The sequence below is a fragment of the Rubinisphaera margarita genome, from assembly GCF_022267515.1.
In the GTDB taxonomy this organism is placed as follows: Bacteria; Planctomycetota; Planctomycetia; order Planctomycetales; family Planctomycetaceae; genus Rubinisphaera; species Rubinisphaera margarita.
On the sequence record NZ_JAKFGB010000020.1, the window covers coordinates 115,344 to 173,014 of the forward strand.

The 57,671-nt window shown below is 58.1% G+C and carries 47 protein-coding genes (1 of these 47 only partly in view); 31 read left to right on the forward strand and 16 right to left on the reverse strand.

Annotation, left to right across the window (positions count from 1 at the left end; translation table 11 throughout):
- Positions 1 to 565: 565 nt before the first annotated feature.
- The 13 genes from L1A08_RS19125 to L1A08_RS19185 all read left to right on the forward strand — a co-directional run bounded on the left by L1A08_RS19125 (position 566) and on the right by L1A08_RS19185 (position 16,102).
- Positions 566 to 955, forward strand: coding sequence for a hypothetical protein (locus L1A08_RS19125; protein ID WP_238758133.1), 390 nt, complete (start codon positions 566 to 568; stop codon positions 953 to 955).
- Positions 956 to 1,056: 101 nt separating this feature from the next.
- Positions 1,057 to 2,520, forward strand: coding sequence for a sulfatase (locus tag L1A08_RS19130; protein ID WP_238758134.1), 1,464 nt, complete (start codon positions 1,057 to 1,059; stop codon positions 2,518 to 2,520).
- Positions 2,521 to 2,530: 10 nt separating this feature from the next.
- Positions 2,531 to 3,763 (forward strand): ArnT family glycosyltransferase, encoded by a 1,233-nt coding sequence (locus L1A08_RS19135; protein ID WP_238758135.1) that lies wholly within the window; start codon positions 2,531 to 2,533, stop codon positions 3,761 to 3,763.
- A gap of 226 nt (positions 3,764 to 3,989) precedes the next feature.
- Positions 3,990 to 7,424 carry a hypothetical protein gene (locus L1A08_RS19140; protein ID WP_238758136.1) on the forward strand — a complete coding sequence of 1,145 codons (3,435 nt, stop codon included), beginning with the start codon at positions 3,990 to 3,992 and terminating at the stop codon, positions 7,422 to 7,424.
- Positions 7,425 to 7,830: 406 nt separating this feature from the next.
- Complete coding sequence (gene groL / locus L1A08_RS19145) at positions 7,831 to 9,543, forward strand: chaperonin GroEL (protein WP_238758137.1); 1,713 nt, start codon at positions 7,831 to 7,833, stop codon at positions 9,541 to 9,543.
- A gap of 173 nt (positions 9,544 to 9,716) precedes the next feature.
- Positions 9,717 to 10,004, forward strand: a complete 288-nt coding sequence (groES, locus tag L1A08_RS19150; RefSeq protein ID WP_238758138.1) for a co-chaperone GroES — start codon at positions 9,717 to 9,719, stop codon at positions 10,002 to 10,004.
- Between the two features lie 151 nt (positions 10,005 to 10,155).
- Entirely contained in the window at positions 10,156 to 11,766 is a 1,611-nt protein-coding gene (gene groL, locus L1A08_RS19155) for a chaperonin GroEL (protein ID WP_238758139.1), read from the forward strand.
- A gap of 232 nt (positions 11,767 to 11,998) precedes the next feature.
- The gene (dnaJ, locus tag L1A08_RS19160; protein ID WP_390896930.1) at positions 11,999 to 13,132 is read left to right on the forward strand and encodes a molecular chaperone DnaJ; all 1,134 of its coding nucleotides are present in this window, start codon (positions 11,999 to 12,001) and stop codon (positions 13,130 to 13,132) included.
- Positions 13,133 to 13,165: 33 nt separating this feature from the next.
- Complete coding sequence (grpE, locus tag L1A08_RS19165) at positions 13,166 to 13,768, forward strand: nucleotide exchange factor GrpE (RefSeq protein WP_238758141.1); 603 nt, start codon at positions 13,166 to 13,168, stop codon at positions 13,766 to 13,768.
- Positions 13,769 to 13,867: 99 nt separating this feature from the next.
- Positions 13,868 to 14,179 (forward strand): FmdB family zinc ribbon protein, encoded by a 312-nt coding sequence (locus L1A08_RS19170; protein ID WP_238758142.1) that lies wholly within the window; start codon positions 13,868 to 13,870, stop codon positions 14,177 to 14,179.
- A 3-nt stretch (positions 14,180 to 14,182) separates the two neighbouring features.
- The gene (locus L1A08_RS19175; RefSeq protein ID WP_238758143.1) at positions 14,183 to 14,425 is read left to right on the forward strand and encodes a DNA gyrase inhibitor YacG; all 243 of its coding nucleotides are present in this window, start codon (positions 14,183 to 14,185) and stop codon (positions 14,423 to 14,425) included.
- The gene (locus L1A08_RS19180; RefSeq protein WP_238758144.1) at positions 14,422 to 15,165 is read left to right on the forward strand and encodes a phosphorylase family protein; all 744 of its coding nucleotides are present in this window, start codon (positions 14,422 to 14,424) and stop codon (positions 15,163 to 15,165) included. The genes L1A08_RS19175 and L1A08_RS19180 overlap by 4 nt, the downstream gene beginning before the upstream one ends.
- A gap of 64 nt (positions 15,166 to 15,229) precedes the next feature.
- Positions 15,230 to 16,102: an EboA domain-containing protein gene (locus tag L1A08_RS19185; RefSeq protein WP_238758145.1), complete on the forward strand. Its 873-nt coding sequence runs from the start codon at positions 15,230 to 15,232 to the stop codon at positions 16,100 to 16,102.
- Between the two features lie 65 nt (positions 16,103 to 16,167).
- Here L1A08_RS19185 and L1A08_RS19190 read toward each other — a convergent pair whose 3' ends face one another.
- The gene (locus tag L1A08_RS19190) at positions 16,168 to 17,637 is read right to left on the reverse strand and encodes an efflux RND transporter periplasmic adaptor subunit (RefSeq protein WP_238758146.1); all 1,470 of its coding nucleotides are present in this window, start codon (positions 17,635 to 17,637) and stop codon (positions 16,168 to 16,170) included.
- Positions 17,638 to 17,734: 97 nt separating this feature from the next.
- On the opposite strand from L1A08_RS19190, the gene L1A08_RS19195 reads away from it, so the two are divergent.
- Positions 17,735 to 18,535, forward strand: a complete 801-nt coding sequence (locus tag L1A08_RS19195; RefSeq protein WP_238758147.1) for a TrmH family RNA methyltransferase — start codon at positions 17,735 to 17,737, stop codon at positions 18,533 to 18,535.
- A 54-nt stretch (positions 18,536 to 18,589) separates the two neighbouring features.
- Here L1A08_RS19195 and L1A08_RS19200 read toward each other — a convergent pair whose 3' ends face one another.
- The 4 genes from L1A08_RS19200 to aroC all read right to left on the reverse strand — a co-directional run bounded on the left by L1A08_RS19200 (position 18,590) and on the right by aroC (position 22,799).
- Complete coding sequence (locus tag L1A08_RS19200; protein WP_238758148.1) at positions 18,590 to 20,407, reverse strand: COG1470 family protein; 1,818 nt, start codon at positions 20,405 to 20,407, stop codon at positions 18,590 to 18,592.
- Between the two features lie 234 nt (positions 20,408 to 20,641).
- Complete coding sequence (locus L1A08_RS19205) at positions 20,642 to 21,169, reverse strand: cytochrome c oxidase assembly factor Coa1 family protein (RefSeq protein WP_238758149.1); 528 nt, start codon at positions 21,167 to 21,169, stop codon at positions 20,642 to 20,644.
- A 45-nt stretch (positions 21,170 to 21,214) separates the two neighbouring features.
- Positions 21,215 to 21,640: a secondary thiamine-phosphate synthase enzyme YjbQ gene (locus L1A08_RS19210; RefSeq protein WP_238758150.1), complete on the reverse strand. Its 426-nt coding sequence runs from the start codon at positions 21,638 to 21,640 to the stop codon at positions 21,215 to 21,217.
- Between the two features lie 7 nt (positions 21,641 to 21,647).
- Entirely contained in the window at positions 21,648 to 22,799 is a 1,152-nt protein-coding gene (aroC, locus tag L1A08_RS19215; protein ID WP_238758151.1) for a chorismate synthase, read from the reverse strand.
- A gap of 296 nt (positions 22,800 to 23,095) precedes the next feature.
- Here aroC and L1A08_RS19220 point away from each other — a divergent pair, with 296 nt between their 5' ends.
- Positions 23,096 to 24,286 carry a pyridoxal phosphate-dependent aminotransferase gene (locus tag L1A08_RS19220; RefSeq protein ID WP_238758152.1) on the forward strand — a complete coding sequence of 397 codons (1,191 nt, stop codon included), beginning with the start codon at positions 23,096 to 23,098 and terminating at the stop codon, positions 24,284 to 24,286.
- Between the two features lie 135 nt (positions 24,287 to 24,421).
- Here L1A08_RS19220 and L1A08_RS19225 read toward each other — a convergent pair whose 3' ends face one another.
- The 4 genes from L1A08_RS19225 to recQ form a co-directional block, all read right to left on the reverse strand.
- Positions 24,422 to 24,883 carry a molybdenum cofactor biosynthesis protein MoaE gene (locus tag L1A08_RS19225; RefSeq protein ID WP_238758153.1) on the reverse strand — a complete coding sequence of 154 codons (462 nt, stop codon included), beginning with the start codon at positions 24,881 to 24,883 and terminating at the stop codon, positions 24,422 to 24,424.
- 3 nt (positions 24,884 to 24,886) lie between these two features.
- On the reverse strand, positions 24,887 to 25,144 hold the full coding sequence (locus L1A08_RS19230; protein ID WP_238758154.1) for a MoaD/ThiS family protein: 258 nt from the start codon (positions 25,142 to 25,144) through the stop codon (positions 24,887 to 24,889).
- Between the two features lie 5 nt (positions 25,145 to 25,149).
- Positions 25,150 to 28,155, reverse strand: a complete 3,006-nt coding sequence (locus tag L1A08_RS19235) for an FAD-binding and (Fe-S)-binding domain-containing protein (RefSeq protein ID WP_238758155.1) — start codon at positions 28,153 to 28,155, stop codon at positions 25,150 to 25,152.
- A gap of 322 nt (positions 28,156 to 28,477) precedes the next feature.
- Positions 28,478 to 30,328 carry a DNA helicase RecQ gene (recQ, locus tag L1A08_RS19240; protein WP_238758156.1) on the reverse strand — a complete coding sequence of 617 codons (1,851 nt, stop codon included), beginning with the start codon at positions 30,326 to 30,328 and terminating at the stop codon, positions 28,478 to 28,480.
- Positions 30,329 to 30,604: 276 nt separating this feature from the next.
- Between recQ and purQ the strand changes: the two genes are divergently transcribed.
- The 11 genes from purQ to L1A08_RS19295 all read left to right on the forward strand — a co-directional run bounded on the left by purQ (position 30,605) and on the right by L1A08_RS19295 (position 42,199).
- Positions 30,605 to 31,411: a phosphoribosylformylglycinamidine synthase I gene (gene purQ, locus L1A08_RS19245; protein ID WP_238758157.1), complete on the forward strand. Its 807-nt coding sequence runs from the start codon at positions 30,605 to 30,607 to the stop codon at positions 31,409 to 31,411.
- 287 nt (positions 31,412 to 31,698) lie between these two features.
- Positions 31,699 to 32,355: a class I SAM-dependent methyltransferase gene (locus L1A08_RS19250; protein ID WP_238758158.1), complete on the forward strand. Its 657-nt coding sequence runs from the start codon at positions 31,699 to 31,701 to the stop codon at positions 32,353 to 32,355.
- A 61-nt stretch (positions 32,356 to 32,416) separates the two neighbouring features.
- Positions 32,417 to 33,205: a class I SAM-dependent methyltransferase gene (locus tag L1A08_RS19255; protein ID WP_238758159.1), complete on the forward strand. Its 789-nt coding sequence runs from the start codon at positions 32,417 to 32,419 to the stop codon at positions 33,203 to 33,205.
- Between the two features lie 275 nt (positions 33,206 to 33,480).
- On the forward strand, positions 33,481 to 34,248 hold the full coding sequence (locus L1A08_RS19260; protein WP_238758160.1) for a glycosyltransferase family 2 protein: 768 nt from the start codon (positions 33,481 to 33,483) through the stop codon (positions 34,246 to 34,248).
- 26 nt (positions 34,249 to 34,274) lie between these two features.
- The gene (locus tag L1A08_RS19265; RefSeq protein WP_238758161.1) at positions 34,275 to 35,048 is read left to right on the forward strand and encodes a TylF/MycF/NovP-related O-methyltransferase; all 774 of its coding nucleotides are present in this window, start codon (positions 34,275 to 34,277) and stop codon (positions 35,046 to 35,048) included.
- Positions 35,049 to 35,231: 183 nt separating this feature from the next.
- Complete coding sequence (locus tag L1A08_RS19270; protein WP_238758162.1) at positions 35,232 to 35,897, forward strand: class I SAM-dependent methyltransferase; 666 nt, start codon at positions 35,232 to 35,234, stop codon at positions 35,895 to 35,897.
- Positions 35,898 to 36,031: 134 nt separating this feature from the next.
- On the forward strand, positions 36,032 to 37,150 hold the full coding sequence (locus tag L1A08_RS19275; protein WP_238758163.1) for a glycosyltransferase family 4 protein: 1,119 nt from the start codon (positions 36,032 to 36,034) through the stop codon (positions 37,148 to 37,150).
- Positions 37,147 to 38,265, forward strand: a complete 1,119-nt coding sequence (locus L1A08_RS19280) for a glycosyltransferase family 4 protein (RefSeq protein ID WP_238758164.1) — start codon at positions 37,147 to 37,149, stop codon at positions 38,263 to 38,265. The genes L1A08_RS19275 and L1A08_RS19280 overlap by 4 nt, the downstream gene beginning before the upstream one ends.
- Positions 38,266 to 38,366: 101 nt before the next feature.
- Positions 38,367 to 38,843, forward strand: a complete 477-nt coding sequence (locus tag L1A08_RS19285) for a VOC family protein (protein ID WP_238758165.1) — start codon at positions 38,367 to 38,369, stop codon at positions 38,841 to 38,843.
- Positions 38,844 to 38,956: 113 nt separating this feature from the next.
- Complete coding sequence (locus L1A08_RS19290) at positions 38,957 to 40,987, forward strand: ABC transporter ATP-binding protein (protein ID WP_238758166.1); 2,031 nt, start codon at positions 38,957 to 38,959, stop codon at positions 40,985 to 40,987.
- Between the two features lie 267 nt (positions 40,988 to 41,254).
- Complete coding sequence (locus L1A08_RS19295) at positions 41,255 to 42,199, forward strand: prenyltransferase/squalene oxidase repeat-containing protein (protein ID WP_238758167.1); 945 nt, start codon at positions 41,255 to 41,257, stop codon at positions 42,197 to 42,199.
- Between the two features lie 53 nt (positions 42,200 to 42,252).
- Here the strand turns inward: L1A08_RS19295 and L1A08_RS19300 are convergent, their stop codons facing one another.
- On the reverse strand, positions 42,253 to 43,023 hold the full coding sequence (locus L1A08_RS19300) for a class I SAM-dependent methyltransferase (RefSeq protein ID WP_238758168.1): 771 nt from the start codon (positions 43,021 to 43,023) through the stop codon (positions 42,253 to 42,255).
- Positions 43,024 to 43,277: 254 nt separating this feature from the next.
- Here L1A08_RS19300 and L1A08_RS19305 point away from each other — a divergent pair, with 254 nt between their 5' ends.
- Positions 43,278 to 44,837 carry an arylsulfatase gene (locus L1A08_RS19305; protein WP_238758169.1) on the forward strand — a complete coding sequence of 520 codons (1,560 nt, stop codon included), beginning with the start codon at positions 43,278 to 43,280 and terminating at the stop codon, positions 44,835 to 44,837.
- Positions 44,838 to 45,072: 235 nt separating this feature from the next.
- Here the strand turns inward: L1A08_RS19305 and L1A08_RS19310 are convergent, their stop codons facing one another.
- The 4 genes from L1A08_RS19310 to L1A08_RS19325 form a co-directional block, all read right to left on the reverse strand.
- Positions 45,073 to 45,543 carry a hypothetical protein gene (locus L1A08_RS19310; protein WP_238758170.1) on the reverse strand — a complete coding sequence of 157 codons (471 nt, stop codon included), beginning with the start codon at positions 45,541 to 45,543 and terminating at the stop codon, positions 45,073 to 45,075.
- Between the two features lie 189 nt (positions 45,544 to 45,732).
- On the reverse strand, positions 45,733 to 46,689 hold the full coding sequence (locus tag L1A08_RS19315; protein WP_238758171.1) for a DUF1559 domain-containing protein: 957 nt from the start codon (positions 46,687 to 46,689) through the stop codon (positions 45,733 to 45,735).
- Between the two features lie 263 nt (positions 46,690 to 46,952).
- Positions 46,953 to 47,591 (reverse strand): 3-keto-disaccharide hydrolase, encoded by a 639-nt coding sequence (locus L1A08_RS19320; RefSeq protein ID WP_238758172.1) that lies wholly within the window; start codon positions 47,589 to 47,591, stop codon positions 46,953 to 46,955.
- A 197-nt stretch (positions 47,592 to 47,788) separates the two neighbouring features.
- A complete protein-coding gene (locus L1A08_RS19325; protein WP_238758173.1) occupies positions 47,789 to 49,507 on the reverse strand; it encodes a hypothetical protein in 1,719 nt (572 codons plus the stop codon).
- 432 nt (positions 49,508 to 49,939) lie between these two features.
- Between L1A08_RS19325 and L1A08_RS19330 the strand changes: the two genes are divergently transcribed.
- Both L1A08_RS19330 and L1A08_RS19335 read left to right on the forward strand, forming a co-directional pair.
- A complete protein-coding gene (locus tag L1A08_RS19330; RefSeq protein WP_238758174.1) occupies positions 49,940 to 51,754 on the forward strand; it encodes a hypothetical protein in 1,815 nt (604 codons plus the stop codon).
- 151 nt (positions 51,755 to 51,905) lie between these two features.
- Positions 51,906 to 52,880 (forward strand): diacylglycerol/lipid kinase family protein, encoded by a 975-nt coding sequence (locus tag L1A08_RS19335; RefSeq protein WP_238758175.1) that lies wholly within the window; start codon positions 51,906 to 51,908, stop codon positions 52,878 to 52,880.
- 106 nt (positions 52,881 to 52,986) lie between these two features.
- Here the strand turns inward: L1A08_RS19335 and L1A08_RS19340 are convergent, their stop codons facing one another.
- A complete protein-coding gene (locus tag L1A08_RS19340; RefSeq protein WP_238758176.1) occupies positions 52,987 to 53,592 on the reverse strand; it encodes a peroxiredoxin in 606 nt (201 codons plus the stop codon).
- A gap of 135 nt (positions 53,593 to 53,727) precedes the next feature.
- Between L1A08_RS19340 and L1A08_RS19345 the strand changes: the two genes are divergently transcribed.
- The gene (locus tag L1A08_RS19345) at positions 53,728 to 55,962 is read left to right on the forward strand and encodes a hypothetical protein (RefSeq protein ID WP_238758177.1); all 2,235 of its coding nucleotides are present in this window, start codon (positions 53,728 to 53,730) and stop codon (positions 55,960 to 55,962) included.
- 111 nt (positions 55,963 to 56,073) lie between these two features.
- The gene (locus tag L1A08_RS19350) at positions 56,074 to 56,916 is read left to right on the forward strand and encodes a hypothetical protein (RefSeq protein WP_238758178.1); all 843 of its coding nucleotides are present in this window, start codon (positions 56,074 to 56,076) and stop codon (positions 56,914 to 56,916) included.
- Positions 56,917 to 57,114: 198 nt separating this feature from the next.
- Here L1A08_RS19350 and L1A08_RS19355 read toward each other — a convergent pair whose 3' ends face one another.
- Positions 57,115 to 57,671, reverse strand: the 3' end of a protein-coding gene (locus tag L1A08_RS19355; protein ID WP_238758179.1) for an ATP-binding cassette domain-containing protein. It continues 1,249 nt past the right edge of the window; only the last 557 of its 1,806 coding nucleotides appear in the window; the start codon falls outside the window, past its right edge — the gene reads right to left on this strand; it ends in the stop codon at positions 57,115 to 57,117.

The following is a 57,671-nucleotide window of genomic DNA, read 5'->3' on the forward strand; positions in this document are numbered from 1 at the left end:
GCCGCGGGTGCCATGCCCACGCTCGCGTGGGCATGCAATGTCCTCGATGAGTTCAAAGGGATGGTACAGAGATTTATCGTTGTATTGCGAAGCAACAGGAGGCTGGGAATGGGCTCGTTTTCACGATGTCAACGTGACTGAGCATTGATACGTCTTCAGGACCGCGATCGGTGAAAATCCCGTGGTATTCTTTGCACGAGTTGAAACGGCTCGCGGTTCAGTGTACACATCGTCGCACCCAGTGGACATTTAGTATTGCCAGTATTCAACAACCAGGTCCGTCATGTCAGATGCTGAAACAGAGTTCCGTCAACCCGAAGGTGAGGAGTCGCCTCGGAATGCCCGCAAGTCCCGATTGCTGTTCTTGATTGCTGCAATTGCTGTTGCCGGAATCGCGGTTGTTGGCGGATTGCATTCCTCAGGCGTGATTCAGTGGCATCGATGGGGAAGGATCGTTTCTGCCCCGATGCGTCCGCTGGAACCTGCGGATGTTGAAAACGTAAGCACGCACGATCGCGAACTGTTCAAGTTTTCGTATCCGGCAAACTGGTCGATTGATACGCAGATGAAAGAGTACGATCCGGACCATTTCATGTTTATCGACGCTCCGCGAAAAGGGCGGATGAGTCTCGTCGTAATGCCCCTTGAAATTGACGCCGAACGGATGGTGGAGGTCAATTCCGCGCGTTTTGACTTTCCCTTGGTTAAGATTCATAAACGAACTCCGTTCGATACATGGGGTTCGCTGGAAGGGCATGGGGTCACGTTGTCTGGGGAGAAGAATGGCCACCCGTTCCTGGTCAGATACTTCGGTTACACCGACGAGACTCAGGGGATGTTCGTGACCGAGTTCTGGTGGGATGGGCCTGCGAGCATCAACAAGGAAGGCTTCGAGTTGATCGCTGACAGCTTTCAGTTCAAAAGCATGCCGGAAATTAGCAAGTCGGATCGCTAGCATCCCTGGTTTTCGCGTTGTTACCAATCGGAATGTTCCGATGGCTTGGTCGCATTTCCTTCTGCTCTCTGTCAGAATGACGCCCTCATCTCGACTTCTCGATGAAAGGGTTTCTGATGCCGCTTCGCATGCTCGGTTGTCTGCTGCTTCTGTGTTCTCTCGTCATGGGACCCGTGGCCCAGGCTGCTGAGGCTCAGCCGAATGTGTTGTTCATTGCTGTTGATGATATGAACGACTGGATCAGTCGGCTCAATGGGCATCCGCAGGGGGACACGCCGAACATCGACAGGCTCACCGAGATGGGCGTGCTCTTTTCGAAGTGCTACTGTGCGGCTCCGGCGTGTAATCCGTCGCGGGCGGCTTTGATGTGCGGGCGGCGGCCGTCGACGACCGGGATCTACTTCAACGGCACGCCGTGGAAGCCGGCGCTGGAGAGCATGACGACGCTGCCCCAGCACTTCCAGAAGAGCGGCTACTACGCCCTCGGCTCCGGCAAGATCTATCACGGCGGCCATCCGCCCTCCTGGGATGAATACGCTCCGTCGAAGGAGAAGCACACGTTCGGAGCCGACTTCAAGTGGCCGCACAACGTGAATGGCCTCGACAAGTCGCATTTCGACTGGGGCCCGGTTCCGCAGCAGGCAAGCGAAATGCCCGACAGCAAAACTGCTGACTGGGTGATTGAGCAGCTGAATAAAGAATGGGATCAGCCCGTCTTCCTGGCCTGTGGATTCACGCGGCCGCATCTGCCGTGGTTCGTGCCGCAGGAGTACTTCGACAAGTATCCCCTCGATGAGATCCAGCTGCCGGAAGTCAAAGAGGGTGACTTGAACGACATTCCCGCTCCGGGGAAGAAGATGGCGCGTCCCGACGGGGATCATGCCGCCGTCGTGAAGGGGGACGAATGGAAGAAAGCAGTGCAGGGCTATCTGGCCTCGATTTCCTTCACGGATGACATGGTCGGCCGCGTGCTCGAGGCGTACGAGAAGAGCCCGAATCGTGACAACACGATCATCGTCTTCTGGACCGACCACGGCTGGCATCTGGGCGAGAAAGAGCACTGGCGGAAGTTTGCGCTCTGGGAAGATACGACGCATGTGCCGCTGGCGATTGTGGTGCCGGGCACGAAGAACGCCGGAGCCGTCTGCGATGTCCCCTGCAATCTGCTCGACATCTATCCGACGCTCATCGACCTGTGCGGGCTGAAGCCGAATAAGGATTTGGATGGTCAGTCGCTGGCGAAGTTTCTCGCGAATCCGAATGCAAAAGAGGATCGGTTCAGTATTACGACGCACGGGAAGAACAATCATGCGGTCCGTTCGACTCAGGGACGGTATATCCGCTATGAAGATGGCTCGGAAGAATACTATGATCATGCCAGCGATCCGAACGAGTGGACCAACCTCGCGGGAAAGGCGGAGTACGCCGATGTGATCGCAATGCACCGCAAGGCGCTGCCGGAAATCAATGTCGACGAAATTGGCAAAGAGGGGCAGGCGAAGAAGCGGGCTGGCAAGAATCAGAACAGCAAGAACAAGAAGAAGTCGAATTCCAAGTCGAACTGAGCACCGGACTGTGTGGCTGATTTTCGGACTGGCGGTTATCGCCCGTCTGGTTGCGGCTGCGGTTTTGAATATCGCCCTGGATCGGATTCCCGACCGTCAGTTTCTCATTGAGGGGGACGCGTCGGGATACTGGATTCTTGCGCATAAGATCGTGGACGGCGAAGACTTCTCGCTGTACAACCCGCCACGATACGTAATGCGAATGCCCGGCTTTCCCGCCGTGCTGGCCGGTTCGATCGCGGTCTTCGGAGACAATCTGCACGCCGCCCGGTATCTGCTGGCGATCCTCACAAGTCTCGCCGTCTTCCCCGCCTGCTGGCTCGGTTTCCGTCATTCGAAATGGGCCGGTTATCTGGCGGGGCTCATTGTCGCGGTGATGCCGTCGTTCGTGGCATTTTCGGTCACGATCCTCAGCGAATGTCTGTTCGCGGTCGCGATCATCTGGAATATCTGGGCGATGGTCCGCTGGATGGAAGCCGACTCAAACTGGGAAAGCCAGCTCGGCTGGGCGGCTCTCACCGGAGCGCTGGGGGCAATCGCAGTTTACATTCGCCCGAGCTGGCTGCTGTTTCCGCTAGCGATGGTCCCAATCATCGTGCTCTGGTCGAAAGCGAAGCTCTCGATGCGGCTCTTCTCGCCGCTGGCGATGGCGGCCTGTCTGTTGGTGACGCTGCTCCCATGGGGGATTCGCAATCAACAGGTGACGGGGCATTTCGTGCTGACGACGTTGTGGATGGGGCCGAGTCTGTACGACGGGCTGCATCCCCAGGCGACCGGCGACAGTGACATGACGTTCTTCGAGCAGGACAGGGTGCTCGAGCGGATGAGCGAATACGAGATGAACCAGCATTACAAAGACCTGGCTCTCGAGTTCGCGAAGGCAAATCCGAGCCGGGCGTTCGAGCTGGGGCTGATCAAACTGGAGCGATACTGGAACCTGCTCCCCAACGCGGCTCAGTTTCAGCACCCCGGAATTCGCTGGATTCTGGCCCTCTCGGCTATCTTTCTGTTTGCCGGGGCAATTTATGGCGTCTGGGTGATGCGGATGTCGCTGGGGTTCGTCTTCCTCTGTACCCTGCCTATCGTGTATTTTTCCGCTCTGCACACGCTGTTCGTCAGTTCGCTGCGATATCGGCTGCCGGCGGAGTACTCGCTGGCTGTGATTACGGCGATCGGATGGATCGCGCTGGCGGAACGATTCCGCCGCACGAAATCGGAACAGCCACAGACCACCACCGACTGAGTTTCCGTCGCTCGACGGACCAGTTTCGACAGTTGAACAGGGACGTTCCATGTCGCGACAGACCTCTCTCCTGCCTCCGCAGAGCTTCGGGTTCGCCGCTGGAATTCCCTTCCGAACCGCGATTGGCAGCGTTGCGCGAGCCGATTGCGTCGATACTTTCCCAAGAGCCTGTTGTGTCGCAAGTTGCGGCAGCACGATGTTTTGACCCTCGGGATATTCCGGCCAGATGCGTTTCCGCCGATTCAGATCGAAGCCTCCACGCGAGGCCCAGCCGCAAAAGCTGCCGCGGCGGCGCTCGTGGTTTGGCTTCTTCGGCGAGTCGCTAATTGGCTTCATCTTTTGTGCCGCCATTATCGCGGCGGTCGGTCTGGGCGTCGTGATGTGGGGCTGGTCTCAACGGGACCATTATCTCACGCAGGAGATCCGCAAGGCTCTCAAGACGAAGTTCCCCGAAGCGGAAATTGAATTCGCTTCGGCCGAGTTCGATCAGCGGGGACGGATTGTCGTTTCCGACTTTCGTCTAGCTCCGGAACCGGGGGCTCAACCCATCTTTGCCGCTCCAGGAATTCGCATCACGGTCGATCGAGATCTGTTGCTCAAGCAGCAGAAGGTCGATGTGCAGACAGTGGAGCTTGATCGACCCGAGTTGACCATCATTCGTCGCCCGGATGGTTCGTGGAACTGGGAGCAGTTTGCGACCGCTGGCGGGGAAGACGTCGCTTTGCCGTTGATTCGCATCCGCGATGCGGGCATCGTCCTGCAGTGGGAGCACGAGCAGTTCAGTCGGGCGATGCGGCTGAAGATCGACGCCGTCGATACGGACCTGATCCCGATCGCCCGGCATCAGTACCGGTTCTCCGGAATTGGTCGCGAAGAGATGCTGGGAGCTTCGCAGTTCTACGGCGAGATCGATGTGCTGCACAAAACATGGGATCTGTCCGGCGAACTGTCGCAGTTGAGAATCGACCAGCCGCTCCTCGAAGCGGCGGCGATGATCTCGCCGGAAGCCAGTCGGGTCGTGACTCAGCTGCAGTCAGGCAATCGGTCGTCGGAAGCTTCCCCCGGGAAGTTCGCCAGGGGCGAGGCTCTCGAGGATCGCACGGTTCTGGTGGATGCTGTCCCGAAAACAGCCGAGACGTCGCTCGAACTGACTGCGAGCCTGCAATTTCATTCCTCGCGCGAAGCGGGGAAGCCGCCCGAGTATTCCGCTTTCGCGAAGCTCGTTAATGGACGCTTCCGTCATCCCGATCTGCCCGTTCCGCTGGATCAGATTCGGGGCAGCGTAGCCGTCGATGGTCTCGGAATGCGGATTGATGACATGCTGGTCGCCTCCGGGAAGACATCGGTGCGGCTATCGGGAGCCTGGGGCTGGCAGCAGGGGCTTCTGCCGGTTCACGTGAACGAGGGAATTGACGTCTCGCTCATCAACTACGCGGTGACCCCGGAAGTTCGCGATTTTCTGCCGAAGAGCCTGCAGAATGTTTACGACGAACTCCAGCCTCGTGGCAGCATGAGTGCCAATCTGAGACTAATTCGCAAACCCGACGCCACGGTCGGAGCCAGTCTCGTCAATGCGACCGTTCACGAAGGGAACGTGCAGCATGAGATGTTCGCCTATCCGGTGCACGACATCAAAGGCACGATCACACGTACCGACGACGATGAAGGTCCCGAAACGTGGGCACTGGACTTCACCGGTCTGGCTGGCGACCGTCCGGTCAAGGTGACGGGCACAGTCATCGATCCTGGTCCGGAGTGTGAAACGGTGATCGACATCACCACGGAAAAGATCGCCGTCGACGAACAGTTCTATCGCGCCCTCAACGACAAGCAGCGGGAAGTCGTACGGTATCTGGAACTGGCGGGAACAGCCGACGTTCATTGTGTGATTCTGCGAAAACTGAGCAGCGGCCGGAAGCCAATTGTCCGGCTCGCGATTGATCTGTACGACGGCAGCATGCGAGTCAAAGCCTTCCCGCTCGCGATTCGCAACATCTCCGGCCATCTGTTGTTCGATGAAACCGGCTGGCAGTTCACTCGCGTGATGGGAACGCACGGCGAAACTCCGCTTCGCGGATACGGCACCGTCGTTCCGGTTGGAAAAGAGTGGAAGCTCGAAATGAATGTGAGTGCCAAGGATGCTCAGTTCGATCGCGAACTCTATCTGGCGACAAAACAAGCGGGCGACGAGTTCGTTCGTGTCTGGGATCTCTTACGGCCCCGCGGTTCGTTCGATCTCGATTTGCGGCTCAACTGGACGACGGGGCAGAAGGTGGTCACTGAGATTCCGTTGATGAAGTTGAAGAACTGCGAGATCAACCCGACTGCATTCCCGTATCGGCTGACCGAACTCGAGTCGACGGTCACCATGGGGCGAGACTATTCGGTGGCGTTCCAGAATCTGACCGCGCGGCATGATCAGTGTCGTGTGGAAACATCGGGTTCGTTCACGCCACACCCGGGGTACTGGCAACTGCGGTTTGAGCACATCGACGTTGACGATCTGTTCCCGAACCACGAGTTCCTGGCGGCGCTGCCTGGACGGATGCGGGAGATTCTGGAAACCGCTCGCTTGCGTGATCCCGTTTCGCTGGCCGGGCAGGTGGAGTTCAAAGGGGACTACACAGGAGCTTCGGTCACCGCGGCCTGGGATGGGCAGGTCGTGCTCAATCAGGCGGATCTTTATCTCGGACTGGACGCGAACGATGTCAGCGGAACGGTGACCATGGCGGGTCGGATGGATCGGAACGGCATTGTGGTCGCTCCGGTCGGCAAGCTGGCGATCGACTCCTGCTGGGTGATGGGGTATCACGTCACCGATGTGCACGGGCCCTTCGTTATCACCGAAAACAAAATGACCATCGGCTCCCCCAAAATGTTTGAAGGGGAAGAAGCGACCGAGGAATGGGCGACCGTTTCCCGGGAAGAACGCGTGACCGGCCGAATCTTTGGAGGAGAACTCTTCCTCGATCTGCTGGTCCATCGCACGCCGACGATGCCCTATCTCCTGCGGTGTACTTTGAGCAGAGCCAATCTCGAGCAGTGGGCGATCGAGAGCAATTACGGACAGGCCAACATCCGTGGCGAGATGAACGGTTACATCGATCTGGCCGGCGACGCCGTTTCCACACGCCAAATGATGGGCAACGGGCGACTGCTCATCAGTCCGGCGGCTCTCTATGAAGTGCCGGTCCTGTTCCAGATGTTCCAGTCCCTGCGGTTTGCTCCGGCAGACGACACCGCATTCCGCCATGCCTACGCCGAGTTTCGTGTGCTGGATGAGAAGTTCGTCTTCGACGAAATTGGTCTGCTCGGCGACACGATGAGTCTGTTCGGCCAGGGGCACATCCGCTTTGACCGGACGATCGACTTCGACTTCGTCTATCGTCCTCCACGTCGCGGCGGCATCAATCTGGCGAGCCAGGTCATGAGCCGCCTCGAAGGCGTGCTGCCTGTTCTGTTTACGGTCGATGTCGATGGTACGGTCGATGTGCCCCGAATTACGGTCAACGACGGCATGCGGGAAACCCTCCGTGGCTTCCGCCGGCTGCTGGAACAGGCCCCGGGCAACATCCGGCCGCCGAAGATCCTGCCACCACCACGGGTCCAGATCCCCCAATCGAACCCGGCGAATCCCGCCGGGGTGCCGATGGCTCCGTAGAGCGATCCATTTCAGGAACGCTCAGTGCTTCTCGAAGACCGTGGTCGCCGGGCCCGAATCGACCGGGCGACCCCTCTTCTGCTCGCTGCCAAGATGGCAGCTGTCCCGGTCCACGAGGTGTCCTCCAGGCGGCCCCCGCACGGAAACCGCTGTAAAACATGGATTTCTGCCCTCTTTTTCGCTCTGGCACGTGAGTTGCGTTCTTGTCGGGCGCTAGAGAAGTAATGTGCCAATCCTGCAGCCCGACTGTGGGGTCGTGCCATTTCTGTGTAGACCTTTGATGGGCTGGTCGTCCGGACGCTCAGTGCGAAACGAACCGGGAGTCAACGGACACAGCGGCGGTCGATTACGGCAAGCGATCGAATATAAAACTGGGTTTTGGAATCTGAAGTAGTGAGGAAAAGCCGTGGCTAAATTGTTGAGCTTTGATGAAGATGCGCGAAAGCAGCTCCTGGAAGGAGTGACCAAACTCGCAAACGCCGTCAGCAGCACGCTGGGGCCTCGCGGACGGAACGCTGTGCTGGACAAAGGCTGGGGCGCTCCCAAGGTCACCAAAGACGGCGTAACCGTGGCCGAAGACATCGAACTGGAAGACAAGTTCCAGAACTGTGGCGTTCAGCTCGTTAAGGAAGTCGCTTCCAAGACGGGTGACGTTGCTGGCGACGGCACCACGACTGCTACGGTCCTGGCCGAAGCATTGTTTCGCTCTGGTCTGAAGTACATCGCCGCGGGAGCCGATGCCATGTCGCTCAGCCGCGGTATGCAGAAAGCTGTCACGGCTGTCACCGAGCATCTCAGCTCGATGTCCAAGCCCGTGAAGGCCAACGATCGCGACGCCATCAAGACGGTTGCTTCGATTGCCGGGAATAACAATCCGGAAGTCGGCGAGATTCTCGCAGACGCACTGCTGAAGGTTGGTAAAGACGGCGTGATCACGATCGAAGAAGGCCGTCATATGACGACCGAAGTCGATCTGGTCGAAGGGATGCAGTTCGACCGCGGGTTCCTGTCGCCGCACTTCGTGACCGACCAGGACAAGCAGACTGTCGAACTCGAAAACTGTCGCATTCTCATTCACGAAGAGAAGATCAGCAGCGCGAAGCTGCTCGTTCCTCTGCTCGAAAAAGTCTCTCAGGCCAATGTGCCGCTGCTGATCATCGCTGAAGATATCGACGGCGAAGCACTGGCTACGCTGGTCGTGAACAAGCTTCGCGGCATCCTGCGGGTTGTCGCCGTCAAGGCTCCGGGCTATGGCGACCGCCGCAAGGCAATGCTGGAAGACCTCGCAATTCTGACCAAGGGAACCGCCCTGTTCAAAGATCTGGGTGTGAACCTCGAAACGGTCGAAGTGAAGGATCTCGGCGTCGCCAAGAAGATCCTGATCAGCTCCGACAAAACGACCGTCATCGAAGGGGCCGGTTCGAAGGCTTCGATCGAAGGTCGTGCCGAACAGATTCGCCGCGAGATCGAAGCGACCGATTCGGAGTACGATCGTGAGAAGCTGCAGGAGCGTCTGGCCAAACTGGCTGGCGGCGTCGCTCAGATTCGCGTCGGAGCAGCGACTGAAACCGAAATGAAGGAAAAGAAGGACCTCGTCGACGACGCACTGGCTGCGACCCGTGCCGCCATCGAAGAAGGCGTGGTTCCCGGCGGCGGAACAGCTCTGCTGCGTTGTCGCGATGCCGTTCAGGGGCTGAAGCTCAAGGGTGACGAAGCTCTGGGAGCTCAGCTGGTCGAAGGCGTGCTGGAAATGCCGCTGCGGAAGATCGCTGAAAACGCCGGCCAGGACGGTTCTGTTGTTGCCAACCGTGTCCGCAAGGGTAAGGGCAAGGCCTACGGCTACGATGCTCTGAACGATCGCTACGGCGATATGTATGAGTTCGGTGTCGTCGATCCCGCCAAGGTGGTTCGCACCGCTCTGCAGAACGCATCGAGCGTCGCTTCGCTGCTGATGACCACCGACTCGATCGTCGTCGATGCACCGGCTCCGGAAGCCGATCACCATGACGACCATCATCACGACATGGGCGGCGGAATGCCGGGCATGGGCGGTATGGGTGGCATGGGTGGAATGCCAGGTATGGGTGGCATGCCGGGCATGGGCGGCATGGGCTTCTAGGCTCGTGAAAGAGCGATGACACTGGCAGAGCCAGTGTCATCGCTCCGAAGTCAGGGGGTTCCGTCGCACTGGCGGAGCCAGTGGCGTCCCACCAGTAAGAACACAGAATCAACGGTTCTCGCGGGAACCAATTCGAATAAAAGTCAAAAGTAAATCCTAGAGGAGTTCTTTCAATGCAGTTGAATCCACTTGATGACCGTGTCGTTGTGCAGCCTGTTGAAGCTGAAGAAGTGACCGCTGGCGGTATCGTGCTGCCAGATTCGGCCAAGGAAAAGCCGCAGCGCGGCAAGGTTGTTGCTGTCGGTCCAGGTCGTCTGCTCGAAAGTGGCGAACGTTGTGCCGTGGCTGTCGCCAAGGGTGACGAAGTTCTGTATGGCAAGTACGGCGGGACCGACATCGAAGTCGAAGGCACCGAGTACAAGATTCTCCGGGAAAGCGACATCCTGGCCAAGGTTGTCTAGTCGACATCGCTCAAGGGCATCCACCGGTCAACTGCGGTGGATGCCTCTCCAGGCCTGTCGCTATTCCAGGTTGTGCGAGAACTGTTCATCGAAAAAAACAAACGCCGGTCCCGCTTAAACGCTCCGGCGGTGCACATTGAGGAGATACAACGTGGCAAAGCAAATGCTGTTTTCTGATCAGGCTCGCGTCAAGCTGCAGCGCGGCGTGCGAGTCCTGGCAGACGCCGTCGCCGTGACGATGGGCCCGACCGGACGCAATGTCATTATCGACAAAAGCTTCGGTAACCCCGTCGTGACCAAGGACGGCGTGACTGTCAGTAAGGAAGTCGATCTGTCCGATCCTTACGAGCACATGGGCGCCAAACTGGTTAACGAAGTTGCTTCCAAGACCAGCGACATCGCCGGCGATGGAACCACCACCGCGACCGTGCTCGCTCGGGCGATCTTCGAAGAAGGCCTCCGCAGCCTGACGCTGGGAGCGAACCCGACCGTTGTTCGTCGCGGCATCGAGAGAGCGGCTCAGGCTGCTGTCGAGAAGCTCGGAAAGATGGCCAAGCCAGTTTCCGAGAAGTCCGAAATCGCCAGCGTCGGGGCCATCTCGGCCAATAACGACGATGCGATCGGCGAACTGATCGCCAATGCGATGGAGAAAGTCGGCCGCGACGGCGTGATTACCGTCGAAGAAGGCAAGGGAAACGATATCACTCTCGAACTGACCGAAGGGATGCAGTTCGACAAGGGATACATTTCTCCGTACTTCGTGAATGATCCAGAAACGATGTCCTGTATCCTGGAAGATACATTCATTCTGCTCTTCGAGAAGAAGATCGCGACTCTCCGCGACATCGTGCCGATTCTGGAAAAGGTTTCCCAGACCGGCCGTCCGCTGCTCATCATCTCTGAAGACGTTGAAGGCGAGCCGCTCACGGCTCTGGTCGTGAACAAGCTTCGCGGCGTGCTCAACATCTCGGCTGTGAAGGCTCCGGGCTTCGGCGATCGTCGCAGGGCGATGCTGGGCGATATTGCTGTTCTGACCGGCGGCACCCTGATTTCTGAAGATCTGGGTCTGAAGCTGGAAAACATCGATGTCAGCCACCTGGGTCAGGCTCGTCGCATCGAGATCACCAAGGATTCCTGCACCATCATCGAAGGCGCTGGCGATCCTCAGGCGATTCAGGCTCGCGTCGATCAGATTCGTGCTCACATTGAAAACACCGACAGTGATTACGATCGTGAGAAGTTCCAGGAACGTCTCGCGAAGATCACCGGCGGCGTCGCCATCATTTCTGTCGGTGCAGCCACCGAAGCTGAAATGAAGCAGACCAAGGCCCGTCTGGAAGACGCCCTGCACGCAACCCGTGCAGCCGTCGAAGAAGGCATCCTGCCAGGTGGTGGAGTCGCTCTGCTGCGTTGCATCGACGTCGTTCGCAAGCTTGAAGCCGAAGGCGACGAGCGGATCGGCGTCGAAATCGTGGCCCGCGCTCTGCAGGCCCCGATCCGTCAGATCGCGGAGAACTGCGGCGTCGACGGAGCCGTCATCGCCGACGAAGTGCTCGGCATGTCGACCAACGAAGGCTACGACGCCAAACGTGGTGAATACGGCGACATGGTCAAGAAGGGCATCATCGATCCGGCCAAGGTCGTGAAGACCGCCTTGACGAACGCCGCTTCGATTTCCGGCCTCATGCTGACGACTTCCGTTCTGGTCACCAAGACCGACGAAGACAACAAAGGCCAGAAGGTTGAAGGTGTGATCCGATAAATCGGACAGTGTTCGCAAATCACCTCGGGGCGGAAGCCCGCCCATGTGCTGCCACGCGAACACGGTCTGTTGAGGAACTCACCGGAAGTAACGGGAAGGGTCATCGCGTTCCGATGACCCTTTTTTTCTGAATTAGAAAGGGTCCTCCCCCGCTGAGAATGATTGGGCAACTGCGCTGTGCAGGATCAACGGATTTCAGCGGGCGGCTCAGCCCCGAATGAGATAAGCGATGATGGTCGATAAGCGAGATTACTACGAAGTACTCGGAGTCGAACGGACGGCGACGATAGAGGAAATCAAGAAGGCTTACCGGAAGATCGCGGTGAAGAATCATCCGGACCGTAATCCGGGCGATGATGAAGCCGTCGAACGCTTCAAGGAAGCTTCCGAAGCCTACGATGCTCTGAGCAATCAGGAGAAGCGGGCCCGTTACGACCGGTACGGGCACGCGGGGATGGGGGCCGGCGGAGCAGGCGGCAGCCAGTTCCACGACATTCAGGACATCTTCGACGCATTCGGCGATTTCTTCGGCGGGGGCGGTCGCAGTCGTTCCCGTTCACGTGGGCCGGCACGCGGCGATCATCTCCAGGTTCGTCTCACACTCGATCTTCTCGAAGCGGCCAAGGGCTGTACGAAAACCGTCAAAGTCAAACGGAATTCGCTCTGCCACACCTGCGATGGCAGCGGCGCGAAACCGGGGACCAAGCCGGTCACCTGCGAATATTGCGGTGGAGCAGGGCAGGTCGTTCAGAGTCAGGGATTCTTTCGGGTCCAGACCACCTGTCCCAATTGCGGAGGCCAGGGAACGGTCATCGAAGAGAAGTGTCAGACCTGCTGGGGCAGCGGATTCGAGTCGGAACACGTCGAACTTGAAGTCAAGATTCCGGCTGGAGTCGATACCGGCATGCAGCTGTGTCTCCGGGGGGAAGGCAACCCGGGGCGCGGCGGTGGACCGCGGGGCGATCTGTTCGTGCAGATTCAGGTTCGTGATCATCCCCTGTTTCAACGAGAAGGAACGCATCTGATCTGCCGGGTGCCGATTACGTTCTCTCAGGCTGCTCTCGGAACCGAAATTGAGATTCCGGTTCTCGATGGCAAAACCAAGCTCAACATTCCGGCCGGTACGCAGCCGAACGACACCATTCGACTGCAGGGACGGGGAATTCCCGATCCGCAAACAGGCCGAGTGGGCGATTTACATGTGGAGTTGAACATCGAGGTCCCGAAGAAATTGAACGCTGAGCAGCAGCAACTGCTGCGGGAACTGGCCGAGCACGACCACGTTCACGTTTCGGCTCAGCGGAAAACATTTTGGGACCACGTCAAGGAATTCGTGAACTGGGACGCTGACGAAGACGCCAGCTGATCCATTGAAATAGAGATAACGGGAGTAGAAATCATGGCGCAGGATGTTGAGCGCAATGACGATCCAGGCGACGAACAGCAGTCCGCGGACGGGCAACACGCCGGTGATGAGACGGCCCAGGACGTGCACGTTGAGAATGCCGGGGCAGAGGGCGACGAAACGGTGGCATTGAGTTTACAGATCGCGGACCTGCAGGCGGAACTGGCGGAGATGGAAAACCGTCTGGCCCGCTCTCACGCGGAGCTCGCGAACTTCCGTCGCCGGGCCGCCAACGAGTCCGAGCAGTTCCGGAGATACGAGGGGATCAATCTGATCCGTGATCTGCTGCCGACGATCGACAACCTTCGTCGCGCCGCCCAGGCCGCTGAGCAGGCTTCAAGCATTGAAGACCTGAAGACCGGGGTCGACATGGTCACGCGCCAGCTGATCGAAACGCTCGGCCGCCATCAGGTGGAGCGAATTCCCGCGGAAGGCGAAGCGTTCGATCCCAACCAGCACGAAGCGGTTCAACAGTTACCGTCCGACGATGTTCCCGCCATGCACGTCATGCAGGAACTCGAAACCGGCTACCGGTTACACGACCGGATTGTCCGTCCGGCCAAGGTGATCGTCTCGACGGGACCTGCCCAGGGCTGACCGACTGCATACAATTGGTTTGATCTCCCGCGGTGGTGCTACTGGACCAGTCCACTGCGGCGAGATTTTTCTCTCACAACTGTTTCGCGAGAAGCACGAATGCCGACTTATGACTATATCTGTGGTGCCTGCAGTCACACGTGGGAACTCTTTCAGTCCATCAAGGCCTCGCCGGTTCGCAAGTGTCCGGAATGTGGCAAAATGAAAGCCAAACGCCAGATCGGGACCGGGGCGGGTGTCATTTTCAAAGGGTCCGGCTTCTACCAGACCGATTATCGCAGCGATTCCTATAAAAAAGGAGCCGAGGCTGCCAAGAAGTCTGAATCGACGACCAGCGACTCTTGGACCAAGTCGGAGTCCAAGGCGGAATCGAAGCCGAGCAGTTCAGAAAGCTCAAAGAAGAGCGACTGATTTATGATCAAACCACTCACGTGTCCGGTCTGCCGCAAATCGTTGCCTCCTCAGGTAACCGATAAGACGGAAACATTCCCGTTCTGCAGCGAACGGTGTCGCAACGTCGACCTGTTCCGCTGGTCGGAAGGAAAGTATTCGATCGTCGAAGATCTGACAGACCGGCCGGATGTGGTCGAGAAGCATCTCGAAGAACTTGAGCAGGCATTCGACGAAGACGTGCCCGATGAGGGAGAGGGCTGGTGATTGAACCGGGCGAAGGGCGAATTCTCATCGTCTGCGCCATTCGGCTGGAGTTCAATCGATTCTGCAGGCTGCTCCATGGGTGTCGCCGCGATCGGGATGGCGATCTGATCTGGGCGAGTGGTCAATGGCGAGGAAATCCGGTCGTCGTCTTCCTGACGGGCGTCGGAGCAGAGAACGTCACGTCCCGGCTCCCTCAGATGCTCCAACGATTCCCGATACGTCTGGCGATTGTCGCCGGACTTTGCGGCGGGATCTCGGACGATGTTGTCAAAAGCCGAGCTTACGTGCCGCGACTGCTGCGGAATCTCACCGATCGGGAAGCAATTGCTCAGCCGCTCGCCAATGCCGTCGAACTTCCTCGGTGCACGTCTCTGGTGACGGTCCCTCAGGCAATCACGTCGGTTGCAGACAAGCAGAAGTTGCACGAGGAGAGCGGTGCTTCCATGGTCGATATGGAAGCCTTTGCCGCGGCTCGGATTCTTCAGGCCGGAGGCGTCCCCTGGCTCGTCCTCAAGGCAGTCAGCGATGATGCTCAAACGGCGATCGAACCGCGCATCGCCCGTCTGCTGCAGCCTGATGGCAGCGTGAAAATCAACGCTCTGTTCTGGCTACTGCTGACACATCCGTCGTTGCTTCGGGATCTGATCGAGCTGGGAAAAAGCAGCACCGGAGCGATGGACGCGTTGCTGCAGGCGGTGCGTCAGCTGCTTGCCGGTCAGGTCTCCGCCTCTTCTGGCTGAATGACTTTCTGGCTGGCCGTCAATTTGAGACAATACGATCGTTCACGAGGTTCTGGAGGTTAAGATGGCAAAGCAGGTGCAGGACTGTCTACGGGAGTGGATTTGCTCACGGGTGGATGAACCGGTTGTCTCGTGGATCGATGAGACGACGCAGAGGATCTCCGATGGGGATCTGAAGCAGCTTTATCTGCGGTTCGGTCTGGCGGCTCGGAAGGTGCCGAAGCTGGACCTCAACCCGAGTGAAGATGAGCTGGCCTCGGCGGAAGCAGTCCGTCCCGGCTGGAAGCCCGGGAACTGGAGTCTGCTCGATGCGGTCCGGACTCTGTTTGTGCTTTCGATTCCCGCGACCGATGAGCAGCAGTACGTGGCGACACTTGACCGGCTGTTCGCGGCAGGGGAGGTTCATGAGCTGGTGGCACTCTATCAGGCGTTGCCCCTTTATCCCTTTCCGACTGCGCATGTGAACCGCACCGGCGAAGGAATCCGCACGAACATGCGGAGCGTGTTCTGCTCGGTCGCCCATCGCAACGTCTATCCATCGGAGCAACTTCCGGAAGGTCTCTGGAATCAGATGGTGTTGAAGTGCCTGTTCGTCGAAGCGAGTCTGTTTCCGGTCGTCGGCCTGGAGGAGCGGAACAATGTGACGCTGTCGCAGATGCTCAGCGACTATGCTCACGAACGCTGGGCCGCCCGACGAACGGTCCATCCGGAACTCTGGCGGTGTGTCGATATCGATCGCTATGAACCCGCAGCGGCGGATCTGGAACGAGTCCTGACCGAAGGCAACGACGTTGAGAAGCAAGCCGCCGCTCTGGCTCTGAAAGATCGGACGTCTCCAGCTGCTCAAAAACTTCGAGAAGCGAATCCCGAACTCATGGCGAAGGTCAACTCGAGTGAAGTGACGTGGGAAACGGTCTATCACCAGCTGTTTGACTGATCCGCTTTGGCGCAGTGCCCGCATGTCGTGGCAGGCCGGTTACCGAGACGAGAGGGCGTTGATCACTACTGCGACGGCATAATTCGCAGGTTCGGGACGCGGGCGCGTTGGAGTTCTTTCTCGAGAGTCTGGTTGTTCTGGTCCGTCGTGCGGACTTTCATGCCCGGCTCCAGAATGTCGAGATTGGTCATGATGACCTGATCGCCCGACTGCAGTCCCCCGGAAACCAGGCGAATCGACTGGATGTCGGTGACTTTTTCGATCGGTGCGTTCTGTACCTTGCCGTCGCGAACAATGAGTACGGAGTCGTCGATCACCGCATCTCGCGGGATGGGCACGACGTTGCGGTGCACGGGCCCCTCAATCTGCACGGTGACGAATGTGCCCGGCAGCAAGGGGGAATCGTATCGTTCGTTGTCGACGACAATGAAGACATCGACAGTTCGCGTTTCCACATCGGCGACAGGAGATGCGCGGGTGACCACGCCGATCCATTGCGCATCCCGTGTGCTGCGAGACGAGAGGATGGCCCGCGGATAATCTCCTTGTCGAATGCGCGGCACCAGTTTCAGGTAGTCGGTCATCGCCACGCCGATCGGAATCTCGACCTGCTGCGGGCTGGTCACTGTCACGAGGGGATCGCCGACGCGGACGTACTGACCACGTTCAACATTGATGTCCGACAGCTGCCCGTCGATAGGCGACATGACAGCGGTCCGTGCGAGATCGAGTTTGGTGAGATCGAGATCGTTTCGCTGGGTCCGCTGGCGGGCTTCGATCTGGAGAATCTTTTGAGGCATCAGCGCGAGTTCGGTCTCGATCTGAACCCTGGCATCTTCGTATCGGCGGAGATCAAGTTCGGCCGTTGTCAGGTCGCTCGAACTGGCGATGCCCTGTTGGACGAGAGACTGTATCCGTTCGAACTCTTTCTGATAGGCCTCGAAGTTCTTGCGAGCGATCGCCAGACGCGTTTGCAGATTGGTCTGCTCCTGCTGGAGCCGGGCGAGCTCGGCTTCGTTTTCGTTGAGCAGATCCTCGGCCTGTTCGACTCGTTCCTGGTAGGTCTGGGGATCGATGCGGGCGATCAGGTCGCCTCCGGACGGACGGGACACGCCGTCCGTGCCGGTTTCAAAAGTCGCTGCGGTGACCTGTTGCCCGATCTTCAGCGGCTTCATCGTTTCCACGATTTCTCCCGCCACCTGAGCCGACAGGACCACTTCCTGCATGGCACGAGCGGTGCCAAACGCCGTGACGAGTTCCTGAACCGTTGCCGTTTCAGCCGCGAATGTCTGCACGGTCTGAATGCGTTCAACAGGCTCGGCCCGCTTGGGGGCTTCCCGCATCGAAGCGATCAGATAGGTGACGAACAACCCGCCTGCCAAAAGCCCGACGACGAGAAGCACGGAAAGGAAGCCGCTCGCGATCCCGCCTCCCGAATGCGACTTTCGCGGGCGAGCCGGGGGGGACGGCTTTGCGTCCTCGTTCGTCGCGTCGTCGGCGGTGCCAGGAGATTCGGCGACCGTAGGATTATGCACGGAAAAGTCCTCTGACCGGGTGGCAATGTCTGAATGGGCAGGCAAAATAGTCGCCTGATTATAGTCGTTTCCTGAGTTTCGTCAGTATCGAATTTTTATGCGTGTATTACGGATCGACAATCTGGAAGACGATCGACTGGCGGTCTATCGCGACGTGCGAAACAAGGCTTTGCCACGGCAATCGGGCTTGTTTGTCGCCGAAGGGTGGCGTGTGGTCGACCGACTGCTGGACAGCGGAATCCCCGTGGAGTCGGTCCTGATCAGCGAGCGTCGAATTGACGCACTCGGTCCATTATTCGCTGAGCGGGCGACAGTGTTCGCGCTCGCACAGGCCGAAGCCGAGAAACTGGTCGGATACAACTTTCATTGCGGAGTGATGGCCTGTGCGAGACGGCCGGAGAATCGATCTCTCGAGTCGCTGACAGGCAACCCCGGTCTTATTCTCTGTTGCCCGCAAATGACTTCCCCCGACAACTTGGGTTCGCTGGCCAGGCTGGCTGCCGGGTTCGGCGCAGCCGGTTTGCTGCTGGGAGAGAGCTCGTCCGATCCGTGGTTGCGGCGGGTGGTGCGCGTCTCGATGGGAACGATCTTCGAGCTGCCGATTCGCGTGTCGCCAGATCTTCTGCGGGACCTGCTCGTTCTCCGCGAACAGAACTACTGTCTGCTCGGGGCGGAACTGACCGAGACCTCAAGGCCACTCGAATGCTTTGGTGATGACGGCTGGCGTTTGGACATGGTTCTGCTTCTGGGAAATGAAGCGGAGGGGATGCCGCCGGAATTTCTCGACATGCTTGACGCGACCTATCACATCGAAATGACGAACCAGGTCGACTCCATCAACGTCACGCACGCGGCGGCGGTTTTTCTTTATGAGATGACCCGCAAGGACAAAAAATAGGGCACCGCTGTCATCAGCGATGCCCTACCGGAGCTAGCCCTTAAGAACAACGAATTAATTGTTCGGCCGGGTTGACGAGCTGAAGAGATTCGTCGGCTCTTCCTCGCGGACCGGCTGCGAGGTGGCGTCACTGGTCAGTTCGAGTGAGAACTGCACCTGATCATCCGAGTTGGCTTTGGCTCGGATGTACCACGTCACCTGATCGCCGGGAGCGAGCGTCTTGATCTTTCCGAAGTTCAGCTGACCATTGTTGAAGGAGACTTTTGAAGCTCCACGACCTTCAACAAACTCCATTGACCGTGGCAGGGTTCCGGTCAGGCTGATGTTGGTATCCTTCGCGGTCCCCTGGTTTTTGACGCTGACTTCATAAACGGTTTCGTCTCCAACCGGAACCGGGTCGACCTTGTCGACGGCTTCAAGTCGGATGGCCGGGACACCCTCGACATTCGTGGTGACTTCTTTCTCGACGGCTTTAACGCAGTAGCCATCGGCCTTGGCCTGAACCGTCAGTCCTTCCATGGGATTATGCACGAGCATTTCAACCGTGTAACTGCGAGTCTCTCCTGCTTTCAGGCAGCCGATCTCGATCAGCTGACCTTCCTGCAGTTCGCCGTTGTTAATCGACATCTCGGCGACTTCACTCGGTACGTTGATGATCAACCGTGTGTCCATCACCGGAGCGTCACTCGGGTTGGAAACATCGATCTTGTACTGAGCTCGGCTGTTCGCGTAATGGGTGCCGGGCTGTTGAACAGCAACCTTCAGCTGTGGCTGGAGCACTTTCAGTTTCAGCCCGTCCGAAGTCCGAGCTTTCAGTTCGCCAGCAGTTGCTTTCACGGTGATCTGGGAGTCCTGCTTCAGGGCCTGCGGATCATGAACGTGAAGCTGCATCGTTCGTTTCACGGTCTGCCCCGATTCAATTGGCCCGACGTTGACAGTCTGGCTGCGGGACTGATTTTTCGCCGACATCGAAAGGCCCTGAGGCAGCTGGATGTCGATTTTAGCTGGCTTGGTCGGGCCCTCGCCGGGATTCCGGGTGGAAACGACCAGTTCGATCGTATCGCAGGTGTAGAAGCCGCTCACTTCCTGGCACGGCTCGTAGTGCAGGTTACGATCGACCTTCAGATCGGCAGTCAACTCCAGTTCAGGATCAACCACTTCAAAGGAGCTGCACATGGCGCTGCCGGAATTGAAATCCACCCAGAGGCATGACTGCACATTCCCGGCCTTGGGAGCGGTGGCGGCGACGGTGATTGTTTCCGACTGCCCTGGTTCCAGCACACCGATGGTAAAGTCGTACCGGGTCGGCGACTGAATATTGGCAGACGGATTCTGCGCCCGCATCGGTTGCGATCCGCTCTGCTTCTCGCGGGCCGCCTGGCCCTGTTCGGCTCCGGTCAGATTCTTCTGACTGGGGTTATTGGCGTTCTGATCCGAGTTGCCACTCTGGTTCTGAGCGGACTGGTTCTGATTACCAGATTGCTGACTGCCAGACTGCTGGCTGCTCTTGTTCTGAGACGAGGCCTGGCTGTTCGACTGGTTGCGTTTCCTGGCCGACTGGGATCCTTCCTGGCTGCCTGTCACTTGTTTGATCTGCAGCCCATTGCCCGACTTTTCGTGGACGACGATGCCGTGAACCGGAGCACTGCTGACGTTCTGCACCTTGATGCGGTACTCGAACGTGTCTTTGGCCCGAATGCGGTCATCGACGATGCGTGTTACCGACAGAACGTCTTCCCCACCGTTGTTCTGCAGTCGCATCTCGGACTGGCTGCGATCATCCGACTGCCGTTGCGCGGCCGCCTGCTGGCCGGAATCGGCGACCTGCCATCCCAATAGAAGCGCGATGGCGAAACTGAATCTTCCGTACATGTTCTCTCCTCCTGTTACGTCCGTAGCATGATGTTTACCTCCAGCATCAGAATGCTGCCCGCAAACGCCGGACTGCAGCGCGTATTCCATTCGCGGGTAAAGAATGGAATACGCAGGAATTGAACGTTTTGCGTGGGGGACGTCCGGAAAACGCTGCGGGGGAAATCCCCAGACGGGCATTAGGCAGTGGGACGAGATCGGCCAGTGCGCTCGCTGAAAAACCAGGCTGTCGCTTCAGTCCGCTGTCGTTGGTGCGGGAGCGTCCACGTTTTCGGCATCAGGAGTCGCCTCCGTTTCCGGCGGATCGGCCTGAACGGGGTTGTCTTCTTCGACCAGTGTGATGACCTGACCGGACGTGCCCATGCTGGCCGTCAGAGAATTGATCGTCCATCGGCCTTCGCTCAGAGTCGCTTTCACGAGCAGCCGAGCGGTTCCCTGGGGGCCGCCGATTGGAATCGTGCAATCAGCCGTGCCGTTCATATTGTCGTCGTCGGCTTCGAGTACCCCTTCGGTGATGAAGCCGCCTTCAATTGGCGCGCCGAGTTCTTCGGCGACCTGAGGATTCTCGCGGGCAATCTCCACAACTTTGCTGTGCAGCGGATTCTGACGAATCGTCTGCATCAGGTTGATGTAGATCAGTCCGACGCAGCCGCCGCAAAGGGAGAACAGCAGAGCGAGAACGATTGGGGTCATCAGGAGCTTGTGCTCCCAGGCCCAGTCGAGGAAGTAGGGGGAACGCGGCTTGGGGGAAGTTTCAGACAACAAACAGGTCCTCAAAGGATGGCAGCGAACAGGGACGGAAGCCGATTAGATTTCCGATGCGCCCTGCAGAGTCAGAATCAGTCGCCGCTTGCCGCCATGATTGCGGTGCTCACAGAGATAAATGCCTTGCCAGGTGCCGAGCAGGAGTTTGCCTTCCCGAACCGGGACGGTGAGCGAGGAGCCAATCAGTGCCGCTTTCACGTGAGCCGGCATGTCGTCCGAGCCTTCCACCGTGTGGACGTAGGGAAAATCTTCCCGGGCGATCTTGTTCATCGCCATTTCCAGATCGGTCTGCACATCTGGATCGGCGTTCTCGTTGATCGTCAACGAAGCCGAGGTGTGCATGATGTGCACGTGAAGCAGGCCGATCTCGACTTCCTCAAGTTGCGGCAGTGCTTCCCGGACGCGATCGGTGATCAGGTGAAAACCACGGCGGAATTCGGGCAGAGTCAGTTCGGTCTGGTACCACATTTCACAATTACTTTCCAGCAGAGTCGCTGCGAGCGGAATCCAGTTCGTCGCAGATCTCGGAGCACTGGGCTCGCCAGCGGAGCAAATGGTCGGCCAGCGTGATCGCGACCATGGCCTCGGCCATGGGAATGAACCGCGGCAGCAGACACGGATCGTGCCGGCCTTTGGTACTGATCGTGGTCGCTTCGCCCTCGCGATTAACGGTCTGCTGATCGCGAGACAGAGAACTGGTCGGTTTCACGGCTGCCCTGAGGACAATGGGTTGTCCCGTTGAGATGCCGCCCAGCATGCCGCCGTGACGGTTCGTTTTGGTGTCGATTCCCGGATTGCCGGGGATGAACTGATCGTTGTGTTCGCTGCCTCGCATGGTCGTGCAGCCGAAGCCGATGCCGTATTCCACGCCGAGGACCGCTGGCAGGCTGAACAGGGCTTTGGCCAGATCAGACTTCAGCTTGTCGAAGACCGGTTCTCCCAGTCCAGCCGGGATTCCTGTCGCGACGATCTCGGCTGCTCCCCCGATAGAATCCTGATCCATCCTCATCCGGTCGATCAGCTCAATCATCCGGTCGGCGGCTGCTTCGTCGGGACAGCGAACGATGTTGGGCGAGCCGTCACTCCGTTTCTCGACCTGTTCAAGAGTGACATCACCGGGATTGGCGATCTCGGCTCTGACGTCGCCGACCTGAGTGACATAGCCGATCACCTGGCCACCGCAGAGTTGGTCGAGGATTTTCTTGGCAACGACCCCCGCGGCTACTCGGACGGTCGTCTCGCGAGCGCTGGAGCGGCCGCCGCCACGGTAGTCGCGGAAGCCGTATTTCGCATCGAACGTGTAGTCGGCGTGGCCCGGACGATAAACATTGTGGATATTGCCGTAGTCCTTGCTCCGCTGATCCTGATTGCGGATCAGAATCGCCAGTGCGGTCCCGGTCGTGCGACCTTCGAAGACTCCGGCCAGAATCTCCGGCTCGTCGGCTTCATTCCGCTGGGTGACGATCTTGCTCTGCCCGGGACGACGGCGGTCGAGATCGACCTGCAGATCGGCCACGGCGAGTTCAATTCCCGGCGGGACGCCATCGATGATCACCACGTTTCCGGGGCCGTGACTTTCTCCGGCGGTTGTGATGCGGAACGAGTGTCCAAACGTATTTCCCGGCATGGTGTTCTGATTTCAACTGTGAACCTGAGGTCGATCTGGCCTGTCGGCTGATGGGAACTTTCGAAATCAGTTCCCCAGCGGCATTCTAACGAATCCATGGGCAGGAACCAGCCGCCCAAAGTTTTTCACGCCGCTTGACGGCCCGTCGGAATCGCGGACAATCCGCCGAAATTCGGGCCCATTTGAATGATGGAGCCGGATCAACGATAATCAGTCGCGGTTCGCCCGAGAAACCGTTCTCCGGCCCAGTTACTGGATTCCAGTCTCCTGTTTACAGAAGAAGAAACTACCTCGCCATGAAATTCTCTCCCGCCGTCTCTCAGCTTGCTCCCTCCGCGACGATTGCTGCTGCAGCCAAGGCGAAGGAACTGAAACAATCGGGAATCACGGTCTACGACTTCACACTGGGCGAGCCCGATTTCAACACTCCGGATCACATCTGTGAAGCCGCCACGAAGGCCATGTACGCTGGCAAAACGCACTACACGCCTGCGGGCGGCCTGCCGGAACTGCTTCAGGCGGTCTGCGATGCCGCGAAGCGGGATTATAACCTGGCGATCGAGCCCAAGAATGTGGTCATTTCCAACGGTGCCAAGCACTCGATCCACAACGTTCTGACCGCGATGTGCCATCCGGGCAGCGAAGTGCTGATCCCGACTCCCTACTGGGTCAGCTACAGTGCCCTGGTCGAGCTGGCTGGCGGCATCCCAATTCTGGTTGAGACCGACGAATCGGCCGGGTTCCTGCCGACGGTGGAGCAGATCGAAGCCAAGGTCACCGGTCGCACGCAGCTGATCATGCTCAACAGCCCGTCCAATCCGACCGGCGTCGTCTTTCCGAAAGAGTTGATGCAGGCCATCGGCGAACTGGCGGTGAAGCACGACTTCTACGTGATGTCCGATGAGATCTACGACAAGCTGATCTATCCCGGCTGGGAAGCAACCTGCATGATGACGCTGTCGGATGAGATCGCTCAGCGAACGATCATCGTGAACGGGGTCAGCAAAGCCTATGCGATGACCGGCTGGCGAATCGGTTGGACGATTGGCGATCCGGCTCTGATCAAGGCGATTAACAAGCTGCAGAGTCAGCAGACGTCGAACCCGTGCAGTGTCAGCCAGTATGCCGCGATTGCCGCTCTGACTGGCCCTCAGGAATGCGTCACCGAAATGCTGGCGGCCTTTACGAAGCGTCGCGACTACGTGCTCGGACGACTCCGTAAGATTCCGGGGCTCTCCTTCGCCGATCCGGGCGGAGCGTTCTATGCCTTCTTCAACGTCTCGGAGTACTTCGACAAGCCGCTTCAGAACGGTGTAACGGTCTCGAATGTTTCCGACTTCTGCACCGAACTGCTCGGCAACGCCCACGTGGCTCTCGTCACCGGAGACGCCTTCGGAGCTCCGGGTTACGCCCGCCTCTCGTTCGCCACCGACATGAACACGCTCGAAGCCGGACTGGATCGTCTCGAAAAGTTCCTCGCCGGTTAGAGCATGTCCTTGCTTCGCCTGCAGTTGCCTGGCGCCAATCGCCTGCCATGCTGAGTTAGCTCCTGGCAGGAAACGTTCAACAAATCGAGTGGCCCGGCCGTGATTGCGGCCGGGTTTCTTCATTGGCGGAGCTGGTTACGGCGTTGGAAACCCGGGGTGGACCCATTCGGTGGTGCCGTCGGACCAGTGCTCCTGTTTCCAGATCGGGACGGACTTTTTGATTTCGTCCATCAGGAACTGAGTGCCGGCGAAGGCCTCTGCGCGATGCGGGCTGCTCACGGCGATGGCGATCGCCGTTTCGCCGAGGTCGAGATGCCCCAGGCGATGAACGATGCCGACCCGTTTCAGCGGCCAGGACTTGCGAGCTTCCCCGACGAGACGCTGAAGTTCGAGAATGGCCATCTCGTGGTAGGCCTCGTAGGCCAGAGAATCGGTTTGACGCCCGGCGGTGAATTCACGCACGGTTCCGAGAAACAGAACAACCGCTCCGCAGGCCGGGTCCCGCACGGCAGCCGTCAGGGCTTCGTGATCGATCTCGGTTTCGGTCAGCTCGATCGTGAGATCGTTGTCCGGTGAATGATACAGACGGTGCTCCACGGCTTAACCTCCACTCACCGGGGGGATGAAGGCGATCTCATCACCCGGGTTGACTTCCGTCTCGCCGCCGCAGTAGCTGCCGTTGAGGGCAGTGAAGACCGATTTCAGATACGGAGCGAGCAAGGGGTATTCATCGGCGATCTGCTGTTTGACGTCAGCGATTCGCATGGCCTGTTGACAGATCAGTTGCGTTTCGCCGGTCCCGGCCACCTCCTTGAGCTGGGCAAAAAATCGCACGGTGATATTCGCAGTGGACGGCATGAGGCTTACTTCTGTGTGATGCGTGTCCGCTTGTCGGTTTCCAGGGACATCAGCCCGTAAGCAGCCGCCAGGACCTTCAGTGGGTGCAGAATCGGCTTCGTGGCGGGATGCTGCATCTGTAGCTGGCAGGCCGCACACTCGCTGCTGCCCAGGTCGAAACTGTCGTTGATCACGGCGTTGATCAGCCCTTCGCCGATCTTGACCGAGGTCTCGAAGTTCGCATGCGTCAGACCGAAATGACCCGCCATGCCACTGCATCCCTGATTGATGAAATGCAGCTTGAGTTCCGGAATCAACGACAACAGTTGAACGTACGGTTTCTGGTTCCGCAGCGACCGCTGATGACACGGTTCATGATAGGCGATCGTGTTGGGGGTGGGCGAGAACTTTGTCTTCAGAAGTCCCTGTTCATGCAACTCGACCAGGAACTGGCCCGCTTCGACGGTTTGCTTCGCCACAGCCTGAACGTCGGGATGCTTGAGCAGCATCGGATATTCCTGCCGAAGACAGACGGCACTGGCCGGCTCGATACAGAGGATGCGATGTCCTTCCCGGGCGTACGGACCGAGCACCCGGATGTTCTGCTCCGCTTTCAGGCGGGCAGGGCCCAGATCGCCGACATTGATCAGCGACATCCCTGAAACAACCTGATCTTCGGGCACAAGATAGGGGATCTCGTGGTGCCGCAGAATCGCTTCCAGAGCCAGCATCGACTGCGGATCGTGGTAATTGGCGAAGTAGTCGACGAACAGAATGACCGGCTTGGTGGAACTGTCATCGGGAGTGGTGGCGGCCTTCTTCCGATTCCGGCGGAGAACCTGCTCCAGATAAGGCTTCGAGGCCAGCTCGGGCAACTTGCGGCGGGAGTCGATGCCGATTGTCTTCTGCAGAAACCAGCGGCCAATCGGGCTGCGGAACATCTGATTGACAAGCCAGGAGAACCGCCAGCCGAATCCCGCGAGCCGATCGACTCGCGTCAGATACCAGTCGGCCCGGCTCAATCCCTGCTGCTGGACGGAGTTGGCCTTCGCCTCCAGCCACAGGTGAGGAATGTCGACTTCGCTGGGGCACTCCAGTTGACACTGCTTGCAGTTGAAGCAGGAGTTGAGCACCTCTTCCGGGCTGAGCGTTTTCAGCAGATCAATGGCTTCCGCCGGGTCGACCTGGGGGCTCTCAAACAGATAGTGGCGGATCGTGTTGGCTTTGCTCCGCGGAGCGGTGTACTCGTTACGGTCGATGTGGTGAAACGGACACATGCGGTACTGCGGCTGCTGTGTTTTGCACTGCCCGCAGCCGTTACAGGCGGAGGCTTCCACGGCCATGTCAGCCGGAGTCCAGTTGAGCTGCGTCGTGGCATTCGAAGAAAGTTGCACCAGATTGCCATCGGGCCGAAAGTGGCGAATCGACAGGTGCGGATCGCCGCTGATGATCTTGTCGGGATTCAGAATGCCGTGCGGATCGAACAGCTGCTTGATCTGTTGAAAAACGCGATAGAGCGGTCCGTACTGAGAGCGGATGAATGGCGTTCGTGAAAGACCATCGCCATGTTCGCCGGAGATCGAACCGCCCGCTTCGTTCACGATGCGATACAAATCGCGGGCGAGCGATTCGTACGTGTCCTGATTTTCCGTCGAAGGCAATTCAAGAAACGGGCGGAGATGCAGCTGCCCGCTTCCGGCGTGAGCGTACAACGATGCCGTGACCTGATAGCGCTGCAGAGTCCTCTGTGCATTGTGGAGGAACTCGCCAATGCTGGCGGGAGGAACCACGATATCTTCGATGAACGGCACCGGGCGGGCAGCTCCCTGAATGCGGGCCAGCAACGGCACCACCTGTCGGGGAAGCTTCCAGAGGTTCTCGACTTCGTCGATGGTAATGGCATGCAGGAGGATGCGAACGCCGGGCAGATCCGCTTCCAGATACTTCAGGAAGGAGTCGATCCGCTTTTCGAGTGATGCAGCCGTGGAGTCCTCGAAGGCGACAATCAGCGCGGCGGCGGCATGTTGCGGGATCAAATCGGAATAGGCGACGGAAGACTCCCGAGCCAGCGTCAGCAATCGACGGTCGAGCAGATCGCAGGCGACTGGTTCATGCTGCAGAATTCCGGCAACGCTTGCGGTCGCTTCATCAAACCGCTGGAACGCGAGCAGGAGCCCTTGTCGGTGTTGCGGAAGCGGCAACGTGTGCAGTTCTGCCTGAGTGCAGATGCCGAGTGTCCCCTCAGAGCCGACAAACAGCCGCGGGAAATCCAGAACGCCGCCTCGCAGCACGTTACGAACCATGTAGCCGGCGCAATTGCGTGGCAGAATCTGCTGATGAGACCGGATGAGCGATTCGTTCTCTTTGAGGATTCCAGCCAGCCGCCGCAGGATGACCCGGACACGGGCAAACTGATCATGATCCCCCGTCGTGAGAGCCGGAGTGGACCCGTTGAGTCCCAGGTCGATCAGCTCGCGCGATAGATTATGAAGTGAGCCATCGGAAAGCACGACGTTCAGCGACTTGACGTGATCCCGCGTCGAACCGACGCCGACCGCGTGGGCGCCGGCGGCATCGACGCCAATCATCCCTCCGATGGTCGTGATGGCCGCGTTGGACGGATCCGGAGCGTAATATCGACCGTGCTTAAACAGTTCCCGATTCAGGTCGTCAAGCACCACTCCCGGTTGAACCGTGACCGAACGCGAGTGGACCTCGAGAATTCGATTCATGGACCGGCTGAAGTCGATCACGATTCCCGTACCAAGACATCCGCCGGCCAGACCCGTCCCCGAACCGCGGGGCAGGACCGGAATCTGATGGTCAGCCGAGTAGCGAACCACAGTCGCGACGTCTTCTTCCCGCTCGGGAAAGACGATGGCCAGCGGCGTTGACTGGTGAAGGCTGGCATCGGTGGCGTAGAGCGCGAGCGTACCGGGATCGGTCCGGATCAAACCGGGAAGCAGGCCACCGAGATCCTCCTGGATCTGCTGACTGAGTCGCTGTTGTTGCTCGGGTGTGTATCTACGCACGTCGGATCAGCAGGAGCGTGGTGGAACATTGCAATGAGAGAGGGCGTTCTGACCGCGCAAAGCGACCGTTCACGGGCTCCAGAGTGTCCCTTGGACGGCTGGAATCATCTCGAGAGAGCTTGAGCGGCAGCTTCGCGCCGGGCGGAGCGCGGTGAATGGTATTATAAGGGGCGGCCCGGACAAGAATAAGATTCTCCGGGTGTTATTCCGCCGAATTTCGAGGCCGCTTTGTCGTAGTCGCGCCAGTCGAAACCCGCTTCCGCCGGATTTCCTTCGCAGTCTGCCCGCCCTGCGTGACTGGACAAGTCGTTCGTGGCGACATTCAGACTTCCCAGCCGACTTCGGCATGCGATTCACAGAATTCGGCGATCCGCTTCAGAAAGATCGCCGCGTACTGGTCCGCCTTTTTCTGTCCGACACCCTGAATTCCCAAGAACTCGGAGAGATTTGTGGGACGTCGTCGAACCATGTCGATCAGCGAGGCGTCGCCGAAAACGATGAAGGGAGCGATTCCCTTTTCGGAGGCGAGATCGCGGCGGAGAAGACGGAGTTCGTCGAAAAGTTCCCGTTCCATCGGGGAGAGCTCGGTCGCATCCGGTTTGGAAGCACGGGACTTCTTCTCCCGGGCAGCGGCCTGAAGCAATCTCGGGGCGTAGTCGCCGTTGAAGACTTCCCGGCTCCTCGGCCCCATTCCCAGCGTTTGGTATTCTCCCTGACGAACGAGGCAGTCCTGATCGATGAGTTGGTCGATCCACTCGCGGATCGTTGTCTTGCGATAACCCTGCAGCAGGTTGTACGTCGACAGTTCGTGATGACCGTTATCGAGGATTCGCTGGTCTTTGGATCCGGTCAGAACTCCGGCAACGTAATCGGCTCCGAATCGCTGATCGACGCGGTAGACGCAGGAGACGATTTTCTGAGCCACGACCAGTGAGTCGTCCATTACTTCGATTTCGCCCAGGCAGACATCGCACGCGCCACAGTTCTCGACCTCAAACTCCTGCCCGAAATGCTCGACGAGGGCTTTATGTCGGCACTGCAGTGAATTGCAGAAGCGCGACTGCAGTCGGAGCTGTTCTTCCGCCGCCTGTGCCGCCTCGCCGGTCAGGTCATCGAGCATCCGCCGCCAGGTAGCGAAGTCGTTCCCGCTGTGGAACAAAACGCATTCGGAAGGCAGACCATCGCGTCCGGCTCGGCCTGTCTCCTGTTGATAGTTCTCAATCGACTTCGTCGCCGAGGCATGCAGAACATAGCGAACGTTCGGTTTATCGATGCCCATTCCGAAAGCGACCGTCGCGACGACGATGTCGGCTTCTTCATTGAGAAAGGCTTCCTGAGCCCGTTGCCGCACCTCGTTTTCGAGACCGGCGTGGTAGGCGACCGCCCGATGACCCGATTCCTGCAGTTTGGCGGTCAGCTCATCGACCTGGCGGCGACTGATGCAGTAAATGATGCCGGCTTCGTCGGCATGGCGGTCGATGACGGTTTTGACCTGATCGTGGAGTTTCTTGCGACGCTGGACGCGATAGCTCAGATTCGGGCGATCAAAGGAGCCGACGAGAACCAGCGGGTCGTGGAGATTCAACTGGCGGCAGATGTCGTCACGAACCTGTTCGGTCGCCGTAGCGGTGTAAGCATGAAAATCGATATCCGGCAGATGTTCGCGGAGTTCTCCGAGCAGGCGATACTCCGGCCGGAAGTTGTGTCCCCATGAACTGATGCAGTGGGCCTCATCGACCGCGACGGCGGAAATCTTCTGTCGCTTCAGAAAGTCGATCATCTTCTCGGTGCAGAGCCGTTCCGGAGCCGCATAGAGCATTTTGAGCTCGCCCGACTCAACCCGGCGGACAATATCACGGCGTTCCTCGAAAGACAGTGAACTGTTCACCGCTGCTGCGGGAATGCCGATCTCGGTCAACGCATCAACCTGATCCTTCATCAGGGCGATCAACGGGGAGACCACCACCATCAGGCCCTCGCGAATCAACCCGGGAACCTGATAACAGAGCGACTTGCCGCCGCCAGTCGGTAACACGACCAGCGAATCGTGCTGCGACATCACCGCTTCCATGGCCTGTTGTTGCAGCGGCCGGAAGTTCGGATATCCCCAGTATTGCTTCAGCGCGTCCCGCAGGGCGGATTCGTGTTGTCCGGCGGTCTCTTCAGAACTCACAGGTCTCGGCTTGTGGCAGGGGGAGGGAAGGGGTTCGATCACGTTGAAACGTCGGAGACGAGGAGTCCGCGAAAAGTTTCCTGATCCGGTTGCTGGATCATTTCCGGCGGTCCAATTAGCATCTCGCCGACACGACGTTATGATAGTCTCTCGATTGAGAGATCAGGAAACAAGTGTTCCTCTGCCCCCTTGAAATCGGCGGAGTCGAATACCGAAAACTGCTGCAGCAGGCAGCGATCGAAATCAGAGCCCGCACCGGGCACAAGGCTTGAGCGAATGACGGCAAACCCTCGGATCTGTGTACTCCGGGCTCCTGGCACAAACTGTGATCCTGAAACGTGTTACGCGTTTGACCAAGCGGGGGGAGCCGCGGATAATGTCCATCTGTTTGAGCTTTTGGAAGCTCCGCAGAGGCTGCGAGATTACCAGATTCTCTGTATTCCCGGCGGCTTCAGCTATGGAGATGACATCGGAGCCGGCGTGATTTTCGCCGCTCAGATTCGTCGCCAGCTTGGCGATCTGCTCCACGAACATCTCGATCGTGACACGCTCACCCTGGGAATCTGCAACGGGTTTCAGGTGCTGCTGAAGTCGGGCATTCTGCCTGGCGGATCGAAGGACTGGACACCCGGTCCGGAATATCAACGCCAAGCGACGTTGACCTGGAACAATAATGGCAAATACACGGCTCGCTGGGTCGAACTGGTGGCCGACAGTCCACAGAACGTCTTTCTCAAGGGGATCGACCGCATCGAGATGCCGCTCGCGCATGCCGAAGGCAAACTCTGCGTCGCCGATCCTGCGCTGGTCGATGCCTGGCGGGACAATTCACAGATCGCTCTCCGCTACTGCGACACTTCCGGTAAACCGTCCGACGATATCCTCGACGAGCAGTTCAATCCGAACGGATCGGTCGCCAATATCGCCGGTCTGGGGGATGCCTCGGGACGCGTTCTGGGGCTGATGCCGCATCCGGAACGCTTTATCAAGGCCACCCACCACCCGCAGTGGACCCGCAAGAATCTGTCGGGTGAAGGTGACGGCCTCAAGCTCTTCCAGAACGCGGTCCAGTACTTCGCTTAATCGGGACGATGTCGAACGGCAGGATAACGGAGTCACAACGACCCTCGTGAAGTGCGTGCTCGAACGGAGATCATGCGGCCCCCAAAGGCTCTAGTGCGGATGGCGCAACCTCCTGTCGCTGCGCAATCCGGCCGTTTGACGGCCGGGCTTCGCTCGGAGGGATCCTCTGTTTCTCGCACACGCTGTGCCGTTCCGACAAGGTATTGACCCTGCTTTGAGCGTTCGCGTATATTCCGCGCCGCATCGCCGCCCGTACCTCACCCCTTAAGTCAGGATGACGATTCTCCATGGTGAAGTTGAAGAAGGACTACGCATCCTTCCGTACTCGTCCGGCACGTACTCAATACCTGCACGACCAGTTTGGAAGCGTTCTTAAAGGCAAAATCCTGGATGTCGGCTGCTATGAAGCGCCGCTTCGCGAGATGCTGCCCAACGAAGACTATCTTGGAATTGATATCGTCGGGAAGCCGGATCAGGTCGTCGATCTGGAGAAGGCCGAATCCCTGCCGTTCCGAGACGGATCGTTCAACTGCGTGATCTGTATCGAGGTGCTGGAGCATCTCAACAACCTTCACGATATGTATCAGGAGCTGTTCCGCGTCAGCAGCAGCGACGTGATCGTCTCGCTGCCGAACTGCTGGTGCGGTGCCCGTCAGAAAGTGGGTCGAGGCAACGGAGAGATCCTGCACTACGGCCTCCCGCATAAAAAACCGGTCGATCGTCACAAGTGGTTCTTCAATGTGACCCAGGTGGCGGAATTCTTCTCAGCGGCCTGCCCGGCGGAGTATGAGCTTGTTGACGTCCGCGTCGTCGAGAAGCCTCGAAGCAAGGCTCTTCAGCTGTTGCGGAAGTTCTGGTTCTCGACCAAAGCTTACGACAATCGCTATGCCCACACCGTTTTCGGCGTGTACCGACGACGTCAGGCCCAGAAACTGGCCGCGTAAGCATCCAGCGTTTCTGAAAACTGTTTTTGTATCAACGCAGTCCCGATCAGGATGACCCAGGATGCGGCTTCACAAGCAAGATGTTTTCCCCGGCTACATGACCCAGGCGATTGGTTTCTTTAAGGACCAGCCAGCCGGGCAGCACATCCTCGATCTGCCTGCGGGAAACGGCAAGCTTACGGCTGCCCTGCGGGATCTGGGGCACACGGTCACTCCAGCGGATATCAATCTGCAGAAGAGCGACTTCGTTTATGCCGATATGACGAAGCGGCTTCCTTTCGACGATGAAACCTTCGACGGCGCCATCTGCCTCGAAGGAATCGAGCACGTTCTGAATCCGTTTCTGCTGCTCGGGGAGCTCATTCGTGTCTCCAAAGTCGGCGGACATGTTGTAGTCTCGACGCCGAATATCATGAATATGTGGTCTCGACTGCAGTTTCTGTTTACCGGCACCTTCTATCAGTTTCATCCCGCACAGCTGCACGATTACGAGCCGGAAGAGGCGGTCGATCGCTTTCATATTTCGCCGATGTCCTATCACACGATGCGCTATCTCGGCGAGTATTTCGGCGCGGATGTCGCCGAGGTACGTGGTGACAAAGCCAAACGCGGCTTCCTGGCTCCGCTGTACATGGGGATTCAGGTTGCCGGTTCGTTCTGGTCTCGCTCGCTGTATTTCTCGAAGAAGTACGAACAGTACCGGGAACGCAATGCGCGAATTCACCAGCAGTCGAATTCCTGGCCGGCCATGACGGGACGCTCCATCGTGATGGTCTTTGAAAAGAAGCGATCCACCCGGGTCGTTCCCACGGATGTGTTCTTGAGCGAGGACGCGGTGAAGGCCGCCTGATTGCCTTGTGACTCACGCGGGCCCTGCCTGCCGTTTCAGCAGGTGACAACCGGGAAGTGGGTCGCCGTGCTGACTTGTTCCGGGCATGTGAAGCGGAAACTCTCCCACAAGCGTTGTGGGTCCATCAGATCTAATCGATTCGAAAGAGTTCGGAAACCGGGATTGATCGATTTCGCGGTTCTTTCGTATAAGCCGACCGTGTCATCGGAATCTCACTTCGCCAGGAAATACATCGCATCGATTAGACGCCCTTGCGGCTGAGCAGGAGGAACAATATGCAGTCTGCAACTCAGCCGCCGTTCTCCGCCGCGGTGATCTGCTACAACGAAGAAAAGCATATTGCCAACAGCCTCGGTTCACTCACCTGGTGCCAACAGGTCGCTCTGGTTGATTCCGGGTCGAACGACCGCACGCTTGAGATTGCCGCCGGATTTCCGAACGTCGAGATTCACACGCGGCCTTTCGATACCTTCATCAAACAGAAGAACTACGCTCTGTCGCTTTGCCGCAATGAATGGATTGTCTCGCTCGATGCCGATGAAGTCCTGACCGACGAGAACATCGCCGAGATCGCCGAGCTTCCGCTCGATGTCGCTGGTTATCGCATTGGCCGCCGCTCGTTCATCGGCGACCAGGAGATTCGCCACGGCACCTGGAGTCCGGATTACCAGCTGCGAATCTTCCGCAAGTCCTGCTCGCAGTGGGGCGGAACGAATCCTCACGAGTCGATTCAGATTCACGGCGAAGTCGGGCGGTTGAAGTCGAGAATGCTGCACTACAGCTACGACGATTTCGATCAGTTCATTGCCCGCAACACGAAGTACATCCACATGATGGTCGACCATCTTGAGCAGACAGGTCGAACGACCAATGCCGCCGAGCCGTACGTTCATTGTGTCGGTAACTTTCTGAAGGCCTACTTTTTGAGAAAAGGGTTCCTCGACGGTGCAGCAGGGCTGTTTCTGGCTCGCCATATCGCCGGAGGATCGTTCCTGAAATACCGACTGCTGGCTGAGCGAACCCGCGAACGGCGAGCCGCCTGAATTTTTTTGTCCCGAGGGAGTGGCGAATGCCGACGATTTTCAAAATTGCAGGAAGCACCGTGCAGTCTCTGAAAGAGAAGATGAAGACTGCCCGCAAGTCAGCTCGTCTCCGCAAGACCATGCGTGATGTCGATCCAGCCGACCTGGCGATCATCGAACGTGTTTCGCCTTTTACGATGCTCAGCCCGGATCGGATCTATGCGTTCATTCAGGCCACGCAGCATGTGACCCATGCCGGAATCCCCGGCGCGATCGTCGAATGCGGCGTCTGGAAGGGCGGGGCGGTCATGTCGTCGTTGCTGGCCATGCGGAATCTCAACCGCAGCGACCGCGACTACTACCTGTACGATACCTTCGAAGGCATGCCGAAACCTTCCGCAGCCGATAAGAAGTTCGATGGTGAATCGCTGGGTCAGGCCTTCGCGGACCGACAGTGCGGCGAAGATTCTTCGGACTGGTGTCGCGGAGAGTTTGGTGAGGTCCACGAGAATGTACTCGGCACCGGATACGATCCGAGTCGAATTCAGTTCATCAAGGGCAAGGTCGAAGACACGATTCCGGAAACGCTGCCGCAGCAGATTGCCGTTCTTCGGCTTGACACCGACTGGTACGAATCGACGCGGCACGAACTGGAACATCTCTATCCACTGCTCGCTCCGGGCGGTGTGTTGATCATCGACGACTACGGACATTGGCAGGGTGCTCGACAGGCGGTCGATGAATATTTCGCCGCTCACTCGATTCCTATGCTGTTGCACCGGACGGACTACACCGGCCGCATCGGGATCAAGGCGGCTTAGGGCAGGAAAATCGAGTGCCATGCAGGCAGCGTGGAAGTCATTGAGACATCGGGATACGGCCGCGGTGATCTCACACGGATTGATAAGCTGAAATTTAGCACCATGCCGCGCGAAAGCGTGGGTATGGCACCCGGCGGAACTACGACACACGGTTCGACATCGATTTTGAAAGGACTCAAGCCGATGCGACGATGCTCGGAAACACTGGAAGCGGAAATGACGCCTGGCGAACAGGAGTTTCTGCGGAACCTCGTGCGGAACGAGAACTTTACCGGCTCGCACCTGGAGATCGGCACAGCCGCCGGCGGGACGCTCTGTCGGATGATGCAGTGCTTCTCAGACGAAGCCCGCCCGCGATTCGTGGTCGTCGACCGGATGACCTACTTCCCGAATCAGCAGGGGATTGTCCACGAGAATCTTCGGAATCACGGCCTGAATCCGGAGACGGTCGATTTTCGGACCGCGACCAGCAGCGAAGCCTTCCAGACTGCAAGCCGGCAGGAAGATCGTTTCGACTTCATGCTCGTCGATGCGTCGCACAAGATCCGAGCCGTCATGTCCGACCTGAAATGGACCCGACTGCTCAACGTGGGTGGAGTCGCCTGTTTTCATGATTATTCCGACAAGTTTCCCGGCGTGAAACTGTCGATCGACCGCTTCCTCGCGCAGCATTCGAACTACGAGAAGATCGGGCATGTCGATTCTCTTCTCGCGATTCGGAAGAAGGCCGCCTCATCGACCGCGGAAGTCTCATTCAACGACAGTGCCTATAGCGTGTTGATGTTCGTTCCCCTGGAAGTCGACCGTAAGATCAAAAAATGGAAAACGCGTCAGCGCAAGGCAGCCTGAACGTCGGGCCGAACGCGGTTCCATCGGTCTCGTCCTCCTCAATCGCCGCCAGATCGCAATCTGAGACGAGTGATTCCGGTCGCCTTCTGCGCCTCGATTCCGCACGACGGTCGTCTGCGGCGCGAACGCTGCGGGTGGCCCTCATTCGGCAGCAGTTCCGACTCGATGGAGGTGGCGAACGGATCGTCGCCCAGATGGCGCGCGTGCTGCATGACCACGGTCACGATGTCACTCTCATTGCTCGCAAGTGGTCCGGGGCGGCTGGATCGGTCCTGAAATGCGATCCACCAAAGTGGACCCGCGTCCAGCGGGAACGACGTTTCGCTGAAGAAGCGATGCAGATCGCTCAACGGCAGAAGTTCGATCTGGTTCAGAGTCACGAACGTATTCCCGGCTGCCAGGTGTACCGGGCCGGCGACGGAGTGCATGCCAGCTGGCTTGAGCAGCGATCTCGGACGTTGTCCGGCTGGCGTCGCCGATTGCTACTGCGAAATAACTATCATCGTTACGTTATGCGTGCCGAGCGTCAGATGTTCGAGCATCCGAAACTCACCACAGTCATCTGCAACGCGAGAATGATTGCCGATGAGATCGTGGAGCGGTTCGAAATTGATCCGGCAAAACTGCAGGTCATCTACAACGGCGTCGATACCGATCGCTTTCATCCGGAACTGAAGTCTCATCGACAGCAGATCCGTGAGCAGTATCAGATCGAACCGGATTCCCCGCTGGCGGTCTTTGTTGGCTCAGGATGGGAACGCAAAGGGCTCGCCGTGCTGCTGAAAGCGATGCGCCAGGTTCCGGCAATGAACCTGATCGTCGTCGGGCGGGACAAGTCTCATCGGCAGTTCGAGAAGCAGGCGGAACAGTGCGGTATTGCTGCTCGCATTCGGTTTGCCGGCGTGCAGCCAGATGTGGCTCCCTATTACGGAGCAGCTGATCTGTTTGTTCTGCCAACACTCTACGATCCATTTCCTAATGCCGTGCTCGAAGCAATGGCCAGCGGGTTGCCGGTCCTTACCACGGACACCTGCGGCGGAGCCGAGTTTATCCGGGATGGAAACAGCGGCTACGTGCGGGATGCTCTCGATACGGACGGCTGGATCGACGCATTGCAGGCCTGCTGCGATTACGATCGCACTCAACAGATGGGGCGCGAATCCCGACGGATCGTCGAGCCGCACACAAGTCTAGCGATGCAACAGCAGTTGACTTCGCTCTATGAACGACTCTTGCAGGAAGCAAAATCATGACCGGTCGTCGCCTGAGAATCGTCCACACGGAAAGCTCTTGTGGCTGGGGTGGGCAGGAAGTTCGCATTCTGACCGAATCGCAGGGGATGCTCCGTCGCGGACACGATGTGCATCTTGTCTGCTGTCCGGAATCGATGATTGCCGAGAAGGCCGCCGATTATGACGTCCCGGTCACGACGCTGCCGATCCGCAAGCGAAACTTTCAGGGGCTGACGGCCGCTCGGATGTGGCTGACGCGAATCGAAGTCGACGTGATCAACACGCACAGTTCTTCCGACAGCTGGCTGTTTACTCTGGCCAGCCGGTCGCTGCTGCGACGCCCCCGCATTGTTCGCACGCGTCATATCGGAGCTCCGGTGAAGGCGAATCCGGGTTCGAACTGGATCTACGCCAATGGAGCCGATCATGTTGTCACGTGCGGGAACAATATGCGAAAGGCTTTGATCGATCGCAATGGTGTCTCGCCGGTTCGCTCAACTTCGATTCCGACCGGCATCGATCTGGAACGGTTCACGCCAGGCGACAAAACAACGGCCCGGGAAGCTCTCGGCCTGCCCGTCGATCGTAAGATCGTCGGAATCGTTGCCGCTCTCCGACGGGAGAAGGGGCATCAGTACCTGTGTGAAGCAACGCGGATGCTCGATCGCAAGGATTTCGACCTGCTGATTGTCGGGGACGGTTTGTCGAAAGATCTGCTCGACAAGTGGATCAGCGAGAACGGTCTGCAGGAACGGGTTCATCTGGCCGGAAACCAGAAGGATGTCGTGCCTTTTCTTTCGGCAATGGACATTTTTGTACTGCCATCATGGGGCATCGAAGGGGTGCCACAGAGTATCATGCAGGCCATGAGTTGCCGCCTCCCGGTCATTTCGACGACCGTAGGAAGTATCGAACAGGCGGTTCTGGATGGCAAAACCGGCCGACTCGTGCCGCCTCGCGATGCCCGAGCCCTGTCCGATGCCATGCAGTTCCTGCTCGATGACGAGCGTGTCTGTCAGCAGTATGCCGAAGCGGGGCGACAACGAGCAATTGAGGAGTTCAGCATCGATCGGATGCTCGATCGCATGGAGGCTGTGTTTCAAGACGTGATCCCGGTCCGGCGACAAGCGGCGTAGTTTTCGATCACTGAGGTGCCAGCAGGTGCGGGTGTCACCCTGGTCCCGGCAGTGACGATGCGCACTGGCTCGTGCCGGACGTATTCCGGAAAGCAAAGACCATGACCACAGCCTGGAAGCCGGATGGCTATCATTCCGTCACGCCCTATCTGGTGATTAAAAATGCTTCAGCGGCGATCGAATTCTATAAAAAGGCGTTCGCGGCGACCGATGTTCTGAAGCTCGAATCGGACGGCAAGATCGCCCATGCGGAGATCCAGATCGGCGATTCTCGCGTGATGCTCGCCGATGAGCATCCGGAGATGGGGGTTGTCGGCCCGAATCCAGAGCAGGGGACCTCGTATTCGCTGATGATTTACGTCCCGAACGTGGACGAAGTGTTTGAGACCGCTGTCGCGGCCGGAGCGGAGGCGACGCGAACCGTCACCGACATGTTCTACGGCGACCGCTCCGGCACATTGACCGATCCATTCGGCCATGTCTGGACGGTCTCGACGCATCAGGAAGACCTCTCTCAGGAAGAAGTCGATCGCCGATTTCTGGCGATGCAGAATGGTCTTTCTGGCGAGATTGTCTGAGCGAGAAGGTCTGGACGCGATTCGCGGACCTCGCCTATACTCCGCCGCCTGCCGGACCGGGACGGTCCAGGCAGATTTCATCATGAACTGTCATCGCACGGAAGCGGGATCTCATGTCGATTATTGAGGGTTTTGTAAAGGTCTGGCCATATCTCCGCCGTTATCGGGGACAGATCGGAATGTCGGTCGTCTTCGCCGTGCTCGTCGGGATCCTCTGGGGCGCCAATCTTTCCGTAATCTATCCCGTGACCACCGTCCTGATGGAAGGCAATCTGCAGGACTACGTCGAAGGGCAACTCACCGAGTTGCAGGACCAGACGGTTGTCACGGAGACTCAGATCTCCGCAATCGATGACGAACTCTCCACCGGGTCCCTCTCGGAACTGGAGAAGGTCCGTCGACTCGAAACCAGAGCCGAACATCAGGAACGAATAGCGAGGGCGACCAGAAGCATTCACTGGCTGAACTGGTCCAAGGCCCACCTGTTACCGTGGGTTCCGAAGGATCAGTTCAATACGGTCGCTCTGTTATTCGGACTGCTCGTGCTCGCCACGGCTCTCAAAGGACTCTGCATCTTTGCGCAGAATATGCTTGTCGGCAGCGTGGTCGAAAAAACGACCATCGACATGCGAAAGGCCTGCTTCCGCAAATGTCTGTCCCTTGATTACCAGACGTTGTCGCTCGAAGGCACTCCGACTTTAATGTCGCGGTTCACCTTCGACCTGCAGGAATTGTCTTACGGTCTGTCTCTTGTCGGCGGACGCATGGCTCGTGAGCCGGTGAAGGCGATTGCCTGTATGGGAGCCGCGTTCTTCGTGAACTGGCGTCTCACTCTGCTGTCGATGCTGTTCGTTCCGGTCGCCGCCTACATGTTCATGCGGTTTGGCAAGATGCTCAAGAAAGCCAGCCATCGAATGATGGACAGCATGTCTCGCATCTATCAGGTTCTCGAAGAAACCTTGAACTCAATGCGCGTCGTGATCGCCTTTGGAAACGGTCGACGCCATCGTCGGAAGTTCCATCAGGAGAATCAGGTCTACTACGAAAAGGCGATGCGAATTCGTCTGATCGATTCCTTTACGAACCCGATCGTCGAACTGCTCGGCATGGGAGCGATCTTCGTGACCGTTCTGCCGTGCATGTACCTGCTGCTGCGAAAGACGACGACGATCTGGGGAGTCCAACTCGCCGACGAGCCGCCCGATATCCCGACGTTAATGCTGCTTTACACTTTCCTGGTCGGAACAGTCGATCCGGTCCGGAAACTCTCCACGGTGTATTCGAAGCTGAAACGCTCCGTAGTCGCCGCCGATCGTGTGACCACCTTCCTGGCCAGCGATTCCCGCATTCAGGAACCGATTACGCCGCGAGTGATGCCCCGACATACCAAAGAAATCGAGTTTCAAAACATTCGATTCGCCTACGCCAGCAAGGAAGACTCGAATCGTCCGGACGCCCTGGCCGATGTTTCGCTACGGATCGAGTTCGGCGAGAAGATTGTGGTGGTCGGCAGCAACGGGTCCGGCAAGTCCACCCTGGTGAACCTGCTCCCGCGCTACTACGATCCGTATCGCGGCCGCATTCTGGTCGACGGCGTCGATATCCGCGAGGTTCCCCTGCGGGCGCTGCGAAGCCAGCTCGGCGTCGTAACTCAGGACACGTTCCTGTTCAACGATACGATCTACGAGAATATTCGTTATGGCAACGTTGAAGCGACACGGCAGGAGGTCGAAGAGGCTGCCCGACAGGCTGGCGTGACGCAGTTCATTGAACAGTTGCCCCAGGGCTTCGAAACGATGATTGGCGAAAAGGGCGCAGGTCTTTCCGGCGGTCAGCGACAGCGGATTTCGCTGGCTCGCGCATTGATCCGCAAGCCGTCGATTTTGATCCTCGATGAAGCGACCTCGGCCATCGATTCGCAGAGTGAGTATCACATTCAACAGGCGCTGAAGAATCTTTCCTTTGAATGCACGACGTTTATTGTCACCCATGCAGTCAACCGCTCCCTGCTCGATCTGGTTTCCCGGATTGCCGTGATGCACGAAGGAAAACTCGTTGCCTGTGGTCGACACGATCAGTTGCTCGAGACCTGTCCGATCTATCAGGATCTGTTCCACGCCCAGGTTCGTCAGAAGGCTGCTTAGAGCATTTTCGTGCTTCGCCTGCAGTCGCATGGGCGCCCATTTCCTGCCCTGCTCAGTTTGCTCCTGCAAACGCCTGCCGGCGAATTTCGAATCTGTTCCAGCCCGTCAAATCGAAGCGACTGAACTGCACGGTCAACCGTGATCGTGCAGCGCTGGACACGACGGCTGGATTCTCGCCGGCAGCCAGTCGGAACGGTTCGCTTTGCCGATCCCAGCTGTTACAGTGGGCTGCTTCCGCACGACCTGTTCCCCCGCTGAAACGGCCTCATGTCCCTTCCGTATCTAATCCAGCTCGCACAGACGATTCAGTCAGGACTCTCGAAGTATCCCCCCGATCGCTGGGACCGGCATCGTGAGTTTTTGCTGGCTCAGCAATGCTCGGACGGTGGCTTCCGTGGACGCGAAGGAGACAGCGATCTGTATTACACCGGCTTCGCCGTCCGGGCGCTGACACTGATTGACGGCCTGACAGCCGAACTGCTCCTGCAACTGGACGGTTACCTTCGCACAGAGATCGACCGCACATACAGCCCCGTCGATGTCCTCAACTGGATCGCGTGTGCCGTGGCCGTGGAAATGGCCGGCGGTCCTGCGCTGCTCTCCGACGACGTCAAAACCAGGGACTGGCTCGAACGGGTCTTCGCGGATCTCGATCAGCTGCGATGTGAAGACGGAGGTTACGCCAAGGGGCCGGAGGGAAAACTCGGCTCGACCTATCAGACATTTCTAGTCGTGATGACGCACGATCTTCTGGCGCGGCCGATTGAGAATCAGCAGGCCATCGTTGACTTCATGTTCGATCGCCAGCGAGACGACGGCGGCTTCGTTGAGATCGCACCGATGAAGCGCAGCGGAACCAATCCGACCGCGGCAGCCGTGGCGACACTCAAGCTGTTCAATGCCGTCGATTCGGCTCTGATTGCCGATGTCCGCGACTTCCTCAAGGATGTCGAACAGGACGACGGCGGCATCGCCGCCAACACGCGGATTCCGTTCGGCGATGTCCTTTCAACATTCACCGCCCTGGTCGCCAAACGCGACCTCAATCTCGACCCGGGCGGGCTGCTGTTTTCTGCTCAGGATTTCGTCAAGCAGGGACTCGAGTTTCCAACCGGTGGATTCCGAGCCGCCCTCTGGGACGAACAGGCCGATGTCGAGTACACCTACTATGCTCTCGGCGTCCTCGGTCTGACGGCGGCTATTCAGCAGTAGAAAATGGCTGGTAGCACGGCATCCCACGCAAATGCTTCAGATTGGGAGTTTGCTTAGCCCTGTTCTGGCAACGTGGCGGCGATGGTACAGAGGCCGTTGCTTTCTTCTTCCCGATCGACGGCGAACTTGTAGGCGATCAACGTGGCACGGATATCAGCGAGCGAAAGACGCAGCTTGTTGTAGCTCGATTTTTGCAGGTCCCACCCCTCGGCGGTTTTGCTCAGAATCATGTCGTGCACGCTGACACGAGTGGGCAGATACTCCAGGAACGTCAGCATCAGTTTTTCCTCTTCCATTCGCACCGGGAGAATGCGATCGGTTCCACTGCGATCTTCTGACAAATCCCGGAACGTAAAGACGAGGCGCCCGTTTTCTTTGAGCCGATAGTCGCGCAGATGCTCGATCAGGGTGAAAACCTTTGCGGTCGACTGCAGATGAGTCAGCGTGTCACCCATGCAGACGATGACGTCGAACCGATCAGCCGCCTCGGACTGTCCGGCATGACGGAGCAAGTCTGCCTGTACGGTTTCGACGGGAAGATCACCGCTGCGCTCTCGGACCTCCTCCAGGAGCGTCGAACTGACATCAACGGCAGTGACGCTGAGCCCGCGGCGCGCCAGAGCAATCGTCTGGATGCCGGAACCGCAACCTAGATCCAGGGCAGTCCCCTGCGTCGGAAGATTCAGGCTGTCGAACAGTTCTGAAGCCTGATTCACTCGCTCGTCGAAGTCGCCGAGCATCCAGCTGTAATTCTCGGCCAGGAGTGACTCATAGTGATCGTGGATCTGCTGAGTCTGTTCCGACCATTCGTGTGTCGATTCCATCAGTACTCCATTCCACCGCTGCGCGGATGAGGCTTCTCGGGGGTCTCTCTTCAACGTAACGCATTCCGTATCGACAACAAGGGGCCTGACATGGAAGTGCTATGATTGAATTCTCTCTCTCAACCCTGCAAGATACCGAGACGTCCCATCGGCGTTCGCTTAACCGTATGTCCGGGTGAAAGCGATCTGTCGCCTGAAACGCTCCATTTAGCGCGGACGAAATGGTTACCTTCAATGGCTCTAAGGATAAACCCATGCTGCGAATTCTCGCTTTCCTGCTGTTGCCGCTGACTCTTGTATCGCAGTCAACCGCAGCGGAGCCCCGTCCGAACATCGTGCTGATCATGGCCGATGACCTGGGGTTTGCCGATCTGGGATGTTACGGCTCGGAGATCGAGACGCCGAATCTTGATCGACTCGCTGGAGACGGTTTGCGATTCACCCAATTCTACAACACGGCCAAATGCCATTCTTCGCGAGTGTCGCTGCTCACCGGGCTCTACTGCGATCAGGCGGGAAGCGAGAAGCTCTCACGCGGAGCCACGATCGCCGAAGTCCTGCGGCCTGCCGGATACTCCACGGCTATGGTCGGCAAGTGGCATCTGAGCCAGCAGCCGACTGACTTCGGTTTTCAGCGTTATTGGGGCCATCTTTCCGGAGCGACGAATTTCTTCACCGGCGATGACACCTTCCGGTTGAACGGCGAAGAATGGACCGTACCCGCGAAACTCAACGGACGTCCGTTTTACACCACGCATGCGATCGCGGATTATGGCATCCAGTTCATCGATGAGATGCGGAAGACCGAGGATCCGTTCCTGCTTTACGTCGCTTTCAATGCACCGCACTACCCGCTGCAGGCTCCTCAGAAGGACGTTGAAAAGTACGACGGGAAGTACGATGCCGGCTGGGATCAGGTGCGCCGGGAACGTCACGCCCGTCAGCTCGAAATGGGATTGCTGCCGGCGAAGTGGGAACTGAGCCCGCGTCCGGAGCATGTGCCTGCCTGGGATTCACTCTCTCAGGAGGAGCAGCAATGGGAAGCGGATCGGATGGAAGTCTTCGCGGCTATGGTCGATGTGCTTGATCAGAATGTTGGCCGACTGGTGAGTCATCTGCAGGAGACCGGCGAATTCGAAAACACGTTGTTCCTGTTCTGTTCCGATAACGGAGCCTGTCCCTTCGAGAGAACGCGCGGCCGCAATCTGAAGCCGTGGGATCCCGCCTCTTACTGGACTTACGATGCCAGCTGGGCTCATGTCGGAAACACGCCGTTTCGGTTGTATAAGCAGAATCAGCATGAAGGCGGGATCTCATCGCCGTTGATCGTCCATTGGCCGGCAGGATTGAAAGCCGAGAAGAATTCCATCACCGATCAGCCGGGACATCTGATCGACTTCATGGCAACGTTCGTCGATATCGCCGCTGCCGAATATCCCGAACAGATCGGAGATCGCGACATCGATCCGCTGCAGGGGAAGTCGTTGCGGCCGATCTTCGCCGGCAAGCAGCGCGAGCCGCACGAGACGCTCTACTTTCACTTCAGCACCGACCGGGCACTGCGTCAGGGCGAATGGAAACTGGTTTCGGCCAAGCTCGGGAAGTGGGAACTCTATAACCTGAAAAACGATCGCACGGAACTGCACGACGTGAGCGATCAACATCCCGACCGCGTCGAAGCGATGGCCAGCGAATGGTTCCGTCTGGCCGAAGAAGTCGATCGGCTTTCCAAGAAGCAGCTGAAGCCTGTGACCAACAAACGGAAGCCTCTCTCGTTCCGAAAGGATACGAGTGAGCAACTGAAGAAGAATTAGAGCATTCATGCTTCTCCTGCAGCCGCATGGGCGCCAACATTCTGCAATGCTGAGTTTGCTCTAGCGTCCGGTGAGTTCGATTCTCAACGGGAATCGCGTGAGGAAGGTCTTCCCGGTTTGCGGCCTTCGTTTGCGTCCGAGGTTGAGATCGCCTCAGTCACCCGGGTGGACTCCACAAAAAAAAGTCCCCGCCTCTTCCGGAGATGCGGGGACTTTTCGATTCGGGACCAAACGCTTATGGTTCGTTTGCTCGGCGGCGGCGAGGATCTTCGCCTTCGTAGCGGTTTACACCTTCAGCTTCCTCCGGAACAGCGAAGTCGACGTTATCCGCGTCGTCTTTCGGAAGATCCTGCTTCATCTCGTAGCCGATGAAGTAGGTCGTGACCGGTTCGACCTCCACAGTTTCGTCTTCGACCTGTTCGGGACGTTTCTCGTAGGCGGTAATCAGAGCCAGATACGGACCGCCGGTCACGCCCTTACCGGGAGCCGTCCCCGTATCGTACTTTCCGTCCACGATCTCGGCGTACCCTTTAGGGCCGGTGTTCCCCCCTTCGGCATCGGGGACAAACTCAATTTGTCCGTAGGTGATCGGCTGGCCTTTGTAAGTCACCGTGCCGGAATAGTCGTAAATGTCGACCGAGCTTCCGCCACAGCCGACAACAGTTGCAGTCAACGCCAGGCAGGCGACAACTCTCAAGGTGTGCATCTTCTTCCTTCCGGTTGATAAAGACTTCCAGAGCGTCCGAGGGGCGCTCCGGAAGTCTGTGTGAGCGTTCAGAGTGGAGGCCATCGGATTAGAGCATTTTCATGCTTCTCCTGCAGTCGCCTGGGCGCCAATCCCCTGCCGTGCTGAGTTTGACCCGGCAAACGCCTGCAGTCGAATCTTGAATTTGCTCTAGAACTCGCCGATCACCATCTCATCCTGCATGTCGGCGAGGTTTTTGTAGGTTTCGAAGTCCATGTTTTGCGACAGGAAGCGTACGCTGGCGTCTCCCATCAGGAACTGAGCTCCGCCATCGTGCTGGCTGCTGGCCCCGACATCATTGAACTTCCAGAGCGGATCGGCACTGATGTACGTGGAAGGTCGCTGGTTGATCGTCTGTTTCACATTCTTGCAGCAGTACATGGCCGCGTTAGCCCCGGAGCTGCTGGCTCCCTGATGCCAGGGACGGAAGGTTTTGGTGCCGTTCGTTTCCGGACGTCCCGAATATTCCCCCACGAGCAGAGTGTTGGTTGTGCCGTCGACAATATCCGAGAAGTTTCGGTTCTCGTTCATCGTCAGGATTCCGCATTTCGCGATCCCGCCGTGGCTGTTCGTGCTGCTCCCGGCGAATTCATGATTTCGCGTGGGGCTGGTGCCAGCGATGGGGCCGAATGGGCCGGCGATTCCCAGATAATGCACGGCCCACTGGCCGGCTTCGTTGGATTCATGATCGACGTTGCGGGCGCTCGGGCAGTAATAGCCGTCGACCTTGTTCATGGCCGCGTCTTCGTTGACCTGGACGTCGTAGAACAGATCGAAATCGAACTGATCGTGCAGGGCGCTTTCTTCCATCATCGGCAGGATCTGCACATGCCAGCTGAAGTTGTTGGTTTGTCGCTGTTCACCGGAGCCGACTGTCGGCTGACCCATTGCTCCCTGCGGGAACGTCTTGTGGGTGTCGTGGTAATTATGGAGCGCCAACCCCAGCTGCTTCAGGTTGTTCTTACAGCTGCTGCGTCGGGCGGCTTCGCGGGCCTGCTGAACAGCGGGCAGGAGCAGAGCAACCAGAATGGCGATGATCGCGATGACGACCAGGAGCTCGATCAGCGTGAAGCCCCTGCGAGTTCGATTGGCGTGAATTACTGGCATCTTGAAATTTCCTCCGAGCGAAAGACTGGAACGGAATAACGAACTTCAATCGACTGATTGACTGGATGTGGGAAAGGAGTCCTCTGGCGATACAGAGTGCCTGGCTTCAGGACAGAATTGTCTCGGGTCTTAGTGCTGATCCGAAAACCTCTTCGACTGAGGTGAGTCAACAGGTTTTCGGACAAGCTCTAAAAACAGGAATCGGCTATTCCAGAATAGCCATTTGTGCATCTGGAGACAGCCGATTCCTTTGAGGTTGAGAACTATTCTGATAAAGGTTTGATACGCATTTTGCGGAACTGAACCCCACCGCCGTGGCCGCAGAGGCGCAGGTAACCGGAGTCCCGCTTCAGGCCCGGATGTTCCTTGCCGTCGATTGATTTCCCGTCCGGGGCGGCCTCATCCAGGTTTGCGTCGACGATGACCTGATCATTGACCGTCACCTTGATGTGGCGACCATCGACGACGATTTCCTGAGTGTTCCATTCCCCCGGTGGTTTCAGGGATCCCTGTTTGGCGGCGACGATTCCGTAGACAGAACCGTGGTGCTGCCAGTCTTGAATGTCATCGTATTTCGGATGGGAATCTTCCAGGCACTGAATCTCCATTCCGCTGTAGGCAGCGTTCTGCCCGCGAGCCGAACGAATCCCGATGCCGCTGTTGGCGCCGGGGGATTGCTTGAATTCAAAGCGGAGAACGAAGTCGTCAAATTCCTGGCCGATGTAACAGCCATCGCCGTCCAGGTACCCTTGGTCGGTCACGATGATGCTGTCTTCCCAGAGGTGCTTGCCCTCTTTGGGCATCAGGGAGAAGAAACCTTTCTCCACCTTCTCGGCCAGGCCGATCTGGACGGTTCCAAACAACAGAATCATTGGCAGGAGAGTTTGAGTCAGTCGAATCATGCAGCGGTTCCATTCACTTAAGGTCGTTTTTTCGAAGTCGAGCCCGAACTTCTCATTCAATACTACTGATCTGTTGTTTTAACCTAACGACGTAAAAAAAACGAGATTGCCGCACAGATTTCGGCAATCTCGCATTAAGTTGTCAGAATTCGGTCGAAGAGGCTTGTCGAAAGCTCACAATCCTCTCCGGTTGAAACCTAGAAGGCGTTACCACCCTGGATGCGCTGGAAGAACGCAGCCATCGAGGCACCCGCCTGGAAGGTTTCGATCGGAATCCGGAGTTGGCCGGAACAGCCCCGATCGGTTGTGCTGACCGACATACCGATGTAGCTGCGCTGAACTTCGAGATCCTTCAGCGATTCCTGATCGAACGGCATCGGCGGCAGATTGGGAGCATCGGCTGCGATTTCCAGAGCCTGCTTAATCATCGACTGCAGGTCAATCAGCGCGACGAAGTTCGCTTTCCCCAGCGGAGCCAGGTCGCGGGTGAGCACTTCGTCATCTCCGGCCGCTCCGGCTTTGTAAGCCTCGATCGCGTTTTCCATCGCTTCGGTTTCACCGCCCATCGTCTGGATGTAGGTGCCGTCTTCGAGGTACGCAATTCGGGTTTCGATGGTGTCGCCACCATAAAGGAACTGATTCATCTGAGCCTGAAGTCCACCGAACTGCTGATTGTCATCAACAATCTGGCGAGTGGTCAGCAGGTCGACATCAACGCCTTCGATCTCTTCGTGCGATTTCTCGAGGCTCATTTCCTGCTTCACGCCGGAAATATCGAGTCCGTCCATCAGCTCAGCCGTCTTTGCCAGGAAGGCCCGGAACTTGTCGCTGGGCGAAGCTGAGCCGGTCACAACCGTTCGCAGCAGACCCGATTCGAGATTGCCCAGAGAGAACGACGCGCTGCTGTCCTGGAACTTGACGGCCTTAATGTCCTTGCTCAGACCTTCCCATTTGGCCTTTTCTTCATCATCCATCTCCAGCATCTGCGGCAGCAGTCCCATGCCCCAGGCATTCAACCCGGTCAGGTCGCCATTGATGCTCCAGTAGGCCAACTGGTCGGCCGGGAGTTTCTTGAGTGTCTTCGGTTCCGAAGCCGGGTGAGCCTTCAGGAATTTGGCCGCACGGGATCCTTCAGCAAACTGCAGGTATTCTTCGAGTTCAAAGCCGTCGGCGGCGAGTGTGACCGAAAGACAGTAGCCTTCAGAATCTTCGACAGCGACAACGAGCTTGTCGGCGGCTTTGCCCAGCAGGTCGGTCAGGAATTCCAAATTCACGCCCGGCACTTCGAGCATTTCGCCCTGGGCTTCAGAGAGCCCTTCCATCATTTCTTCCCGCATCTCGTCGAGCCGGTCTTTGTAGGTCTCCTTGAGGACGACCAGGTTGACGCCGATGGCGATGTGAGAGTTCTCGAACATCCCGACAACTTCTTCCGAGGCCACAGCGGCGGCTGATTCCGACGTGCGGGATTCGAGGTGCTTCTTGATCGTTTCGATCGCGTCTTCGTCATCGCTGTAGATGCCATAATCATCGTGAGCGACGAATGAGTACGATTTGTCGAGCGCTTCGGACATCGCGTCGGTATCCGTGGCGGGAATCACGAAGACCACGGCTGGATCTTCATCTTCCTGAACGAAGACGGCGGCCCACCAGTCGCGGCTCTGATCCACACCCTGCATCGTGGGGTTGGAAATGGCCACGCCGAGCATGCCCGCCTGGCCAAGGACCATCGAGCCATAGCCCTGTTGAACGGAGTCGATGAAACTCGAAGCCTGCTTCAGTGTCTTCTGCGGAGCCATCAGCTTGATCACGGCTGCTGATGAGCTGGGGATCAGTTCGGGCCCGTCGGCCGCCTTCACGCTCGGAACGATTAACAGCAAGCTCAGGCAGCAAAGTCCCAGTCGGTACATCATACGCATTGCGAAATCCTTTTTAGAGTAGCGTGTCGCGTCTGGTTTCCATCCACCTGCGCTGCAGTATCACGTTCACCGGAACGCAGGTGCATTGAGTATAACGGGTGGCGGCGTTCTTGGGATCATGAGGCGCGACGAATTTTAACTGATCGATCCCGGTCGCCTAATCGTTCAATCACTGAAAGTTTTGCTGAGAGCACCCGTTTCCCTGCCCGGTGAATCAGCGCTGAACTGCGCAGGTCAGCTGTTCGCTCTAACAGACGCGGCTACGCCGCAGTTGTCGTATTTCTCCCAGTTCGTGGAGCTGACCTTCTTCAATTTCTGCTAGAATGGGGTAGCGGTCAATCCCAATTCCGCGATAACCTCCCGGCTCATCCCGCCCGCGTGACCTCCTCGTCTTCACCGAACTTTTTTCTGTTTCTCACGAAGAACAGGATCATGAAACGGATCTTCCTCCCGCATTTTCTACCCTTCGATTCGCTCGACGGATTCAAGAAACGACTCGTTTTCTCGATGTTGACCCTCTGCGCGCTCACCTCGCCCGGGTCGGCTCAGGATTCACCGCCCGAATTGCCGGCTGCGGTCGACGTCGACCAGGAAGCCGAAGAGCTGCAGAAACGGCGGGATATCGCCGTCGCGCTCAACTATTGCCGAGCGTCCTTCCATCGCATTCGCAAGTACCCTACGCAGCAGGTGATGGACGAAGAGCAGGAGAAGATTCTCAATAATCTGAACCTGAGCGGCATCAAGAATCCGGAGATCATTCGGCTCTATACCGAAGTGCTCGACGAAATCGGGCAGATGCAGCTCAGTGAAAAAGAGACCGAGCTGTTCGACGTCAAATACAAGCGGTCGCTGCGCCAGGAGCTGGCGTTCGATTCGCTCGCCGTGGGCCTCGATCTGCTGACGGCTCAGTACATCGGAGCGGTTCGGACCGGAGCGGCGAGCTGGTGGGATTACCGCAACTTCAAATGGACGCGGGACAACGAAGTCTTCAAGCTCGAAAAAGCTCGGGTGAACTCGGTTGTGCAGAAGTCGTCTCACTTCCTCGATACCTTCTGGAAGCTCTGTCAGGAGCATCAGATCCCCGACCGCTGGCTGGTTCGTTCCACTGATCTGGATCAGCTGGAAATCGCGATGAACGAACCCAATCCGGAGGTGCGTCTCCGCATTCTCCAGCGGATGGAACCGTTCATGGAATGCTACCCCCCGTACTGGTACTATCTGGCCCGGTCTCATCAGGCCACCGGAGAACTGGTCGCTTCCCTCCGCGACTACGGCCAGCTCGAGCACCTGGGCACGCATCACTTCCGTCGGGATGACATGCTGGCCAGTGCGTTCGCCAATCAGGCTGTGATTCAGTCGTATCTCAATGAAGGCGACGCCGTCCAGACCGCCCGAAACGCGCTGTCGTATTCGACTGACGTCTGGGAAGCGAATCTGGCCTGTGCCCGCATTCTGCAGCGGGCCGGCGATCTGGCTGCGGCTGAAGACGCCATTCTACGCAATCTCGATGTCGGACTCGAAGAAGAACAGAGTACCGTCACGCTGCTTACGTTCTACCACGATACCGGAAACAATACCCAGCTGGCCCGTCGTCTGTCCGACAGCAAAACACTGGCCCATGTGCCGCCGCCGGTACTGATTCGATTCGCATCGCAACTCTCGGAAGAGGAAACTCCCCCGATTGTCTGGACGGCGCTGGCGTCCTCCGTGCGGATCTATCCGCAACTCGGCTTCGGCAACGACGATGTCATCATGGCCTGCCATCCGGTCTGGCGGATCGATCGCAGCAAACTCGCTCTCGTGCGGGACGACGGCAGCAAAGTCGCAGGGGAATATACTCGCCACGGCGATATCGATGTCGTGCGGTTCCCCAAAGTGGCCGATTTCGGCGGATACGTGACCGGGCCCTCGGCATTCCCTCAGTTGAAACTCGACCTGCAGTACGGCGATGCCAACCCGATTCAGCTCGCCTTTTCCGATGAAACCCAGTCGGAAGAAGGACTCAGTCCGACCTCTGTTGCCGCACGCAACACCAGTGATCCCCGAAGCTATCATCTCGTTTCGGCTCAGTGGGGCGATCGAAACATCGCAGTGATTCGCGATTACCCTCGCACAGCCGCGATTTATCAGCCTGTGCGTTCGTTCGCCACAGCGGCTGCAATCGGCTCCAAAGCGGCTGACGAGGTGAAATCGGCTGAACAGAAAGAACAACAGCCGGCCGACGGGGACGACACAACGATCCGCTGATCGAGTCCTCGAAATCGTGGGAATTTAAGCGTCCTGTCGCCGGTGAACGGCTTTTCGGTCTGGCGTTTTCGCCGCTCTCCACTATCGTCCAGATTTGACCGACACGGAAGAGCCGTCAGAATGAAGACGGATTCCGGGAGAGTGAGGAGAGATGAGCAACCATCCGAAACAGGTCGTGATTTCGAAGAACCCCTACTCCGGGTCCGGCCTGCGCGAACCGCAATTGATGCGGCTGACCAAACGTCTGAGTGAGCTTGGGCTGGAGCCGTGTGTCTTCACCGATCGTGATGCGCTCAAGCAGGAACTCGAGAACGAGACCTTCCGCAAAGAGACTCGCTGCATTGTCGCCGCCGGCGGAGATGGCACTGTCGACGACATGATCAACCGTTATCCCGGCGTCCCGCTGGCTGTGCTGCCCATGGGAACGGAGAACCTGCTCGCCAAGTATTTCGACATGCCGCGTCATGGTGGCGAAGTCGCCGAGATGATCGCCGAGGGACATATCGAGCCGATGGATGTCGGCATGGTCAACAAGCATCGCTTTGCAGTAATGGCCAGTTGTGGATTCGATGCCGAAGTGATCTATCAGGCTCATCTGGCCCGCTCGGGGCGAATCACCAAGCTGCACTACGTTCGGCCGATCTGGAAAACGATCCGCACGTTCCCGGGGTATCGATTAACAGTCACGTCGCCGGACCTGCCAGAACCTGCTGAGTGTGACATGGCGGTGGTCTCGAACATCTCCCGGTACGCCTCGAATCTGCCGGTGAATCCCAATTCCCGTCACGATGACGGTCTGCTGAGTGTCTGCCTGTTCGCATCAGCCCGGCCCGTTGATCTGATCAGTTACTCGATTCAAGGGTTTCTCACCCGTTCGATTCGATCCACGAAGATCCGCCGGTTTTTGACGACTTCCCTGTCGATCGATGCCGACCAGCCAGTTCGTTTTCAGGCGGACGGAGAATCGATTGGGCATACAGCGTGTGAGGTCTCGATTCTCCCGGCCTCATTAAGCCTGGTTGTGCCCGCACGCTGGGTCGAGAAATCGCGGAATACGGGACACTCAGAAGTCCGAGCCGTCCCTTTGCAGCAGCTTCCGCCACTGCCGGTCGGTCAACCAGAGTAGGCCGATGTCGGGTTAAGAGGCGTTCGTTGAAACCAGCACGTGCACAGGAAACGAACATGGCCACGCGATTGCGTGGCCATGTGGAAATCGGGTTGAGGACTCGTGCTTACTTCAGCTTCTGCACGACCTGCATGATCTTTTCGCTGTCGGCTGCTGCGTTCACCGAAGTGTCTTTGTGAACCACCTTGCCGTTCTTGTCGACGACGAACGTCCAGCGATTCGCCGTGACTCCACGAGTCAGCACGAAGTTCTGTGAGTCGACGGTTCGTTCAATGCTTCCACCGGGACGGGTCGGCACGCCGAACGCTTTGGCGACTTCCCCTTCGGTATCGGCCAGCAGGGTGAAGTTCAGATCGTAGACCTTCTTGAAGAGCTGATGCGATTCGACGGTATCGCCGCTGACACCGACCACTTCGACATCGGCTCCCTGGAGCTGAGCCATGTCGTCACGGAAGCCGCAGGCTTGCTTCGTACAGCCACCCGTCATGTCGGCCGGATAGAAATAGACCACGAGGATCTTCTTGCCGACATGATTCTCGGACTTCCAGACGTTGCCCTGATCATCTCTGGCGGAAAACTTGGGGGCATCGTCGCCGACGTTCACGTCATCAGCCATCACCGGCTGCGTGCTGCCGAGCGTGATTCCCAGAAACAGGCAGGCGACAGCCAGAGCGAACGGTCGGGCGAATTCAGCATGGCGGTACATCTTCATTGTGATATCCTTCGGAATAGAGAGTTGGGAGCAGGATCAGATCGTGCCTTCACTCTACCATTTCAGCTGGTGCGGTGGTAACGGACGAAGCTCGATTCCGCAGCGGTTTCTCGGACAATTCTTCCCGGATGACTCATGCTCTTTCGTGTCAGCACAGCCATCACTCTCACCTCAACCGTGGCCGCGACGGCGCTCCTCGCCGCCGTGTTATTGAACGATTCGGTCTCCGCCGTCTGGTCGTATCTCGCGCTGGGGCTGGTCATCCTGATGCAGATTTTGCTGCTCGTTCTCGTCCTTCGGACGCGGCACCGGTATCTGGACAAGATGACCATGCCCGGGCTGAACGATCTTCAGCAGGCGAAACGCGACTTTGAAGAAGATCGGGTTCGTATTCGCCGGGAGATCGAAGCCGAAACCGCCCGGCTGGAGCAGATGTCCCGCAAAGTGGCCGACCGTTTTCGAGTCATTCATGAATGGCTCGACACCCCCGAGTTGATCGACCTCCGCGATTCCCGCTCCGAACCGCTCGAAACGCAGTTCGCCGCGTCGCACACCATGTCGCGGGCGGAGCGGGACCGCATCGTCGAGCACGATCGCAAGGTCGCACAGATTCTGGAGACTCAGGCTGAGACGATCTATGAAAAGATCCGCACGAACTACTACGCGCCCGCTCAGAAGTTCGATCTGCATCTGTTTCGCGAAGACATGCTGACACTGGCGATTCAGATTGCGCAGGTCTACAAGCCGGGGCTGGATAATCCGCTGCTGCGAACCACCCCCGAACAGCTGGCCCGGGCGCTCAATCGAATCGGTCTGCATCTTCTGGTAGTGATGGACCAACTGCCGATTGATTTGAAATCCTACGACATCCAGACAACCTACGACACGGTCCGGAAAGCCATCAAAACTTACGGACATTACACGAAAGCCTCGCCCTATCTCGACTGGGCTTCCAAAGGACTTTTCTTCGGCCGTATGGTGACGAGCGTCAATCCACTCACACTGGGAATCTGGTGGGGGGCGACAGAACTCGGCAAGTACGGAGCCCGGAAGTTTGCGTCCCGAATTATCGATCGGCAGGCTGTTGGATTGCTGCAGAGTCTGGTTCGTGTGGTCGGTTACGAAGTGGCCGCGATCTACGGCGGCGATTTCCGGCATCGCGATCCGAACTGGGCTTACGGAGTCGAAATCTCACAGATGGTGAGTATGTTGCCGACTTCGCGAGCGAGCCTGCAGTTTGCTCTCAAGGAGATCACGAGGCTCGAACTTCGCAACGAGTACGATCGCCTGACGCTTTTCCGGGCTGTCTCCGCCGGAAAGGCGATCGGGCGGAATCACGTCTATGTCGACATGCTGACTGAAGAGGAACGACGTCGAATTCTGGAGTTGCTGGAGCACGCCTATCTTGAGTTCTCGCACGGTCGGACGAGCAAGGAATCGGATCAGTGGCGGAAATCGGTGCAGGAGCATCTGGGCCTGCAGTTCTCGCTGAAAACTGGCAGCGGCCAGAAAACGAAGTCGCGTGATCTGGTTCAGGATCGAGATGTCCTCCGCTGTGTGATTGCGTTTCTGTACCACGTGAAGCAACTGTCGCTGACAGAGATCCGCGTCCGCCTGGATGACATTCAGATCTGTGAGAAACTGCAGATGATGATCGCTCCGAGCGAATGTCAGCAGCTTGTCCAGGATCTGCTGCCGGCGGAGTTGAACAAGCCCGGCTGGGAACTGATGCCGCCCGATCTCGATCCCGACGATCGCCGCGTCGCCGCGATGCTCGGTTTGCTGCTGAACTGGAACGCCAGTATTCCCCCGCATTCGCCAGAAGCTGAAGGGGTGCTCGTTGAACTGGGGCTCTACTACCGACGGCCGCTTCCCGAGATGGAGCAGAAGGTCTGCCGGGCGTATCAGTCCTTTTTGGAAGAAGCGTTTTCGGCCGAGGCGGAACGAATCGGCCACTTCCTCCCCTTGGAGTGCAGGGCGGTCCAGTATCTGAAAGAGACGGGACAACTCTCCGGGCTGCCGAATCAGATTTATGGCCGCGTCACGGTCGCCTGGCGATTCCTGAACGATACCCTGCAGACTCCCGGGCATAAGGACGACGAGCTGCGAGTCTTCGTTGTTGGGGAGGAGATCGTGCTGGTCGATCTGGGGGGGCTGGATAACGTGCCGGAGATCATCTGGCAGGCGACTCCGGAAACCGTGCTCGAGAATCAGTCGAGCGTGATGACCGCTATGGCTCTGCTTCGCAATGGCAGGACTCTGGCTGAGCCGGGAGTCGCGGAAATCACGGCGGTTCGTCTCGAAGCTCCCATCACCGCCCGGTATCAATCGTTCTTCGCCCCATTGATGCGGCGGTTCGCTACGGCTTGAGTTGGCGATGTAAGAATATCCCCGGAAATCTGCACTGGACCTGTTCGGCGGGGCGCTCTATAAGCCTCGGCTGCTCGCGAGGTTCTGTCAAAACTCCAGGTGGACGTACTCATGAATTCGACCGTCAAACCCCGTCCCGCAACGTTCCGTGCGCTGGGTCATCACGAACCGCCGTTGGAGATCGTGATCGACGGCACGGTCTTTGAACGCCTCGACATCTTCAAGCATGATTCCTGGGCTGCCACCGCTCAGTATCGGGGACCGGAATTCGACACGGTCTGCAAGTTCAACCGGATCCAGCCGGTCGCCGGATTGACCACGAAATGGATCGGACGTTTCCTGGCCAACCGCGAAGCATTCGCCTACGACCAACTCGCCGGCATTCCGGGAATCGCTCCCGGCTGTCAGACAATTTCACTGCACAACAAGACGCTGAAGAACGTCGTCGCCCACCAGTTCGTGCCGGGGCATCCGCTCGGGGCGAAGGAAGAAGTGAATGACGATTTCTTTCCGCAACTGCTCGCAATTCTCAAGGCGGTCCACGAACGGGGATTCGCCTATGTCGATCTGCACAAGAGGGAGAACATTCTCGTCGGCGACGACGGGAATCCGTACCTGATTGACTTTCAAATCAGCTACTTCTCCGCGCCCGATCGTCTGTTGAAGCTGCCTTTTTCCGGCACGACTCTCAAGGTGCTGCAGTATGCCGATCTGTACCATCTGACCAAGCATATCAAGCGGCTGCGGCCGGATCAGGTCGATCAACTCGGGCTGACCAAATACGCCGAGAAGCCATGGTTCATCCGCGCTCACCGCGTCGTCGCCGTTCCGTTCCGGACTATGCGACGCAAGTTCCTCAGCAAGATCGGCGTCCGCGACAAATCCGGCCGTTCAGGCACGGAAGTCTTCGCCGAACATGCCTTCCGCGAGGAAACTGCGAAGAAAGCTGCGTAGCTGACCTTAAGGGGGCCCTGCTGGGCCCACGGTCAGCAGCTACCGCTCGCGTCCCATGAGTGGCAGAGCCACAAGAGGTTGTTAACTGCTATTGTCAGTGTTAATTCCGCGATCAGCGGCCGTTTCCTGTGGCCTCGTCACCCAGACGTGCACGTCTGGTCCAGCCATTCGGAAAACTCGTTGGCTGAAGAGGTCGAGCTACGCCCGTTCTTCCAGCTCTTCCCAACGGGTGTAGAGTTCGGCCACGCGGGCTTCCACAGCCTTGAGCTGATCGGACACGGCTTTGATCTCGTCCGGAGTCTGCTGATAGAAGGCCGGATCGGCCATCCGTGCGTGCAGCTCGGCCTGCTCGGCTTCGGCTCTCTCCATTTGCTCCGGCAGCTTTTCGAGCTCCTTTTGTTCCTTGTACGTCAACTTTGCCGGTCGAGTCGCGGCTGGCGTGGCTGCCTTCGACTTCGTCGTCTTTGCCGAATCCGTCGGCCCCTCGTTGGACCTTCGTTCCTGATAGCGGGCGTAATCGTCGTAGCCGCCGTCGAATTCGAGGATCGTCCCGTCACGGTCAACGGCCAGGATTCCGGTGCAGACGTTATTGAGGAACTCCCGGTCGTGGCTGACGAGTAGTACCGTTCCCTGATAGTTCGTCACCATCTCTTCAAGGAGATCCAGCGTCTCGGCATCCAGGTCGTTGGTCGGTTCGTCGAGCACGAGCATGTTCGATGTCCGCTTGAACAACCGGGCCAGCAGCATGCGATTGC

What these genes read in the sequence shown, in the direction of transcription:
- L1A08_RS19335 (WP_238758175.1), top strand. Translation starts at nt 51,906, where the DNA reads ATGAGCAACCATCCGAAACAGGTCGTGATTTCGAAGAACCCCTACTCC.
- L1A08_RS19125 (WP_238758133.1), top strand. Translation starts at nt 566, where the DNA reads ATGAAAGAGTACGATCCGGACCATTTCATGTTTATCGACGCTCCGCGA.
- aroC (WP_238758151.1), bottom strand. Translation starts at nt 22,799, where the DNA reads ATGCCGGGAAATACGTTTGGACACTCGTTCCGCATCACAACCGCCGGA.
- L1A08_RS19295 (WP_238758167.1), top strand. Translation starts at nt 41,255, where the DNA reads ATGTCCCTTCCGTATCTAATCCAGCTCGCACAGACGATTCAGTCAGGA.
- L1A08_RS19345 (WP_238758177.1), top strand. Translation starts at nt 53,728, where the DNA reads ATGCTCTTTCGTGTCAGCACAGCCATCACTCTCACCTCAACCGTGGCC.
- L1A08_RS19230 (WP_238758154.1), bottom strand. Translation starts at nt 25,144, where the DNA reads ATGCCGTCCACTGCGAATATCACCGTGCGATTTTTTGCCCAGCTCAAG.
- L1A08_RS19340 (WP_238758176.1), bottom strand. Translation starts at nt 53,592, where the DNA reads ATGAAGATGTACCGCCATGCTGAATTCGCCCGACCGTTCGCTCTGGCT.
- L1A08_RS19195 (WP_238758147.1), top strand. Translation starts at nt 17,735, where the DNA reads ATGCGTGTATTACGGATCGACAATCTGGAAGACGATCGACTGGCGGTC.
- grpE (WP_238758141.1), top strand. Translation starts at nt 13,166, where the DNA reads ATGGCGCAGGATGTTGAGCGCAATGACGATCCAGGCGACGAACAGCAG.
- L1A08_RS19270 (WP_238758162.1), top strand. Translation starts at nt 35,232, where the DNA reads ATGCGACGATGCTCGGAAACACTGGAAGCGGAAATGACGCCTGGCGAA.
- L1A08_RS19175 (WP_238758143.1), top strand. Translation starts at nt 14,183, where the DNA reads ATGATCAAACCACTCACGTGTCCGGTCTGCCGCAAATCGTTGCCTCCT.
- L1A08_RS19315 (WP_238758171.1), bottom strand. Translation starts at nt 46,689, where the DNA reads ATGCCAGTAATTCACGCCAATCGAACTCGCAGGGGCTTCACGCTGATC.
- purQ (WP_238758157.1), top strand. Translation starts at nt 30,605, where the DNA reads ATGACGGCAAACCCTCGGATCTGTGTACTCCGGGCTCCTGGCACAAAC.
- L1A08_RS19290 (WP_238758166.1), top strand. Translation starts at nt 38,957, where the DNA reads ATGTCGATTATTGAGGGTTTTGTAAAGGTCTGGCCATATCTCCGCCGT.
- L1A08_RS19320 (WP_238758172.1), bottom strand. Translation starts at nt 47,591, where the DNA reads ATGATTCGACTGACTCAAACTCTCCTGCCAATGATTCTGTTGTTTGGA.
- L1A08_RS19185 (WP_238758145.1), top strand. Translation starts at nt 15,230, where the DNA reads ATGGCAAAGCAGGTGCAGGACTGTCTACGGGAGTGGATTTGCTCACGG.
- L1A08_RS19310 (WP_238758170.1), bottom strand. Translation starts at nt 45,543, where the DNA reads ATGCACACCTTGAGAGTTGTCGCCTGCCTGGCGTTGACTGCAACTGTT.
- groES (WP_238758138.1), top strand. Translation starts at nt 9,717, where the DNA reads ATGCAGTTGAATCCACTTGATGACCGTGTCGTTGTGCAGCCTGTTGAA.
- L1A08_RS19200 (WP_238758148.1), bottom strand. Translation starts at nt 20,407, where the DNA reads ATGTACGGAAGATTCAGTTTCGCCATCGCGCTTCTATTGGGATGGCAG.
- L1A08_RS19250 (WP_238758158.1), top strand. Translation starts at nt 31,699, where the DNA reads ATGGTGAAGTTGAAGAAGGACTACGCATCCTTCCGTACTCGTCCGGCA.
- L1A08_RS19300 (WP_238758168.1), bottom strand. Translation starts at nt 43,023, where the DNA reads ATGGAATCGACACACGAATGGTCGGAACAGACTCAGCAGATCCACGAT.
- L1A08_RS19285 (WP_238758165.1), top strand. Translation starts at nt 38,367, where the DNA reads ATGACCACAGCCTGGAAGCCGGATGGCTATCATTCCGTCACGCCCTAT.
- L1A08_RS19325 (WP_238758173.1), bottom strand. Translation starts at nt 49,507, where the DNA reads ATGCGTATGATGTACCGACTGGGACTTTGCTGCCTGAGCTTGCTGTTA.
- L1A08_RS19210 (WP_238758150.1), bottom strand. Translation starts at nt 21,640, where the DNA reads ATGTGGTACCAGACCGAACTGACTCTGCCCGAATTCCGCCGTGGTTTT.
- L1A08_RS19130 (WP_238758134.1), top strand. Translation starts at nt 1,057, where the DNA reads ATGAAAGGGTTTCTGATGCCGCTTCGCATGCTCGGTTGTCTGCTGCTT.
- L1A08_RS19140 (WP_238758136.1), top strand. Translation starts at nt 3,990, where the DNA reads ATGCGTTTCCGCCGATTCAGATCGAAGCCTCCACGCGAGGCCCAGCCG.
- L1A08_RS19305 (WP_238758169.1), top strand. Translation starts at nt 43,278, where the DNA reads ATGCTGCGAATTCTCGCTTTCCTGCTGTTGCCGCTGACTCTTGTATCG.
- L1A08_RS19170 (WP_238758142.1), top strand. Translation starts at nt 13,868, where the DNA reads ATGCCGACTTATGACTATATCTGTGGTGCCTGCAGTCACACGTGGGAA.
- L1A08_RS19350 (WP_238758178.1), top strand. Translation starts at nt 56,074, where the DNA reads ATGAATTCGACCGTCAAACCCCGTCCCGCAACGTTCCGTGCGCTGGGT.
- L1A08_RS19280 (WP_238758164.1), top strand. Translation starts at nt 37,147, where the DNA reads ATGACCGGTCGTCGCCTGAGAATCGTCCACACGGAAAGCTCTTGTGGC.
- L1A08_RS19220 (WP_238758152.1), top strand. Translation starts at nt 23,096, where the DNA reads ATGAAATTCTCTCCCGCCGTCTCTCAGCTTGCTCCCTCCGCGACGATT.
- L1A08_RS19255 (WP_238758159.1), top strand. Translation starts at nt 32,417, where the DNA reads ATGCGGCTTCACAAGCAAGATGTTTTCCCCGGCTACATGACCCAGGCG.
- L1A08_RS19330 (WP_238758174.1), top strand. Translation starts at nt 49,940, where the DNA reads ATGAAACGGATCTTCCTCCCGCATTTTCTACCCTTCGATTCGCTCGAC.
- dnaJ (WP_390896930.1), top strand. Translation starts at nt 11,999, where the DNA reads ATGGTCGATAAGCGAGATTACTACGAAGTACTCGGAGTCGAACGGACG.
- L1A08_RS19260 (WP_238758160.1), top strand. Translation starts at nt 33,481, where the DNA reads ATGCAGTCTGCAACTCAGCCGCCGTTCTCCGCCGCGGTGATCTGCTAC.
- L1A08_RS19265 (WP_238758161.1), top strand. Translation starts at nt 34,275, where the DNA reads ATGCCGACGATTTTCAAAATTGCAGGAAGCACCGTGCAGTCTCTGAAA.